Origin of the sequence: Pseudomonas sp. GM78 (assembly GCF_000282475.1) — a bacterium.
Taxonomy (GTDB): domain Bacteria; phylum Pseudomonadota; class Gammaproteobacteria; order Pseudomonadales; family Pseudomonadaceae; genus Aquipseudomonas.
In genome coordinates this window covers 1-47,270 of sequence record NZ_AKJF01000054.1, presented here as the reverse complement: position 1 = coordinate 47,270, position 47,270 = coordinate 1, and the positions used below count along the sequence as shown (strand labels likewise).

Annotated in this window: 62 protein-coding genes; 29 read left to right on the top strand and 33 right to left on the bottom strand. The window is 54.9% G+C overall.

Going from position 1 to position 47,270, the window contains the following annotated elements:
- The 20 genes from PMI35_RS26460 to PMI35_RS0132315 form a co-directional block, all read right to left on the bottom strand.
- The coding region (locus tag PMI35_RS26460; RefSeq protein ID WP_008055961.1) for a phage portal protein at positions 1-993 on the bottom strand (993 nt) is incomplete at its 3' end.
- Positions 986-1,147 carry a hypothetical protein gene (locus PMI35_RS34905; RefSeq protein ID WP_008055960.1) on the bottom strand — a complete coding sequence of 54 codons (162 nt, stop codon included), beginning with the start codon at positions 1,145-1,147 and terminating at the stop codon, positions 986-988. The genes PMI35_RS34905 and PMI35_RS26460, both read right to left, overlap by 8 nt.
- Positions 1,144-2,841, bottom strand: a complete 1,698-nt coding sequence (locus PMI35_RS26465) for a terminase large subunit (RefSeq protein ID WP_008055958.1) — start codon at positions 2,839-2,841, stop codon at positions 1,144-1,146. Before PMI35_RS26465 ends, PMI35_RS34905 begins: the two co-directional genes overlap by 4 nt.
- Before the next feature lie 198 nt (positions 2,842-3,039).
- Positions 3,040-3,600 (bottom strand): phage terminase small subunit, encoded by a 561-nt coding sequence (locus PMI35_RS26470; protein ID WP_008055957.1) that lies wholly within the window; start codon positions 3,598-3,600, stop codon positions 3,040-3,042.
- Positions 3,601-3,758: 158 nt separating this feature from the next.
- On the bottom strand, positions 3,759-4,052 hold the full coding sequence (locus tag PMI35_RS0132320; RefSeq protein WP_238543146.1) for an HNH endonuclease: 294 nt from the start codon (positions 4,050-4,052) through the stop codon (positions 3,759-3,761).
- 83 nt (positions 4,053-4,135) lie between these two features.
- Positions 4,136-4,330, bottom strand: a complete 195-nt coding sequence (locus PMI35_RS26475; protein ID WP_008055956.1) for a DUF7940 domain-containing protein — start codon at positions 4,328-4,330, stop codon at positions 4,136-4,138.
- Between the two features lie 3 nt (positions 4,331-4,333).
- A complete protein-coding gene (locus tag PMI35_RS26480; RefSeq protein ID WP_008055955.1) occupies positions 4,334-4,663 on the bottom strand; it encodes a phage holin, lambda family in 330 nt (109 codons plus the stop codon).
- 132 nt (positions 4,664-4,795) lie between these two features.
- The gene (locus PMI35_RS26485) at positions 4,796-5,032 is read right to left on the bottom strand and encodes a hypothetical protein (RefSeq protein ID WP_008055953.1); all 237 of its coding nucleotides are present in this window, start codon (positions 5,030-5,032) and stop codon (positions 4,796-4,798) included.
- Positions 5,033-5,225: 193 nt separating this feature from the next.
- Positions 5,226-5,921, bottom strand: a complete 696-nt coding sequence (locus PMI35_RS26490) for a hypothetical protein (RefSeq protein WP_008055952.1) — start codon at positions 5,919-5,921, stop codon at positions 5,226-5,228.
- A 3-nt stretch (positions 5,922-5,924) separates the two neighbouring features.
- The gene (locus PMI35_RS26495) at positions 5,925-6,245 is read right to left on the bottom strand and encodes a hypothetical protein (protein ID WP_032831412.1); all 321 of its coding nucleotides are present in this window, start codon (positions 6,243-6,245) and stop codon (positions 5,925-5,927) included.
- A 5-nt stretch (positions 6,246-6,250) separates the two neighbouring features.
- Entirely contained in the window at positions 6,251-7,537 is a 1,287-nt protein-coding gene (locus tag PMI35_RS26500; RefSeq protein WP_008055949.1) for a tyrosine-type recombinase/integrase, read from the bottom strand.
- Positions 7,534-7,965 carry a VRR-NUC domain-containing protein gene (locus PMI35_RS26505; RefSeq protein WP_008055948.1) on the bottom strand — a complete coding sequence of 144 codons (432 nt, stop codon included), beginning with the start codon at positions 7,963-7,965 and terminating at the stop codon, positions 7,534-7,536. The genes PMI35_RS26500 and PMI35_RS26505 overlap by 4 nt, the downstream gene beginning before the upstream one ends.
- A complete protein-coding gene (locus PMI35_RS26510; RefSeq protein ID WP_008055947.1) occupies positions 7,962-8,180 on the bottom strand; it encodes a DUF3310 domain-containing protein in 219 nt (72 codons plus the stop codon). The genes PMI35_RS26505 and PMI35_RS26510 overlap by 4 nt, the downstream gene beginning before the upstream one ends.
- Positions 8,180-8,680, bottom strand: a complete 501-nt coding sequence (locus PMI35_RS26515) for a hypothetical protein (RefSeq protein ID WP_008055946.1) — start codon at positions 8,678-8,680, stop codon at positions 8,180-8,182. Before PMI35_RS26515 ends, PMI35_RS26510 begins: the two co-directional genes overlap by 1 nt.
- Entirely contained in the window at positions 8,680-10,059 is a 1,380-nt protein-coding gene (gene dnaB / locus PMI35_RS26520; protein WP_008055945.1) for a replicative DNA helicase, read from the bottom strand. The genes PMI35_RS26515 and dnaB overlap by 1 nt, the downstream gene beginning before the upstream one ends.
- Entirely contained in the window at positions 10,052-10,849 is a 798-nt protein-coding gene (locus PMI35_RS33645) for a replication protein (protein WP_008055943.1), read from the bottom strand. Before PMI35_RS33645 ends, dnaB begins: the two co-directional genes overlap by 8 nt.
- Positions 10,850-11,138: 289 nt before the next feature.
- Positions 11,139-11,561: a phage regulatory CII family protein gene (locus tag PMI35_RS26530; RefSeq protein WP_008055942.1), complete on the bottom strand. Its 423-nt coding sequence runs from the start codon at positions 11,559-11,561 to the stop codon at positions 11,139-11,141.
- Positions 11,562-11,735: 174 nt separating this feature from the next.
- Positions 11,736-11,987 (bottom strand): hypothetical protein, encoded by a 252-nt coding sequence (locus PMI35_RS26535; protein ID WP_008055941.1) that lies wholly within the window; start codon positions 11,985-11,987, stop codon positions 11,736-11,738.
- A 19-nt stretch (positions 11,988-12,006) separates the two neighbouring features.
- Entirely contained in the window at positions 12,007-12,351 is a 345-nt protein-coding gene (locus tag PMI35_RS26540) for a hypothetical protein (RefSeq protein ID WP_008055940.1), read from the bottom strand.
- A gap of 36 nt (positions 12,352-12,387) precedes the next feature.
- Positions 12,388-12,624, bottom strand: coding sequence for a hypothetical protein (locus PMI35_RS0132315; RefSeq protein ID WP_008055939.1), 237 nt, complete (start codon positions 12,622-12,624; stop codon positions 12,388-12,390).
- A gap of 64 nt (positions 12,625-12,688) precedes the next feature.
- Between PMI35_RS0132315 and PMI35_RS0132310 the strand changes: the two genes are divergently transcribed.
- The 13 genes from PMI35_RS0132310 to PMI35_RS26595 all read left to right on the top strand — a co-directional run bounded on the left by PMI35_RS0132310 (position 12,689) and on the right by PMI35_RS26595 (position 20,436).
- Positions 12,689-13,450, top strand: a complete 762-nt coding sequence (locus tag PMI35_RS0132310) for a S24 family peptidase (RefSeq protein ID WP_177325065.1) — start codon at positions 12,689-12,691, stop codon at positions 13,448-13,450.
- 326 nt (positions 13,451-13,776) lie between these two features.
- Entirely contained in the window at positions 13,777-14,694 is a 918-nt protein-coding gene (locus PMI35_RS26545) for a hypothetical protein (RefSeq protein ID WP_008055936.1), read from the top strand.
- Between the two features lie 303 nt (positions 14,695-14,997).
- Complete coding sequence (locus tag PMI35_RS26550; protein ID WP_008055935.1) at positions 14,998-15,255, top strand: DUF1654 domain-containing protein; 258 nt, start codon at positions 14,998-15,000, stop codon at positions 15,253-15,255.
- A gap of 437 nt (positions 15,256-15,692) precedes the next feature.
- Positions 15,693-15,866, top strand: a complete 174-nt coding sequence (csrA, locus tag PMI35_RS26555) for a carbon storage regulator CsrA (protein ID WP_008055934.1) — start codon at positions 15,693-15,695, stop codon at positions 15,864-15,866.
- Between the two features lie 70 nt (positions 15,867-15,936).
- Positions 15,937-16,374, top strand: a complete 438-nt coding sequence (locus PMI35_RS26560; protein WP_008055933.1) for a tellurite resistance TerB family protein — start codon at positions 15,937-15,939, stop codon at positions 16,372-16,374.
- A gap of 2 nt (positions 16,375-16,376) precedes the next feature.
- Positions 16,377-16,544 (top strand): hypothetical protein, encoded by a 168-nt coding sequence (locus PMI35_RS34900; protein ID WP_008055931.1) that lies wholly within the window; start codon positions 16,377-16,379, stop codon positions 16,542-16,544.
- On the top strand, positions 16,541-16,744 hold the full coding sequence (locus tag PMI35_RS26565; RefSeq protein ID WP_008055930.1) for a hypothetical protein: 204 nt from the start codon (positions 16,541-16,543) through the stop codon (positions 16,742-16,744). Before PMI35_RS34900 ends, PMI35_RS26565 begins: the two co-directional genes overlap by 4 nt.
- Before the next feature lie 108 nt (positions 16,745-16,852).
- Complete coding sequence (locus PMI35_RS26570; RefSeq protein WP_008055929.1) at positions 16,853-17,527, top strand: polysaccharide lyase family 7 protein; 675 nt, start codon at positions 16,853-16,855, stop codon at positions 17,525-17,527.
- A 574-nt stretch (positions 17,528-18,101) separates the two neighbouring features.
- Complete coding sequence (locus tag PMI35_RS26575; RefSeq protein WP_008055928.1) at positions 18,102-18,464, top strand: hypothetical protein; 363 nt, start codon at positions 18,102-18,104, stop codon at positions 18,462-18,464.
- Entirely contained in the window at positions 18,461-18,694 is a 234-nt protein-coding gene (locus PMI35_RS26580) for a hypothetical protein (protein WP_008055927.1), read from the top strand. Before PMI35_RS26575 ends, PMI35_RS26580 begins: the two co-directional genes overlap by 4 nt.
- Entirely contained in the window at positions 18,691-19,155 is a 465-nt protein-coding gene (locus PMI35_RS26585; RefSeq protein WP_008055926.1) for a hypothetical protein, read from the top strand. The genes PMI35_RS26580 and PMI35_RS26585 overlap by 4 nt, the downstream gene beginning before the upstream one ends.
- Before the next feature lie 91 nt (positions 19,156-19,246).
- Entirely contained in the window at positions 19,247-19,594 is a 348-nt protein-coding gene (locus PMI35_RS26590) for a hypothetical protein (protein WP_008055925.1), read from the top strand.
- A 26-nt stretch (positions 19,595-19,620) separates the two neighbouring features.
- Entirely contained in the window at positions 19,621-20,436 is an 816-nt protein-coding gene (locus PMI35_RS26595) for a DUF2303 family protein (RefSeq protein WP_008055923.1), read from the top strand.
- Positions 20,437-20,464: 28 nt separating this feature from the next.
- On the opposite strand, the gene PMI35_RS0132300 is transcribed toward PMI35_RS26595, so the two are convergent.
- Entirely contained in the window at positions 20,465-20,938 is a 474-nt protein-coding gene (locus tag PMI35_RS0132300; protein ID WP_157295571.1) for a hypothetical protein, read from the bottom strand.
- 100 nt (positions 20,939-21,038) lie between these two features.
- On the opposite strand from PMI35_RS0132300, the gene PMI35_RS26600 reads away from it, so the two are divergent.
- The gene (locus tag PMI35_RS26600; RefSeq protein ID WP_008055920.1) at positions 21,039-21,599 is read left to right on the top strand and encodes a hypothetical protein; all 561 of its coding nucleotides are present in this window, start codon (positions 21,039-21,041) and stop codon (positions 21,597-21,599) included.
- Between the two features lie 268 nt (positions 21,600-21,867).
- Positions 21,868-22,341, top strand: coding sequence for a hypothetical protein (locus tag PMI35_RS35195; RefSeq protein WP_008055919.1), 474 nt, complete (start codon positions 21,868-21,870; stop codon positions 22,339-22,341).
- A 97-nt stretch (positions 22,342-22,438) separates the two neighbouring features.
- Here the strand turns inward: PMI35_RS35195 and PMI35_RS26610 are convergent, their stop codons facing one another.
- Complete coding sequence (locus tag PMI35_RS26610) at positions 22,439-23,086, bottom strand: hypothetical protein (RefSeq protein WP_157295568.1); 648 nt, start codon at positions 23,084-23,086, stop codon at positions 22,439-22,441.
- Between the two features lie 52 nt (positions 23,087-23,138).
- Between PMI35_RS26610 and PMI35_RS26615 the strand changes: the two genes are divergently transcribed.
- From PMI35_RS26615 to PMI35_RS26650, 8 genes are all read left to right on the top strand, one after another.
- Positions 23,139-23,459 (top strand): hypothetical protein, encoded by a 321-nt coding sequence (locus PMI35_RS26615; RefSeq protein ID WP_008055917.1) that lies wholly within the window; start codon positions 23,139-23,141, stop codon positions 23,457-23,459.
- Positions 23,456-23,740 (top strand): hypothetical protein, encoded by a 285-nt coding sequence (locus PMI35_RS26620; protein WP_008055916.1) that lies wholly within the window; start codon positions 23,456-23,458, stop codon positions 23,738-23,740. Before PMI35_RS26615 ends, PMI35_RS26620 begins: the two co-directional genes overlap by 4 nt.
- Entirely contained in the window at positions 23,737-23,973 is a 237-nt protein-coding gene (locus PMI35_RS26625) for a hypothetical protein (RefSeq protein ID WP_008055915.1), read from the top strand. Before PMI35_RS26620 ends, PMI35_RS26625 begins: the two co-directional genes overlap by 4 nt.
- 80 nt (positions 23,974-24,053) lie before the next feature.
- Positions 24,054-24,344: a hypothetical protein gene (locus tag PMI35_RS26630; protein WP_008055914.1), complete on the top strand. Its 291-nt coding sequence runs from the start codon at positions 24,054-24,056 to the stop codon at positions 24,342-24,344.
- A complete protein-coding gene (locus PMI35_RS26635) occupies positions 24,341-24,922 on the top strand; it encodes a hypothetical protein (RefSeq protein WP_008055913.1) in 582 nt (193 codons plus the stop codon). The genes PMI35_RS26630 and PMI35_RS26635 overlap by 4 nt, the downstream gene beginning before the upstream one ends.
- 219 nt (positions 24,923-25,141) lie before the next feature.
- Complete coding sequence (locus PMI35_RS26640) at positions 25,142-25,789, top strand: hypothetical protein (RefSeq protein ID WP_008055912.1); 648 nt, start codon at positions 25,142-25,144, stop codon at positions 25,787-25,789.
- A gap of 46 nt (positions 25,790-25,835) precedes the next feature.
- Positions 25,836-26,072 (top strand): DUF4224 domain-containing protein, encoded by a 237-nt coding sequence (locus tag PMI35_RS26645; RefSeq protein ID WP_008055911.1) that lies wholly within the window; start codon positions 25,836-25,838, stop codon positions 26,070-26,072.
- 3 nt (positions 26,073-26,075) lie between these two features.
- On the top strand, positions 26,076-27,143 hold the full coding sequence (locus PMI35_RS26650; protein WP_032831402.1) for a tyrosine-type recombinase/integrase: 1,068 nt from the start codon (positions 26,076-26,078) through the stop codon (positions 27,141-27,143).
- A 392-nt stretch (positions 27,144-27,535) separates the two neighbouring features.
- Here PMI35_RS26650 and PMI35_RS26655 read toward each other — a convergent pair whose 3' ends face one another.
- The 6 genes from PMI35_RS26655 to PMI35_RS33635 all read right to left on the bottom strand — a co-directional run bounded on the left by PMI35_RS26655 (position 27,536) and on the right by PMI35_RS33635 (position 36,648).
- The gene (locus PMI35_RS26655) at positions 27,536-29,302 is read right to left on the bottom strand and encodes an alkaline phosphatase family protein (RefSeq protein WP_008055908.1); all 1,767 of its coding nucleotides are present in this window, start codon (positions 29,300-29,302) and stop codon (positions 27,536-27,538) included.
- A 5-nt stretch (positions 29,303-29,307) separates the two neighbouring features.
- Entirely contained in the window at positions 29,308-30,432 is a 1,125-nt protein-coding gene (locus PMI35_RS26660) for a DUF4062 domain-containing protein (RefSeq protein ID WP_008055906.1), read from the bottom strand.
- Between the two features lie 316 nt (positions 30,433-30,748).
- Complete coding sequence (locus PMI35_RS34560; RefSeq protein ID WP_157295565.1) at positions 30,749-30,922, bottom strand: hypothetical protein; 174 nt, start codon at positions 30,920-30,922, stop codon at positions 30,749-30,751.
- 196 nt (positions 30,923-31,118) lie between these two features.
- Positions 31,119-32,027, bottom strand: a complete 909-nt coding sequence (locus PMI35_RS26665; protein WP_008055905.1) for an SLATT domain-containing protein — start codon at positions 32,025-32,027, stop codon at positions 31,119-31,121.
- 32 nt (positions 32,028-32,059) lie between these two features.
- The gene (locus PMI35_RS26670) at positions 32,060-35,074 is read right to left on the bottom strand and encodes a protein kinase family protein (RefSeq protein WP_008055903.1); all 3,015 of its coding nucleotides are present in this window, start codon (positions 35,072-35,074) and stop codon (positions 32,060-32,062) included.
- Positions 35,075-35,085: 11 nt separating this feature from the next.
- Positions 35,086-36,648, bottom strand: coding sequence for a metallophosphoesterase family protein (locus tag PMI35_RS33635; protein ID WP_274517850.1), 1,563 nt, complete (start codon positions 36,646-36,648; stop codon positions 35,086-35,088).
- A 484-nt stretch (positions 36,649-37,132) separates the two neighbouring features.
- On the opposite strand from PMI35_RS33635, the gene PMI35_RS0132285 reads away from it, so the two are divergent.
- Both PMI35_RS0132285 and PMI35_RS0132280 read left to right on the top strand, forming a co-directional pair.
- Positions 37,133-37,633, top strand: a complete 501-nt coding sequence (locus tag PMI35_RS0132285; RefSeq protein WP_032831398.1) for a DUF4365 domain-containing protein — start codon at positions 37,133-37,135, stop codon at positions 37,631-37,633.
- The gene (locus PMI35_RS0132280) at positions 37,630-38,037 is read left to right on the top strand and encodes a hypothetical protein (protein WP_032831396.1); all 408 of its coding nucleotides are present in this window, start codon (positions 37,630-37,632) and stop codon (positions 38,035-38,037) included. The genes PMI35_RS0132285 and PMI35_RS0132280 overlap by 4 nt, the downstream gene beginning before the upstream one ends.
- A 36-nt stretch (positions 38,038-38,073) precedes the next feature.
- Here the strand turns inward: PMI35_RS0132280 and PMI35_RS26675 are convergent, their stop codons facing one another.
- Positions 38,074-39,171 (bottom strand): endonuclease/exonuclease/phosphatase family protein, encoded by a 1,098-nt coding sequence (locus PMI35_RS26675; RefSeq protein WP_008055892.1) that lies wholly within the window; start codon positions 39,169-39,171, stop codon positions 38,074-38,076.
- A gap of 419 nt (positions 39,172-39,590) precedes the next feature.
- On the opposite strand from PMI35_RS26675, the gene PMI35_RS26680 reads away from it, so the two are divergent.
- The 3 genes from PMI35_RS26680 to PMI35_RS26690 all read left to right on the top strand — a co-directional run bounded on the left by PMI35_RS26680 (position 39,591) and on the right by PMI35_RS26690 (position 42,782).
- The gene (locus PMI35_RS26680) at positions 39,591-40,256 is read left to right on the top strand and encodes a GIN domain-containing protein (RefSeq protein ID WP_008055891.1); all 666 of its coding nucleotides are present in this window, start codon (positions 39,591-39,593) and stop codon (positions 40,254-40,256) included.
- Between the two features lie 255 nt (positions 40,257-40,511).
- A complete protein-coding gene (locus tag PMI35_RS26685; RefSeq protein WP_032831393.1) occupies positions 40,512-42,371 on the top strand; it encodes an ABC transporter ATP-binding protein in 1,860 nt (619 codons plus the stop codon).
- Positions 42,372-42,491: 120 nt separating this feature from the next.
- Positions 42,492-42,782, top strand: coding sequence for a hypothetical protein (locus PMI35_RS26690; RefSeq protein WP_008055884.1), 291 nt, complete (start codon positions 42,492-42,494; stop codon positions 42,780-42,782).
- Between the two features lie 21 nt (positions 42,783-42,803).
- Here the strand turns inward: PMI35_RS26690 and PMI35_RS26695 are convergent, their stop codons facing one another.
- Entirely contained in the window at positions 42,804-43,772 is a 969-nt protein-coding gene (locus PMI35_RS26695) for an ABC transporter substrate-binding protein (RefSeq protein WP_008055883.1), read from the bottom strand.
- Between the two features lie 104 nt (positions 43,773-43,876).
- Positions 43,877-44,716, bottom strand: coding sequence for a HalD/BesD family halogenase (locus tag PMI35_RS26700; RefSeq protein WP_008055882.1), 840 nt, complete (start codon positions 44,714-44,716; stop codon positions 43,877-43,879).
- 135 nt (positions 44,717-44,851) lie between these two features.
- Here PMI35_RS26700 and PMI35_RS26705 point away from each other — a divergent pair, with 135 nt between their 5' ends.
- Entirely contained in the window at positions 44,852-45,736 is an 885-nt protein-coding gene (locus PMI35_RS26705; protein ID WP_238543145.1) for a LysR family transcriptional regulator, read from the top strand.
- On the opposite strand, the gene PMI35_RS26710 is transcribed toward PMI35_RS26705, so the two are convergent.
- Entirely contained in the window at positions 45,733-46,452 is a 720-nt protein-coding gene (locus PMI35_RS26710) for a class I SAM-dependent methyltransferase (protein ID WP_008055880.1), read from the bottom strand. The two genes, PMI35_RS26705 and PMI35_RS26710, sit on opposite strands and share 4 nt — an antisense overlap.
- A 172-nt stretch (positions 46,453-46,624) precedes the next feature.
- Positions 46,625-46,969 carry a stress protein gene (locus tag PMI35_RS26715; protein WP_081504783.1) on the bottom strand — a complete coding sequence of 115 codons (345 nt, stop codon included), beginning with the start codon at positions 46,967-46,969 and terminating at the stop codon, positions 46,625-46,627.
- Positions 46,970-47,270 lie beyond the last annotated feature (301 nt).

Genomic DNA, 47,270 nt, shown 5'->3' with positions numbered 1-47,270 from the left:
AATCGAACTGATGCTAAAGGTCAGGAAGGCAATCATCTGCTGCTCGAGCCCGGTACCCCAGTTACTGCCCGCATCCGTTTTTCCCACCATCCATGGCGGTACGCCGAACCAACGGCACACCTCTTCAACGCTGTAACCCCTGGACTCGAGCAGTTGAGCATCCACGGGATTAATCCCGATGGATTCTGGCGTGATGCCCTGCTCTAGCACTGGCGATCGCCCGGCATTCAAAGCCCCCGACACCTGCTTCACATAGTCGCGAAACTCTTCTCGCTGCTCTGGCTTGAGCACGCGATCAACCTTAAATGCCACCGCGGGAAGCAAACCGTTCTTGAACGTTCCATTCGCGGCATCATCTGCGGACATTGCAGCGCCGAAAACATCAGCGCCGTAGCGGATGGCCGAAAGGCCAACACGCCCGTCTAAACTAAACGCCGGGATATGCAACATGTCCGAGCGCTGGATCTGGCGCCGGGCGCCTTTTTTCGGGCGGTACCAATAGGTGATCCTGCCATCCGAATCCAATTCCAAATCGACACGACTCGGCAGCAGGAAATCTAAGGCGATAACTCGGTTACCTATGCGCAAGATTTCCGCAAATGCATTTCCGCGCAGAAGCATGGCGGCAACCATCGCCTGCCAGAATTGAAACGCCGTCATGTCCTCGTTGGGGCTTGTGTGCACGATGTCGTAGAGGCCAAAGTCCCGGGCATCCTTGCGTCCACCGTCAGCTTCGCGTCGATAGACACCCATCGGCAGACCGGCCACCGACGTCGAGATGATCCTGACGCAAGACCAAACCGCCGAGAGCTGCATAGCGTTATCGACCGTAACGTTCTTGCCCGAGCTGGATTCGCCACCGAGGAACTGACCCCAGAAGCCGCCGTCGCCCAAGCCGATCTGCCGACCGATCCATTCGTTCAGGGTGTGCCCCAGCGACGCGCTTGGCTTGCGGGCCGCGCGGCCCAGTACGGCCGATAATGATTTAGTCACTGATCAGCCCCTTGCGCACAAATCCAGCGATCAGAAATAACGCAACGCCTGCGGCGATTAGCGCCCAGCCCAAGCCTTGCAGAACGTAAACGCCTGCAACGGCCGAACCGAACCCGCACAGCGCGAGCAGAATGAATACGTGCAATGGGTTCATACGATGATCGGGTTCCTAATGGCGGCCATGAAGTCGTCATTGCCCCGGCCTTCGGGGTTTAAGGAAATCAAGGTCACTGCGTTGAATAGAGCCATCAATGGGTCAATCTTGGCCGACCCGCTGGCCTGCTTAGTGATCAGGATGGAGTTTGCGCGCGGCTCCACCTTCGCGTTCCCCACGCACCACGCCATCATCGGCTGCCCGCCGTGCTTCATGCCGCCTTCGGCGAGCTTACGTTCCGCCGTCTTGATCGCCCCGCCGAGCTTCCAGCCCTGGCTGATAGCAACAATCTTTTCCGGGGGGATTTCGCGCTCGATCATCGCGTCATAGATCGCACCGATACCCACAGGGTCGACCCCGACCTTATCCAGCAAGCCCGACTCCTCCACCTGTTCAACCAGGTCAGCCACCTCAAGCACGTCATCGCCGATTCGCTTGGACAGGGTCAGGTCGCCGTCTTTCTCAAAGTCATGGAAGCGAGGGGCTTCCGCCTTTCTTCGCTCGAGCACCGAGGGGTGCGCCCAAGCGTGGGTCCATATCAACCAGTCTCGGGTTCGTTTGTCACGGCCCACGGCGGCAAAACCCAGCAAGTCGTCCAGGCCACCACCATCGATCCCGATGTCGATGACGTCGGATCGAGCAATCACATCATCAAGGGTGAGCTTCTTTTCTGCTGCGCCGACCCAATAGTCAGCGCCTGCCCACCGGTCTGAGCGCAACGCGAGGCCGATCTCGACGTTAAGGTGCTTGGACATGAAGCCCAGCACCTCTGCCTCACCGGCCTCCTCCGCTTTTTTCATCTCCCGGATGAGGAACTTCTCGCTGACCGAATACCCCATGTTCGGGTTGGTGATGTAGAAATTCTCGGGCTTGCGATGATCATCAGCCTCAAGGATCTTTTTCGGAAACTCGTAGATCACCGGCAGGAAGTTCGGATCGACAATCGTGCCGTCACGCACCCCCCGAGCGTACTGGAGCTTTTCGCGAAACACGCCCGCGGGGGGCTGGTCAGACTGCGTCGTGAGATAGATCACGAACCCTTCGGGCCGAGACGCAAGTCCACCGGTGGCTTCGCGCAGCATGTTGGCCGCATGTGGGTTCTTGCCAAACAGGTGAAGCTCATCGACCAGGACGACGGCGGCTTTTTTCCCTCCGACAGTGTTTTGATCGGCGGCCACCACCTTCAATGTCGCCCCGGACTCACGATGGGTGATCGTCCGAACGTGATCCTGCACATGCAGCAGCGCCGAAAGCTCTTCGTCGTGTTTGACCATATCCCGCGCCGGCGCGTAGGCGTTGTTCGCCACCTCGATCGTCGGCGCCAGGATGATGAACTCGGCAGACTGGCGCCAATTGCGGATCAGTACCGTGAGCATGATTGCCGCGGCGATGGTGCTCTTTGCATTCTTCTTACTGATGAGCAGGAAGAACTCCTGAATCAGCCGCTCACCGGTACCAGCGTTGTACGCACCGAAAATAGCGCCAGCCAGGTCACTGATCCAAGGTGCACAGGACTCCCCAATTAGGGGGCTACCAGGTGCGTCGACAATCCGCAGATCATTCAGCACCTGAAGGCAGGCTTCAGCCTCGTCCGGAAACAGTGGCGGAAACGGCACCAGCGATTGGCGGTTTACGATGCGCGTCTCCCAGTCCCGGCATGAGGTGTCCCAGACTGGTTCGCTCAACTTGTTCACCGCTTATGATGGATTGGGGTGGCGCCTAAACGCCCTACTCTTCTCCTTGCTCACATGAAAGTAGGGCATCAAAGCCTGTGCAGCTTCGATCCGAATGTCCGTGGGCGCTGCCTGGCTGTTCATGACGGCCAACAGGAAATTCTTTGGATCCTTGAACGGCCCAGCCAACGAAAAATTCTCAGCGTCTCGATCGCTCATTTATTTTACCGATCTCAAATGTGATGGCGGCGGAGGCGCTGCGCCAAATTTTCCAGCCCCTGCTTTTTTGGCGGCGTCCTGGCGCTCTTCCTTTTTCCCGCCCTCGCCTTTACGGGCATGCAGGAAAGGCATGAGCGCTTTAGCGGCGTCACGCCGGTCTTTCCGATCCAGCAAGGGATCATTCATGTCGTCGAGCAAATAGTCTTTCGGATCGGTGTACACCCGACCGAAACCCTCTTCGGGATCATGCGGTTCGACGGGCACCTGAGGCTGTCGAAGCGCTTTCGGGATGTACTCTCCGGCGTGCTTAGGTTCGCGAGGTGAGGTCTTTGCCCGGGGCGCTTTAACAACCGCTTTAACATCGGCTTTAACATTCCCATCGACTGGGAAAAGTGCGTTGAGTTTGTGCAACTCGAGAACAACGTCAACGTCCTTTGCGAGCCTGGAGCCAGCGGCTGACGCGGTTTTCGGCGAACAGCCGGCGGCAATGGCCGCATCTTTATTGGACGCACCTTCTCTCACTGCGACGATGAATGCGCGCTTTTTTGAGGTGAGTGCCATCTTTAACAAAAACCTATGGAGGGGAAAAAATCTGTCCGTGCGGTCGGGGGCGGTGTCCTATGCAAAACCTTCCACGGTTTCGACCTGCCCCGGGGCACTGACGTGCCACATCACGCAGTCGATACCGATTCGCATTGGCTCGACGAGATCGTCGAACATCACGTTCGCCCCGCTCCCTCGGCCGACTCGGCTGCGGTCTTCAGCTTGTGGCACGGGATGCAGAGCGCCTGAAGGTTCGCTTCATCGTCCGACCCACCCCGAGCGCGGTTCACGATGTGATCGACCTCGAGCTGCAACGTGATGATGCCGCAGGTTTGGCAAGTGTATTCGTCACGTACCAGGATCGCGGCACGCTTACGTCGCCAAGGTCGACCACCACGGCCCGAACCCCAACCCTCCGCGCCTCCCTCTGCGATGGGGACAGCGAATGGTCTACCTTCGGATGGCTTCATTCGAGGCGGTAACGTTTTAAGTCGAGACATACATGATTGACCTTTGGCGACACAATTTGCTCATCCGCGAAACGTGTCGCGAACTACTTGCTCAGCTTCGGCTGCAGCACGACCCGGGCGATCATCACCATGAGGCCCAGCACGCCATAGGCAATTGGTGGCAACACCGCCTGAAGAGACGGCATCAGCTGCTCAGCGATACCCAGGGCAGCAATGGCGCCACCCGCCTGAACGCTGGTCATGCTCAGCGCTTGTTTCCAGTTGTCGATCAGTTGCATGGGTCACTCCTGCCGCTTGGGCAATTTGAAGTCGGTGAATCGGTCAGCCAAGGCTGCAACCTTCTTCACACCGAGGGTACCAATACAGGCGCCGACGGCCGCTGCAAGGCTCGATGGGAGGTTGAAGTACTCGAGCAGCGGAAATGCCCCAGCGGTAATCGCGCCACACAGGCAGGACTCAAGCAGCGCCTGACGCCGGCCTCCACCGCCGTAAATGACACGAAGGAAGGCGATCCAACAGGACAGCGCCGCGGCATAAAACATTGGCGCATGCTGACTCAGCCAGGCGAGCACAAGGAGCCAGGTGTCTGGTTTGTCGGGCATGTTTGGCATCCGGGTCCTCCCTCTCGGGGAGCGATGTAAGTCCGGCTCCAGCAGCACTCCCAGCTCGGAGCGATGGGTGTGGTGGAGCCGAAAACGAAAAAGCCCCGCTCGATGGCGGGGCTCAATATTTAGTAGGAAGGGTTAGCTGAGACTATCTAACAAATCGTGGCCAGACCAAGTCAACTGAACCGTACCGTGCTCCGGCAGCAAATAGCCGTCGTTGACCAGAAGCTTATAGTTGTAGAAGAAATCGTCAGGATCTACACCAAGCTCACGAGTGACGACCCCTTCTAAATGAAGTCGGTCAACTCCCTCTGAACATGCCTTGCTTTGAACAGCCAGGAGAATTTGCCGTGCTGCCTCAAAATTACGTTTCATGCGACTTCCCTAGATTGATCTGTGTAGAAGCCGGAGGATATCTCTACAGCAGTCCACAGAAAAGCATCTGGCAGGTCATATAAAACGAAAAAGCCCAGCGGGTGGCTGGGCATTGTGTGTCGTCTCTCATAACGCGCAAGATCGACATGATGGGGTTAATTTCGCTCATCCGCTCACTGATGTCAACAAGCAGTCACGCGGCCTTTTCGATGAGCAATCCTTCGGCCTCCAGGATCTCACTGGCATGAGCCAATGCATCGTTGACCAAGTCGTCTGCTGCCTGACTGATCGATTGACGCCACCGGCGGCGCGTTGACTCCGGCGTTCCATCGCTCTCCCAGGTGTTCATGTCGTAGAAGCTGTCCTTCAGCACGATCATGTCAGCGGATCGCGAGTTGTCTTTCTTGGCCTTGGCCTGACCAGCTGCAACAGCCGCTTTCACCATCGCTTCGCGACGCCATGCTGGTGCATCAAGCGGAATCTCGACAGACACCGAACTCACAACCTTTGGCCGGGCACCCTTCAATTGCGGGATCGCCCAAGTAGTGACTGCCTTATAGAGGAACAACTTCGGCGCCGGCGTTGTGATGATGGTTTGCAACTCTGCGATCGCCTGTACCTTGCGGCCTTTGTGCGTGCTGTACCTGGCGACCAGAGCATTCCAATGCTTCGGCTCAAGCCCATGATGCAACCTGGCTGAGACCCAGCAATCAACCTGAGTGCGATCAATGCTACTGGCCCCACGGGATCGAACCAGTGTCGCCAGATCGCCGCCCTCCTCCTCGTCGGCCGAGTTGTAGAGTTTCTGCCATGCCTGCTTGCTGGTGTTGTCGATGGCTTCAGCTGCGAGGGCCGAAACAACTGCATTCAGAATGCCTGGATAGATCATCGTTCAATCCCCTGTGAAGTTGGTGCCACCGGCGCCGCGGCGGTTGTTCTGGCTGTAGTAGTTCAGTAGGCCGACTGGCTCTTTCTCGCTGGAGCCGGCCAGCCCAGCGGCATAAGCAGCATTCAGGTTGAAGCTAAGTTGAGTGACCAGGTCCTGCAATGAAAGCTGCTCACCGCCATCGGCGCGAACCCAGCCCGAGGCGTGACAGTCGACACAGTCCAGATGGTGAAACAGCCCGGTGATCACTGCCCGGCCCTTGCAGGACTTGCAGTGTTCCAGCGGGATTAGGGTTCGACGGAAGGCCGGGCCATGGCTCTTTTTCATCATTTTTAAACCTCGCCTATGGTTGATTCATGAATGGCCTCGCAGGCCTTCTGTTCTGCGGCTTGCAGCGGTTTACCCGAATTTTCGTTTCTACCGTCCTTCAACCCGTGAATCAGGGAAAAACCCTTACCGTCTAAATGGCCGTGCCACAGTTCGAGGGCTGCACGCTTGCGCTCTTCGACAGTGGTGTGGATGTAGGCTTGCACGTTGTGGCCCATGGCGTGGTTGATCAGCATCTCGCCAATCAGGAAGTCGACCCCGAGGTCAGCCCAGCCGGTCCTGGCCAACTTGCGCAGATCGTGACTGCTCCACTCGCCCTTCCCCAGCCCGGTGAACACGGCGCTGGCCTGCGCCTTGCTCATGCCCTTTCCATTTCTGGCGGGAAACAGGAACTGACCCTCGTAGCCGCTTACCTTCTGGTGTGCGCGATACCCAATCAGCAGCGCACACACCTGCTCAGTCAGTGGTAGCGAGTGCTCGACTCGGGTCTTGGTGTTGCCCACCGGCAGATACCAGGTGCGTTCTGACAGGCTGACGTGCGACCACTGCGCTTTGCGGGTTTCACCGATGCGCGTGCCGTGGCAAAGCATCATCAGCGCGAGCATGGCCGGTTGTGGATCGGACTCGAAAAGCTCATGCAGTTGGCTCAGCAGCGCCTCGATCTGCACGCCGCGAAGACGCGCCGGCTTGGCTTTGATCTTGGTCTTGGAGAAGTCACTGAACTTGATACCCACCATCGGGTTTTTCGGTATCAAGCCCAAGGTGTGCGCCTGCCGGCACGCCACCACCAGCACACCAAAAATCAACCGCACATACTCGAGCGAGAGTGTCTCTTGCAGCGGCCACATCAACTGAGCATCGAGTGTGCCGTGACGTATGTCGGTTATCGGCATATCACCTACACGCGGAATAAGGTGCCGGGCAATTGCTGATTTACTCGTTGCCTTGCGCTCGTCTGACAGGTTGCGGTCGCGGCTCATCCGGTCGGCGTGCCACTTAAACAGTTCGCCCAGCGTCGACCATGCGGACACGGTGGCACCAGCCTCCGGATCTGCTCCCAACCTCATGCGTAGATCAGGCAGCGCGGCCAACACAGCTTTCGCCGACAGGTCGGGATAGGCGCCGATTCGGTTCCACTTCTTCCGAACGACTAGGCTCCAGGTTCCACGCGGACGAGTCTCTGTGAAGCGGAAGTACAACCCCGGGTGACGAGGATCACGCATCAGCACGGCAGCCGGGTCATCGGCACGCCGACGAATCTCTGCATCGGAGAAGGCCACGGTCATTGTCATGCAGCCACCACTGTAGGAGCGAGGCGCAGGTAAGCGCGGATCTGCTCCATCGTGTCGAAGTGGCCACGACACACCACCGCCAGATATCCCTGGTCATTGAGCTTGCGAATGCGCTCGTGCTGACTGGCCGAGATGGCGGCATCGTTCGGTGGCGTGGCCTTGAATTCGATGTACAAGCCAAAGAATCCACCACGGGCCATGGTCAGCACTAGATCGGGAATGCCGGCCTTTACACCTTGGGCTTTCAACTTGCCGGCGACCGCCTTGACACGGTGCCCACCGTTGGGAACGTGGTAGATCAGTTCGAACACCGCCGGGTAGCGCAGTTCAAGCTCGCGCATGAGCGCAGCCTGTTCCTGCCCTTCGCGGTCGACTGGCTTAGCCCGCACGGGCTTCTGTTTGAACAACTTTGTGTTGGCTAGGGTCATTCCGGCGCCCTCGCCTGCTCAAGTTCAATCAGCAGCTCGAGGAAATGCTTGGCCTTCTCCAGATCGGCAATGCCGCCCTTATCGCGCCACCGCGTCACGTACTTGATGACGCTGCCTTCGGCGAAGGGAATGCCGTTCGCGTGAATGTATTCGATCGGCTGGATCTTCAACGACTTGTAGTGCCCGCCTGACACCTGTTTTCCCAGTGCGCTCATTACGCAAACTCCCTCAACGCTTCCTGCAAACGCTTGGCTTTGATGATCGCTTCGGCATTGCTTTCCCTTTCGGCTTCAACAGAAAGCGCCACCTCTTCGATCCGCGCAGCAAGAGCTTTCATGCGCTTGCTGAACTCACCCGACAGGTCCACCACTTCGCCGGAAAGAGCCGCTAGCACATCGAGTGCACCCTCAGGCTTCTTGTTAGGTACAACTGTCTGCGGGGCTACCTGTGTCATCACTTGCTCCTTCTTTGGTTTTGGGATGGCTGCATCGCGCTGAAACTTTCCGCCTACCGGCTCCCGGACGAGCCCGGCGTCCTTCAGCTCGCCAAGTGCTCGGCGTATCGCATATGCCGACGCACCTGTTGCATTGGCTGCAATGACCGCCCCGTGGATATCGTGAGCGCTCCAGCTCGCCTGCATCGGTACGAAACCAAAGACCTTTTGGGCGATTGAGGACTGGCCTGCGAGGATTTGGGTTTGGCGTGATTCGTTCATCAGAATCGTTCCTTTTTGGCATATCGACTGGCCAGGCTTGCTACCTTTTCCGGCTGCTCGACAGGCTCTGGCTTCCACCCGGCAGCAAGGTTTTCGAATCGGTTGTATTGGCCAAGGAAGGCCGTGCGGACGGTGCCCATCTCGATGTCGCGACCCTTGCCGATGATGATTTCGGCAATGCCTTTGGCCTCGGTATTTTCGTGGTAGACCTCGTCGCGATAGACGAACATGATCACGTCGGCGTCTTGTTCGATGGCACCCGATTCACGCAAGTCGGAGGGCACCGGGCGCTTGTTGGGACGCTCTTCGCATTTGCGAGACAGTTGACTCAACAACACGACGGGGATGCCCAACTCTTTGGCAAGCAGCTTGCAGCCGCGACTGATGCTGCTCACCTCTTCGGTACGGTTGCCGCCGTCCCCTTCCACAAGCTGCAGGTAGTCGATCATCAGCAGGTCCAAGCCATACCGAAGCTTGTGGCGTCTGGCCAAGGAGCGAATGCGCCCAATCGTCGAGCCGGCGCGGTCGGCAATGTAGAGCGGAGCGCTGCGCAACAACCCAGCCGCGGCCGCCAGTTCGGCGCCGTGGCTCTGGCAAGCCGTGCCAGTCTTCACCAGGTTGAGCGGAATTCGCCCCTCCGAAGCCACGGCGCGATCCAGCAACTGACCTTTGTTCATTTCTAAACTGACGACGAGTGCCGACTTGCTCTGGCGTACAGCCGCGTCGATGACAAAGCCCATGGCCAGCGTGGTCTTGCCCATGGCCGGACGCCCGGCGACGATGTACAGGTGATCGGGCTGCAACCCACCGAGCTTCTCATCCAGATCATTCAAGCCAGTCGACAGACCGATTAAAGTTTCGCCCCGGGAGTGGCGATCATGGCGGTCCTGCCACACTTCAAGCTGATCGACGAGCACGTCGCCGACTTTGACGATGTCGTCATCACCCGAGCCGCAATCAATCGCCATGGCCGCCGCCTGGACCGCCGCGATCTTCGCCTGCGTGTCCTCCGAGCCTTGGGAAATTTCCATCGCCTGGCTGCCGAGGTCGTAGAGCGCCCGGTCAATGGCCCGCTCACGAACGATCTGGGCGTAGGTTCGAGCGTTAGCGATACTCGGCGTGTTTTTGACGATTTCGGCGCAATAGGCGAATGCCGGGCTGCCGTCGTCCATCGAACCGATGTGATTGCCGACTGTAAGGAAATCCACCGCCTGACCAGACGAACGAACGGCCAGGATGCCGCGGTATACATCGGCGTTTGCCGGAAAGTAAAACGCCTCGGGGGACAGGTCTTCGCAGAGGGTATCGATCAGCTCGGGGCGCTGCATCATGGCGCCAAGCAGGCTGTGCTCCGCCTCGATGCTGTGAGGGTCACGCATGGTAATTCCCCTCGACGACCTTCACGAAGTTGCGAGGCGCGATCAACCAGTCGAACGAGGCGCGGAACGGCTTGGTGCCGAAACGGCCCTCCACCTTGCCCATCAGGAAGTTCGACGCCTTCACCGATTCGAAGTACTCACGCCAGAAAGCCAGGTCGCGATGGGCTTCGTGCTCACGCCACCGGCCCTGCAGATTCTGCTGACGGGTTTTATTGATCAGGGTTACGGCTGGCAACTCGGAAAGGATTTCGTGGTACAGGTCGACAATGGCCCGGTGGGGGCATGAGTCGGCTTTCGTCCTGGAGATTTTTCCCGCCGCCGCTTCCGGTTGACGCTCGGCGTCGACGACTACCTCGTCAGAGGTAGTATTTGTATTTGTGTCTTTATTGTGTGGTGGAAACGCCACTAAGGACGTGGTGGAAACGCCACACTGTGGCACTTTTTTGGTGGTGGATTTGCGGTTGTTTTTTGCATCAATCCGCCATGCAGTCACCGGCGAAATTCCTATGGGAGCCTTGCTTCCACCTTCGCGGTAAATCACACGCTGACGGAGCAGCTCACCGATGATGCGTGAAACGTCCTCTCGGTGGATATTGGCCATCTCGGCGATGTAGGAAGCCGCTATGCGGGCGCTGGCGACGTTGTAGCCTGCGGTCTGGCGGTGAATGGCCAGGGCGACACGAAGTTCCCTACCTGATAGGTCGGCGCGGATCAGGGCGCCATAAAGATCGTTGTCCATCCGGGTAAAGCCCCCCGGGTTACTTGCGTGAAGTTGAATGACATTGCTCATGCTGAAGTCTTCTGTTCCGAGGAAAGGGACGCCTTCAGGTGATCAAGGCATTCTCGGCGAAAGCGAGATTTGGACTCACGGGAGTACTGGAATCGAACCAATATCGCGGCGTGCATGGCTGCAGATTGATGGGTGGTGAGATGTTGCGACACGTTTTGCGAATGATCGAATAGTGTCGCAACACGGTGGGTATTGCCGGGGGGGATCTGGTTGTGCATAATCATTTCCACATTGTTTTACCGCTGTTGAAAAAGCCGACCTCGTACGTCGGCTTTTTTGTGTCTGGAATTCAGGCAGCCTTGAGGGATTCGCGCAGAACCTGCAGCGCATCGATCGCTTCAAGAATTGCTTTCTCGCCCTGGGCTTTTTCGTGCTGGCTGATGTGATTGTCCTCAGCAGCATCAAAGATCAGCCGGCCAACATCGCCGCACTCAGCCGAAAGCTGCCCAAGCGCAACCATCAACGGCTTGACCGCAGGCTTTTCCCGCGCAACCAGGTCGAAACCGAACTGATCCGCCAGCGTCACCAAAGGGCGCATGTCACCGGTGTGCAACAAGATCCCGAACAGATGTTCGATGGTCAGGTGGTGAGCGTCGTTATCCGGATTCGAGCGCTGGAGCAGGCTCACATGCGGAACACCCATCTTGGCGCTCAGCGACTTTGCTTCGTTGTCCTTGACCGCGTCGTGGCAGGCCCGCAGGAACTTGTCCATTCGTAAAACCTCGCTTCTGTTTCCGTGGTGGCGTTATGCCAACCAGGCGATCATTCGTTCATCAACTGATCACGGAAGAACCCATGACCCTTTCTTCTCTTTGGCCCCGAATTAGGTGCCAGCCCCACCTGGTCCAATCTCTGCTATCGCGGCACCTAATAAGGGGCCAGACCGTTACCTCGAAGGGAAAATTGAGACCACGTTTTCTGCCTGGGCCTCTTGCGCAGAATGAGCGGCGAGGCGGCTTCGCAGTGCTGCTTTATCGGCTGCGAGGCGAGCAGCACTGCGCCGCTCTACCGCGCGCTCCGTCACCTGCAAAATCCGATCGGCGAGCTGATCCATGCCGATCCCAACCTCATCAGCCCACCGCTCAAGCTGATCCTTCTCGTCCTGCGTGTACTGCCCTACTTCCGGTATTGCAGGCATTGCTCCCTCCATGGCCTAGTCAGGCGCTGAGTTTCTTGTCGTTGGCCTGGGTTATTGCGTCCTGCTCTCGTCTTGCTTGCAGGGCTGCACGGATGAGATCGCGCGCGAGTACAGCGGGTTGAATCTTCAGCTCGCGAGCCAGCTCGGCCAGTGCCGGAAAACCGTCCAGCTCTTTGTCGTCAATCAATGGGAAGTAGCCGTAATCCTCCTTGAACCGCAAAGCAGCCAAGGTGAGGTCGCGAACCAAGGCGCCCGGCTGAGTTTCCCGCTCCAGCGCTTCCGCCTTGATGGCGTCGTAGGCGTGGTCATTCAGGCGAGACTTCAGCTGGTGGGTGTTGCGATGGTTTTTGTTGTCGTAGGCCATGGATTCGCTTCCGCAGTTGGGAGTGACGGGGCTGAGTTAGGCGGCGGACTCGGCAGCAATAGCGGCGAGTTTCGGGAAGAACGAAAAAGCAGATACACGCCCTTGGGTGGCCTTATGCAGTTTCGTGGCTACATCTTCCGAGGGTTTTCTGTGTCCCCCGGCGATCAGCCAGAGATAACCAACGGAGATTCCCGACGCATCGGCAACCCGCTGACGCTCGTCAGGAGCAGCTTTGGTAAGCCAAGCCTGCATTTCGGGAATTGGGGTTTTCATGTTCATCACCTTTTTGCGAGATATATCAAATTTATCTCATTGATAATTTGAAGGCAAGAGGAGATTGATCGCAGAGATTATTTATCAATTAGATAAAAGCAGGGATGATTCGGGGATGGATACCAACAGCATTCGCAGAGAAAACTTACGAGCCCTTGCGGCTCGATATGCCACGCAGGCCGAGTTCGCAGCCGCATGCGGTACCGCGCCGTCCGTGATAAGCCTGATCGTTTCGCCAAACCCGAAACGGAATCTTGGGCATCAACTAGCACGAAAAATTGAGTCCGCTCAGGGCTTGCCTATGGGGTGGCTGGATAGTGCCCACTCAAAAGAACCGGGCGAGACAGTCGATCTGTCGTTCTTGCCAGCTGCTCTCGCTCAAAAAATAACCAGCTATCGCGCGGTAGTCGAAATCGAACGGTTTGATATTGCAGGATCAATGGGGCCAGGCACGGAGCCGCCAGACATGAATATGGTCGTTGAGCATATGAGCCTTGATGCGGGGTGGGTTCGTCAAAATCTGGTCTACACCGCCATCGAAAATCTCAAGCTGATATCTGGCCGCGGCGACAGCATGGCCCCCACAATCCGAAGCGGTGATGCATTGATTGTCGACGCCGGGGTCACCTCCGTCGAATCGGATGCTATCTACTTCTTTTTGATGCGCGGGCAGCAGCACATCAAGCGCATCCAGAGAAATCTGGATGGCCTGACTATCATTTCGGACAACGGCCAGTACCGTGAGATTGATGTCCCTGCCGATCGCGAAGGAGACATCCAGGTCCTAGCCCAAATTATTTACTGGTGGACCGGACGCAGCTATTGAGCTGCCTCCCACAGGAACCATTCCTATGCCCCTCACCAAGCCTAACCAGCAGCTTCGCTGCGAATCAAGGATCTATTGAGCAGGCCGCAACCGAAGTGCTCAACGTCACTAAGGACTGTCGGAACGTGGATGCGATAGCGGTCCTGAAGGTGATTGCGAAGCTCCACGAGAATGCAGATCGGGTGGCGGCGCTGGCAGATGAGGGAAAGGGGGAAAGAGGGAAGGATTGTTCGTGGAAAAGCCCTACCGCCTCGCCCCTGAGTGTAGTGAAGCAAAATCAATAATCTCAATATTAAATTACCAAAATTAGTCACCAAGGAAGAAAGATGAGTAATATTGATCTTAAATTTGATGATGTTCCAGCCCTGCCAGACATAGAATCAATTATCAATAGAGCGAACTATCATTCATCGCTATACTTCTCCCCAAAACACAAACATAGAAAATTTGGCAAGATAGTTGCACCATACCATCTAAAGTTGGCAAAAATTAAGTGCGGCATATCTGATTGCGGAACAAAACATTTGCATGGATATGTAATAACAACCAGTGACGGCCTAGAAACAAATATAGGGAAAGATTGCGGGACGCTACACTTCAAGGCCGATTTTGCCACCGAGATGAAAAGGCATGACGACCTATACAATAGGCGCCTTAAGATACATCGCATATTAGAGTTGAAAGGTGCGGCTCCTGAAACGTTAGCCGTCCTGCTTTCAGCCAAAAACGAATATTCAATCCTTAAGTCACTGAGGTACTCGCTTCGGGCTGCTCTGTCAGCCACCGAGAATCAGCACATTGCACACAAGCTGAAAACCAAAGACTCAAACCTATACCGTTATGAGTCTAGGTCGCTTGCAGAGCGAGAAGCTTATTTTGAGACGAATCCAGCTGCAAAAAAATCTGGGGTTGTGCCGCCTAACCAAATCAAAATAGGAGAGATCGCTGGTTTCGATTTTTTGAATGCGACTCACAGAGACGAAGAGGTTTTTAATTTTGCCACTCCACTACGGAATGTTATATCCGCATCCGTTGAAGACATCTACTCCTGGCGCACTGGCGAAATAGATAAAGTTCACATTTGGATTGGCAAAGCAAATAAAGGCTTAGAGCGAATCAACTACCTGATCAGTAGCGGTAAGAAATTTTTCACCAAGGACAATGTTTCGGGGCTTGGGGCCGCGGGGCTATCTGCGGAAAGCGTAAAATCAGCCATCAACATAGCTAATAGCTTGAGATCTTAGTCTGAAGCTTTGCTACCTATCAGTGATTAGCCAAAAGGATTTGGCCACGCGCATCAAGAGCCCGGCTAAGTGCGGGCTTTTCGTTTCCGGCTTCTGATCCCTGCATTGCACTGTCCTCTCCCAGGCATCGACCTGCACTAACCGCAACGGCCCGATGATCGGTCCACCTGGGCCCTGCTGTACCTTCAACTGAGTGGGCTTCCCTCCGTATGGCGCACAAAGGAGTACAAAAGTACTCTTACCACCTTGCCTTTTACCATCAGATAAAATACTGTTTATTCATACAGTAAAAGGAGCGTTATCATGTCTAAAGCGAAGAAGCCATCAGCAGTTCCTACCCCGCCCTCCTCCTACGATCTGATGGGTATGCGGGTGCAGAAAATCATCAATTCGACCGATGCGCAGACAGCAAAGCGCGCCGTCATCTATAAAGCCTCGAACGAATCCCTAGATGACTGGGAGCAAATGCTGGAGGCTATCGACGAAGCGGATAACGTGACCATCGCCCACCAAGATGATGGTGGCGTACAGGTGTTCTGGGTTGTGCCAAAAGACGATTGATCGCAGCGAATGAATAAAGCCCGCCGATGTGCGGGCTTTTTTGTGGCCGCGATAGAAAAGTTATCGCAGAGAAATGACCATTCAGAGATAAATTTATCAATATGATATTGACAACAATTTATCACGCCGATAAATTCACCCCATCGCAACACGGAACCCAATCAGGTGCCAGGTGCGAAGGGCCGAGAGGCCTGCCGCTCTTTAACAACCCAACTGCAGAAAGCTTCTGGATAAGCCGGACATTGACGTACCAGGCGTGGGCGACTCCCACCTCGGTACGCCGTATTGCCAGGCCCCAGGAGCCAAACCGTAAACGTACGGAAAGAAATCATCGCCCAGTCCGCAGGTGGCGAGTAACAGCGGCCAGCAAGACGGACAGCATCACTGAAGCACCTGGGCAACCGGGTGCTTTGGGATGACAACCAAGGAGCAGGACCATGTTGATACTCACCCGCAAGCCCAGCGAAACCATCCGCATTAACGACGACATCAGCATCACGGTGCTGAGTGTTAGCGGGCAGCAAGTAAAGCTGGCGTTTGAGGCGCCGAAAGAGGTCGCCGTGCATCGTCAAGAGATCTACCAGCGTATTCAGGATGCAGCTAAGGCCTGATCGAAAAGCATCACTGCTGCACCTTGGCCACAGGGTGCATCGGGATGCTACCCAACCCAGAGGATTCACCATGTTCGGCAAACTGTTTGGCAAGAAATCCGGCGAAGCCCGCCAGGCCCTGGCCGTGATGACCAACCGCGATCTGATGCAGGCGTCGGTCTACGGCGTCTTCTACGTCGCTTCCGCCGATGGCGACATCGAAAAAGAAGAGCTCGAGAAGATCGAGAAGTTGATCAACAACTCTCCCGCCCTGAAGGGCTTCGGCGCAGAGCTGAGCAACACCATTGACCGCGCCAAGGCCGACTTCAACGACGGCGGCCCGCGCATCATTCGCCAGAACGCCGAGAAGGAACTGAAGGATCTGGCGCACAGCGTCGACGACGCGGCTACGGTGCTGAACTTCATGCTGACCGTGGCGGAGGCTGACGGCGACATCGAGGACGCCGAAATGGTGGTGCTGGAGAAGGCCGCCAAGATCATGAACCTCAACCTAAAAGACTACCTGTAGTCATGTTCGGCAGGTTCAGCAACAGAGCGCGCTCGCTGGCAGCCTACGGCCTAGCTGGCGGGGTCGTATTCGTCGACTCGGCCAGCCGGATCCTGTCAATGGTTGGCGACCTGGTGCTCGTCGCGATGCTTTTGATGGTGCTGATGGTCGGCAAGGATAAAGGGAAATGACACCCATACTAAAAAAAGTGGCGCAGTACATCCGCAACACCGCCGGCAACGCCACGCTGGAACACCTCATCGATGACCATGAACCGATCGGCCCTCGGCTTTGGGCTGACATGGAGTGTGAGGGGTTTGCTCATGTTGTCGACGGCAAGGTGGCGCTCACCGAAAAAGGCAGTGCCGCACTGGACGCCGCGCCGTTCTGACAAGCATCACTTCTGCCCATTCACTGAGTGGGTAGCGGGATGTAGGCCTACATCAAGCGAAGGGCTCAACAGAGCACAGGTGACATCAAATGAAATAAGGAATCGACAATGACTGTAGATATCAGCAATTTCATCATCGCCACCCCGCTTCCAATTTCCGACACGAACCCTATCTCCCTTGACTTGATCGGCTGGCGAGCGCTGATCGAATGCCCAAGCGTCGCCTCGATGCTTCCCGACGGATCGCTGCAGATGACGGCGCCAACACTTGGAGCTTCCAGTAAAAGCGTCCATCGAACTCGTTGTGAATGGAAAGAGCCTGGCTATTGGCTGTTTGCAAGTGCCGCAGACCATTGGTGCCGTCAAGAAATGCGGCTAACGAAGGTCAATTCGCTGCAGAAGGTCGTGATTGGCCAAATTCATGTGCAGGGTTCTGAACGCCCACCGGTAAAGGTGTTCTGGAACAAAGGCAAAATCACCATGGGGTTCCGGTCGAGCTACCTGCAAGACGATCCGGTCAACTCGACGGTATTGGAGAACGTGCCGCTCGGCGCGCTCTTCAAAATCAACATTCACGCCAATTCGAGCGGCGCTGTATCGGTATCTGCCAGCTGCAACGGCATCAAATCCACCTCCGCGATCATGCGCCTCGACAACACCTGGGACACGAAGACTCTCGCTTTCCATGGCGGCGTGTACAACCAGATCGACTACTCCGAATCCACCGATCCTGAGGACGCTTCGATTTGCGTGATCAGTGATCTATCCATCACACACGGGTAAGACCAACCAGCGCCACGTCAGCCTGACGATAACTGCCCGATCCCTCGACAGAGGCTGTATCGGAATGTCGGCGGGTCATGAAAAAAGCATCTCCAGAGCAATCGGATTGTGGCGAATACCCGGACGTCGATTGCAAAAAATGGTGTGGACCGACATTCCAATGCAGCTTCGATAGGTGGCCACTGCCTGCCCAGTGAGCGCGCAACAGGAGCTTAAGCCATGAAGTAGACCATCGCTTCACCCGCGTGGCGCAGTAAGCCTGAAGGCTGCGCCCTACACCCTGGCAGGCAGCGGACATCTAGGCAGACGGTGTTACCGCGCACCGGCCGAGCAATCGGTAGGCCACCCCAAGTTCAAGGTCACCGCTGATGATTCAAACCCAGGCCGTCGCCAGTAGCGGGCCTGGGAGGCTGTCACGTAGGGAGGTCTTCGTGACACCAACAAAAGCCCGGTTTCGATCGGGCTTTTTTACGCCTGCCTTTATCCGTCAGCACTCTCCCCTGCGCCCAACGGCAACCAGCAGGAGGCCCGAGTGCTGACGAATACACGCAACCCCACCACCGAGGGATCAGCCATGAACCAAACCATTCGCCAAAAACAAGCGATCCTGCAGGTGATGCGGGAGCGTGTCTCGATGTCCACTTCGGAGATGTACCAGATGATCGGTCGCGAAGAGCCAGTGCGTGCGCCACGCTTCAACGTCATCCCCCTGGGCGGCAACAAGTTCGACATTGTCGAGCATGACACCGGCGTCTCCCGCGGCGCCCGTGACGGCCACGACATGGCCTGCGATTTCGCGAAGCAGCTCGAGCAGAACGCGGACTTCTTCGAAGGTGTCCGACTGACCAGCAGCCGCTTCGGGCGGATTCTCATGCGCTGGGCCATCGGGTGCGCCGCACTGCTGTTCGTCTTCGCTTACTTTGGAGCACAGCAATGATCGGCGTACCAATGCCTCACCCCAAGGACGCGATCGAAGCACACCTGAGCCAGAAACTGGAAAAGTTCTTCGGCGACGGCGGCAAAGCCCTGGTCGAACCCGCAGCCGAGATGAAGCAGCGCCCTGCCCGGTCCGCACATATCGCCCCGGACACTGTCCTCAAGCGGCGCCGTCCTTCGCCTACCCATGCAGAACGCATCGCGCTTCGGCGAATCACGGAGGCGCTATGAGCAAGGTACGAAAGCCCAACAACGGCTTCGCCCGGGCCGAGCGAAGCTGCCGGGCATTGCTCCGAACCAATCATGTCGCGGTCGTGAACATCGACCCAAGTGGCGCCCAGATCATGGCGAACTGGAAGAGCTGCCGGCAGATTCGAAGCCTGGCGACTGCCAACGCTCTGTTCGACTTCTCCTACCGATGGACGATCTACATCAGCGCCATGTGTCGAGACGAGCGCGGCGTTGAGTACGTCAAGTCGGTGGAGATATCGCCGGAGGGCATCTACAAGGTTGAGCGCCTGACGGATGCCATCGAGCATTACTACTTGGAGCTGCGAAACAGCTGCAACCCGAACCACCTGATTGCGTCTGGATGGATCGCCGTTCCTGCAGAGGTAACGCTAGAAGAAGCGCAGGCCGCAAAGCTGTTCTATGCCGCCGGCGCCTGGCATCAGGTGAAGGTCGCAGCATGAGACGCATCAACAACCAGGTGCGCCAGCGCCTTCGTCAGTCCCAATTCACACTTCCACCCAGCGGCCTATTGGCCATCCCGGAGCTACAGCCATGCCCACTCCTACCGACACCGCAGAGTTCCTCGAAGAGCTCAACGGCGGCGCTTTCGCCAGCCAAATCGGTCACGCCCTTTCCGAAGTAGCCTCCGGGGTTGTTGACCACGGCAAGGCCGGCAAGCTGGTGATCACGCTGGACTTCAGCCAGATCGGCGAATCCAGTCAGGTGAAGATCAAGCACAAGCTCGACTACAAGGTGCCCACCAAGCGCGGTACCCGCAGCGAGAACACCAGCCTGGATACGCCGATGCATGTCGGCTCCGGCGGCAAGATCACGCTCTTCGCGGAGAAGCACGACCAGCTCTTCAGCCGTGAACAAGCCCCTATCACTCCTCGCACCTAACCGCCCGACCATCAAGGAACCGAACAATGTCTCTGACCAAAGAAGCGATCCAGCTCATCACCGACACCGCGCTGGAAGCCAGCGGTAAAGCGCTGGCCACCCAAACGCCTACTATCGTGCTGCCCGAAGGCTGCCAGGTGGTCACCCTGGAAAAATGGCAAGCTGGCCGCAGCCGCTTCCGTGGCATCTACTCCACCCATTCGCTGGCCGACTTCAGCGCCTACGTCGCCGCTCGGGCAATCTCGTCCGCCAAAGGCTTTATCGACCAGGACGAAATGACCTGCACGTTGCTGTTCAACCTGGGCACCGATGAACTGCCAGGGCACGCCGATGACCGCGCAGTACTTCGATTGAAAGCATCGGCTGGCTACAAGGCAGCTCAGACAATCGGTGGGCGCGCGATGTCTCAGAAAGATCTGAGCGACTGGATCGAAGATTGGCACCAATACCTGACCCCAGTAGATGACGAAGGTAAGGAAATACCTGTCGCCCGGGCCATCGCAGCTGTACGCACAATCACAGTTAAGGCGACCAGCGAATCGGAAAACACCGTCGGCGACACCAGCGCCAGCCGTAGCGCCATGGATCAGATCGAGGCCCGAAGCAAAGAAACGCTGCCCGCGGCCCTGCTGTTCAGCACCATCCCGTATGAGGGCTTGACCGAGCAGCGGATCAATCTGCGGATTTCTGTGCTCACCAGCGGTTCAGTGCCCGCACTCAAATTACGCTGGGTCGGTGAAGAGGTTCAGCGCGAGGACATCGCTCAGGAGTTCAAGACTGTACTTCAGGACAAGATCGGTGACGCCGCAACCTTGTCTCTGGGTGCTTTCGATCCGAAGTAATCCATAGAGGCCGGGCGACCGGCCTTGCTCAGTCTTTGAAAGCGCAAAGCTGCATAATGTGCTGCCTCATTTCTCCGGAAAGCTTGTACATTGCTGAAATGGCTTTGTTCCATTCGTCAGGAAAGTCGTCTGCAGCATCGGATATCGAAACATAGGATTTACCAGATTCTTCATAGGCGTTCTCATATGCGCGAAACTTCTCACCAAATACCTTGAATCGGTCTTTGACTGCGTCACTTCCGAATAGACCTATTACCGCATTGAGGCTAGCCAACTCTCGATCTATTTCAGCTCCTCGTGTTCGAGAGCGAATAAACAACTCAAGCGAGGTCATCACGGAAAGATAGCGTTCCTCGGTCGACAGTCTCATAGCCGAACGCTCTGCCCGCTTGGCAGTTTCTCCCGCGGTGATGCTGTTCAAAAGCCAGGTTAAAAAGCTGCCAGCTAACACTCCGGCGCCGGATATTATTGCGACTGTAATCATCGCTAGTTCGTTAGCCACTGAAATCTCCCCAAACCGGCTCCATGCCGGGCCGAACACAAATACCCGACTTCAACGAATCACGCCAGCCGGCGAGGCTGGCGTCTGTCTGGAGATTGCCATGAGCAGCTACTTCTACAAGACCAACGCCGCCCCAGCACTGGCCGCCATCGCTGCATGGGACGCCAAGCGGGCCGAATTTGACCGCAAGCGCGAGGCGCTCAAAGACGTTTTCGGCGGCCCCGGCTCTCCAATGTACTCAGGCAGTGACTGCTATGTCGGCGGCGTGAAGATCAGCGATAGCCGGGATCTGGACGTTCATTGGCGGCGCCCGGACGAATACGGTTACCGCGCCCTGCGACATGCGACCAAGCCTGAGAAAGGCACGACGAAAGAAGCCCGGGCAGCGTACAAGGCTGAACACGAACGCCTGACCGCTCTGTGGCAAGAGCACTGCCCTGCGCGCATCAGCAAGGACGACGTATGGAAGGCGCTTGGCGTGGACTGGGGCAGTGTGTGGTTGAGCGGTGGCGTGTTCTTCAAGCATGAAGGCGCCATTTATCTCAACCTGGGATTCCAGCTGAAGGAAGACGGCGAGCACATCGAAGGTGCCGCGGAGATTGTGGCAAGCGAGTTTGAAGCTGCGCGCCGCCAGGTGCTGAATCAGCGCAACACCGCCTGACCTCAGTCATCCACCAGGACGACCTCGAACTGCGCCCCAGGAATCAGTGGGGATGATGCGATCCAGCCTGGCCACATGCCGCGCACCGCATCTCGGGCACACGACTTCGACCTGATCCTACTTGTCGTCCATATCGAATTGAAGTTCTTCATCACACTTCTTGCACTTGGCCATCTGAGAGCCCTCCGTTAGGTCTCAACTCAGCATAGCGCCACCACTTCAACGAATCACGCCAGCCCGTGAGGGCGGCGCCTCACTGGAGAAATCCATGAGCCACAACTGCGCATACGTCCGGCAGCACTATCAGGTGCCTGCCGAAATTGGCCGCCGCGTCATCGCCTACGGCAAGCCTGGCACCATCACGCAAGACTTCGGCCACCACATCGGCATCGTACTCGACGAAGACGAAAAACGGCACGCCTGCCACTACCACCCCGTCGACGGGATCGAATACGGCGATATGGCAGACAAGCTGCCCCGGCCACCGCGCAAGACTAACTACGACCGTTACTACGACGAGGAGTGGACGTGCGATTTTCATGAGTTCCTTGAAATCAACAGGCCGCATCGTGAGCGTCGAATCGTCGATGGTCAGCGTCAGTTCCGCATGTATCGCACCCGCTCCGGCTACAAGTGGTCTTGTGACCGCGACGTGCAGGGTGAATGGTTCCCAACGGCAGTGGAAGCCAAGGCCAGCTACAAAGAAGCCCTGAAGCAGCACCGCGAGTATCTGCGCGACTGAACTGGCCCTATGCCGCGCCGGACACAAGTACCCCACTTCAACGCTTCACGCCAGCCGTCGATGCTGGAAGTCAGGCAAGCATAACGGTAATACTGCTTTAGGTAACAAGTTTCTCCTTTAAATAAGTCTGCATTTTTTCAAGATACCCATTCAACTCGGCTTGAAATTCGTCATCGTTCCCAGTGGTATTGTAAAGCACGTTTCGCCTAGTACCGATCATGGATTGGTATTTCTGCTTCGAGAACTCATCAAATGCTGGATTTATAATCCTCAAATGTAAATACAGATACATAGTAAATTCGTGCTCCAACCCGAAGACACTCTTAAACAATTCATCAAGCGTATTATCCCACAAAGCCTCACACTCTAAAAACAATGCACCCAATTCAATGCGAAACTTAGTCACTTCTGTCTGTCGCCGCGTGTATTCTCCAACAAAGGCTTCAAACCTTCTTGCGTCCCAATCTTTCCCCCCATCCGCTAATGCCTCGTACTCATAACCCCAAATAGTTGGGCTTCTGAGCTGAACCATAGCCTCTCTATATGCGAGCAATTTATTAAGCACTCGGAGGGCTAACTTATGATCCTCAGTTCCTCTTAGTTGCCACCTCCAAGTCTTCAATCCTTGAAACCCAAAATAACCGGCGGCTGCCACACCCAAGACAGTTGCCAAAGACGCAACTACTTCAAAGACATCCTTTGTTAGCTGCCAATTAATATCCGTTATAGAAAAGCAAATATTCAATTGCAGACTCCCCGAATTTAACACCCTGAAGCTTAGCCATGAGGCTCATCCCATGCCCACAGAAAACAAACCGGCAGATCCATTCGGCCCCAACGGACGCACCTTTCATATTCATCTGAGCGTTCGTGGCGCGCTGCGCGATTTCAGCAAGCGCCAGCTCAAAGGCATGTTCCGCATGGAAGGTGGCCGGGAGTGCACAGCCGACGAGGCCAAGGACCACCTGCTCGAAGCGCTGGCCCAAGGCAAAGAAGTGCTGCCGTTCGGACCGCCCTGCGATGGATTCGGTTTCGCCGGCAACGGATGCCCTGGCCACGATAACCCGCAACCGGTTGTGAATGCCCATGATCTGGTATCGATGGAGGTTGCAGGATGAGCGAAGTTCATCGCTACAACGTTGTGACAATGCTTTCTGAGGGCGGGAACCGAATCGGCTACGACCCTCACGGGCCAGAGGTTGTCATGGCTTCCGAATTCGACCGGATCACTGCCGAGCGTAATGGCCTACAGCTGAGCCTGACCACGGCAGACCAGACCATTGACGCCCTTCAGGCCGCAATCACTAGACGCAACCGGCGGATTGATGAGCTATTGGCAGAAATTGCAACAGTGCGGCAAGGCCCCTGCAAGCTGATAGTCGGGGATGAACTGCCATGACCAAGCGACCAATAGTTCGAACCACCACCGGTGCGACGGTGACGCTCACGATCGAGCTGACCAACCTCGGCAGTTGGGGACCAGACTGCCAGATCGATCAGGTTTATCGGCAGGCCCGTGAAGCGGCAATCGGCCGAATCAATCGCGCATTCAAAGATGATCAGCGCGGGATCCGGATTCTAGGGCCGGTGGTAGTGAAGGCCGTGACAACCGATGTCGAACTGCGCGGTTAAGCCAGCGCAGCTCTGAGCACCCAGTAGTAGCCCCTCCCCCTTCAAAGTCAGCCGCTCGCTATAGCGGCAAGGACGAAGTCATGCATGAAGAAAAGTACCCACTCGAGGTCGAAAGCGTCGGCTCTGATACCTACATCGTCATGAGCAAAGGCCACCACGACCTGACCGAGTTCATGACCGAGGCCGTGAAGCAGTACCCGGGCTGGTTCCTGGGCGGCGCCGAACATGTCTGGTGCAAGACAACGCCGCGTCCGGGCGGCTCTTGGTATCACTTCGTCGAGCCAGGGACGCGCGGCGCATGGCCGGCGACGTATTGCTGGGAGTACGCCGGCGACTACAAGGAATGGATGAAGAAGGAGGTAGCAGCGTGATCATCGACGACGTTATGACCGACAAAATCACCCTGCACGGCCTTGGCTTTGTGCAGGTTCAACTCCAGGGCAATCAGCGCCTGCACGTCTGGCACCCTGAGCTGCCGCGCCGGGCATGCTTCGAACACTCGGCGATCCACAACCACCGCTTCGACTTCGAATCGCGCGTTCTGGTCGGCACGCAGATCAACATCCCCTTCGCCGATTTCCCTGCAGAGTCCGCCTGCTTCATCAAGGAAACCCACGAGCTCTATCTACATGAGGGTGCTAGAACGTCGCGTGGTGGCCGCCCATGGACGCCGAATGGCCGGGTTGATATGCGCGAACTCTATAGCCACGCGGTATCCGCTGGATCGACCTATTGCATGAAGGCCTACGACTTTCATCGAACCGAGCCCGGCGGCGATGGGAAGGTAGCGACAATCCTCAAGAAAGGCTGGGAAGGGACAAAAGGCGCGCAGTCCAGTTGCGTGATCGGCGTCGAGCCTGACACCGACTTCGACCGGTTCCAATGGTCGCCCGCTCAACTCTGGGAGGTCGTCAGCGATGTGCTGCTCTGCCAGAAGGTGGCGCCATGATCGCCCTCGCCTGGTTCGCCTACGTGTACTGCTACAAGGGGCCGCGGTGATGGGGGTTCACCCCGCCAGCTACCTTCAGGGGAGAAAGCGTGTGCGCAACTGGCGAGGTGAACCAATAAACCTTAGCTCAGCCATTCTGCCTGCCTAACACCCCTCACCTGATTTCCACAATCCACCTGCCAGCCTGCCGGCACCCGGCGGGTCAGGAGCTCTATTGCCATGCCAAACCATGTAACCAACAAGGTTCGCGCGCCATCGCACGTCCTGCAAACGCTGATCAACGAGAACGGCAAGATCGACTTCAACACGATCCTCCCTTTTGGCGGGCAGTTTGCTTGGAACGGTATCGACTGCGCCGCTGAGGAGGCGGCACAAGTCATCACGGCCCAGCCGCTGGATGATCACCCCCTAATCGCGTCCCTGCAGCAATCCAATCGAAGCCGGGTGGACGCGCTCAAATTGAGCGAAGAAGGCTTCGAACAATTCGTGCAGATGCTGCGAAACAAGCGATCGTGCGGCCACTTCAACACCCTGGACTTCGCCCGTGATGTTTGGGGGACGAAATGGAATGCCTACGACCAGGTAATCGACCTTGATGTCGGCGAGGTCTCTTTCGACACCGCGTGGTCGTGCCCCATGCCAGTCCTGCAGGAGCTTTCGAAGCGCCATCCAGATGACGAAATAATCATCCGGTATGCCGACGAAGATCTCGGCTGCAACTGCGGCACGGTGAAGCTCAAGGCGGGGGAAGTCGTGTCCTCTGACATCGCCAGGCGCTGGGACGAGATGAGCGAGCAGGATCAGCAAAAGTGGGTGGCCTTCGCGCGCGACCTCAAGGGCTGGCCTGAAGACAACGAAGACGAATAACCCCCTTCCCCACACTCTGCCGCCGCGGGCGGCATGGAGCATCTTTATGGAAATTCAAAGTGAAACTCTCGCCGAGGAAGAGCTGGCTGCTATCACGGGCTATCAAATTCCTTCGCGCCAACTGGGATGGCTCAATCAAAATGGCTGGAAGTACGTCTTGACAGGGGCGCGGCGCCCCGTCGTTGGCCGGGTATATGCCCGAATGAAGCTGGCCGGGGTTAAGCCCTCGGTAGAAAATGTTGCGGCCGAGGCTTGGTCGCTAGACCTGTCACGCGTGGGGTAAGGTATGCGCCCAAGAAAGGCAGCAAACAGAGACCTGCCGCCTCGGATGATCCGGCGGGTCAGGACGCTGAAAAGCGGTGTGCAGTGGGTGGGGTATTACTACGACGGGAAAGATAGTGCGGGGAAGAGGATTGAAATTCCTCTTGGTGGGGATTTGGACATTGCCAAAGCGGAATGGGCGAAGCTCGACTGCAAACCGGTGCCAGCGAAGAACACGCTGCTGGGCAAGGTGTTTGACCGTTACGAGGCCGAAATCATTCCAGGGAAGAAGCCTAGAACCCAGAAAGACAACTTGCTCTCGCTGACGCAGCTTAGGAAGGCATTCAGTGATGCGCCGATCAACGCCGTGACGCCACAGGCAATCGCGCAGTACCGCGACAAGCGAACCGGAAAGGTTCGGGCGAACCGCGAAATCTCGCTTCTCTCGCACATCTACAACATCGCCAGGGAATGGGGTATCACCGAAAAAGAGAACCCTGCTTCTGGCGTGCGCAAGAACAAAGAAACGCCGCGCGATTTCTACGCCGACGCGACCATCTGGAATGCCGTTTACGGGGCGGCATCGCCAGAACTGAAGGACGCCATGGACCTGGCCTATTTCACTGCTCAGCGTCCGGCTGACGTTCTGTCTATGCGGGCTACCGATGTCATTGACAGCTTCCTGCAGGTCGCTCAGGGCAAGACCTCGAAGAAGCTGCGGATTCGGCTCGATGCCGGGGAGGTCATCAACGGCTTGGGTGAGCTGATCGAAAGGTTGCTCCAGCAACGAAAGGCGCGCGCCGTCCGGAACCCTTACCTAATTGTCACCGAGGATGGTCGTCGGGTGACCGCGCCGATGCTCCGTCTACGCTTCGACGACGCACGCAACGTAGCAATCGTTAAAGCGCTGAAAGATGAAGACCCGGCACTCGCTGCAAGCATCCGGCAATTCCAGTTCAGGGATATCCGGCCAAAGGCAGCGAGCGAAATCGACGATTTGGGGCACGCCAGTCGACTGCTCGGCCACACCGACAAGCGCATCACCGAGACTGTTTACCGGCGCGTCGGGGAGATTGTAAAGCCCACCCGATGAAGCCAAAGAACAGGCCAAATTCGTTTCCGCAAGTAAAGTGCCCCCCCTTGATTTCAGTGGCCTCCAGAGCATTGGAGAAAGCTTTACTGCGGAAACCGATAAAGGCTAAACTCTTGAAATATCAGGTTTATTCGTCGGACTTGAAAACCGTCGACTGTAACAGGTCCATGAGTTCGAATCCCATCGCCTCCGCCATCTTTATACGACAAAGCCCTGATTATTCAGGGCTTTGTCGTTTCTGGCTTTTGGAAAAGCCTCACAGCCCACACCTTGGATGAAATCTTGACAGCGGCTGAATTTACTATCTTACGCTCACAGCGTCGTCGAGCCGTCAACTACCGATAGGACGGCGCACCTAGAGAACGATGTCACTGCCTGTAAACTGAGGACCACTACTTCTGAGCCGGATGCACCGCTTGTAGATGATTGGAAAAACCTACCTCAGTTTCACAACGCCAAGTCGCCCAAAGCTTGCAACCTTTCTCGCCCCCCATATCCAACTCAAACGCCAACCAGTTCCGAGACGGCATCACATAGCGGTCGTACCCCGGGAACAACATCATTTCGACGCATTGCTGTACGTCGATGGACTGAACCTTACTGGCAGTATGATTTAGTAACTGAAGGAACAACCGTTCAAACACTCCAATCAAAGACGGATGAACTACTCCAGACGAGGTAAACTGCTGGATCTGCGCCCAGTTGGAGGTCGGAGGGATGTCTCGACGGTAGCAACTGCCCCAAGCCGCAACATGCACGTCTCCCGAGGCGATCGACACACGCAGCATTCGTTCTTCGGCAACGCGGGTCAGTGACTCCAATAGTCGTTTACGTTCACCCTCATGGTCGCCGTGCGACCAGTGATCCTTGAGATCATCAGCATTGCTGTCGAGTACATGATCCTGACCAAAAGTATCAAGCAAGCCCTCGGCCAGCGATAACTTGGGATGGGCAACAGGAACCGACGACATGAATATCAGATGCTGACACTTGCTACCTGGATGAGTCGGTTTGCCATCGCGAAGTGTGTTGAGCCAAGCCTGCATGGCCGTCCAACTTGCGGCCCCGAGCACCTGGGTACGAGAGCGCTCAGTACGCAAATCACCGACAAACAATGAAACCGGCCCCATATGGTGACCAAAACTGAATCCTGGTTGTTTATCGAGAAGTGGCAGAGCCAAGGGATCATCCTTCAACTTCAGGCTCCACTCGATCGGCTCATACTGCGGATCCTGCTTGGAAAGATTTGCTCGACTCTGCATCAGCAGAGGTGGCAGATCCTTAAGAGCATGCTGAAGCTGGAAAACCCAGAAAGCTTGACGTGCGCAGCGCATCAAAACCTTGAACACCGGGCAGTCCTGCATCTGGGGGCTATAGGATCCCCAGCCATCGAATATGTCGTGGTCGTCCCACATCATCACAGTAGGAATTCTTGCCATCGCATCGGCAGCATCCAAATTCGGTTTGCCCTTGCCCCAATCGCGACGAGTTTTCGCTAACCAGCGCTGGGCATAATGCTCGAAATAATAGGATTCAATCTCCTTCTCGAGGGCGGCACTCACTTCATAAGTCAGCTGTTCCTTGCGCGCCATGCCCACCCACTTCTTGAGAGGTTTGACATCTTCCCAGATGGAGTCGAAGTAAATCTGATCCCCACCCATCAGTAGTAAGTGAAAGCGCTTCAGACCCTTGTCATGAATTCGGCCTTCATGCCATAGCTGCTCTTTATCCAACTCGAAACCGGGAATACGCAATTCGTTGTCATGGTTGCCGACAAGGTCAGCCCAGACAGCATTTTCAGGTCGGGCCAACTTGCGCATGGCGCTGGGATCGGAAAAACCGTTGCACGAGACATAAGCCATTCGGGGGGCATAGTCTTTTCCCGGGACTGAGAACTTCCATTTCGGGCCGCCGTTCACCAAGCCGAATTCGACGACACGTTCCTGACTCTTGAGTGCACAACTAAGGTCATAGCGAAGGATAATGTCCTTGGATCGCGTCAACAAAACTGTCGGTGCCGCACAGTCGTGTCCTTCGATAAAAATTTCAGGGATTGCCGCACCACTGGCAATACCAATCAGTGCCGTTACCTTCCACTGCCCTGCGCTGATACCGCGAAACGACAAAACGGGTCCCACGGTGAAGAGTGACTTGGCCATCCTTGTTATCTCCCTTGATACTCGGCTGCAATGACCCGAACGATCTTGGCGCGTGAAGCGGCCCGTCTCGCCAAAATCTCAGCTTCGCCTGTCTGATCCAGCCACTCCTTGAATCTCTGCAGAGCATGGCGGGTTTGCGTTTCATCACGAGAGTTTGCCAGGAACGCAAACTGCACTTTCTGTACATCATCGGCCACAAAGATGCCGAAAGGGCCACTAACCACCGTGGCATCGGCAAAACCTAGCAGTGCAGTTGCCTGTGCCTCCGTTGCACCTCGATGGCAGGCAATTAGATGCAAAGGCCCCACTGCCTCGTTCAGAGTTTGCGCATGTTGGTGATCACGTAGAAAGGGTTTGCCTACAAGTTCCCGCGCCGCCGGGACAGTGAAGGCTGCCGGGATAGCATGGACGAGAACCGCCACATCCAAACCGCCAATGGGAACAACGGCGACCGTCTCGCTCGCCGGGGTTTCTGTTCCGGCAAGCGCCCTTATCAGAACAGCTTCCATGGCTCGCTTGCGTTGACTGAAATCGAGGCGAGTCCAATCCAGAGCTTGCCCCATGTCGAAGCGAGTAGAAGCAGCCGCGGTGACTCCACGCTGAGTCAAGACAACCACAGCATCAAGAAGCGCTTCATGTACTCGACTGCGCAATTGCTCGACAGTGGAAACCGTGCCACCTCGGAAAGGTGTCTGCAGTGAAACAAAATCCTGAAACCGTTTATTGCGCGCCGACGCTGCCTCGTGCTCCTGACCCAGCACAACGTTTGGCATCGCAATTAGGCGAACCTTTCCACGAGTGGTGGCCAAGCCCTCCATATATTCGGCATGACAAATTCCGACATCACCGACGCCCTTTGCCCAGCCAGCGTTGCCATTGGACAAGACCAGCATGACGTCACAGTCTCGGACAGCTTGCAAGCAAGTATCCCAGCTATCCTGAGTGCCATCTGCGGGAGGGGCGTCCTCATTGATCCAGACTTCAAATACTGGCTTTCCGAAAAGCTGAGATGCTTCGATTTCGCGCTTGATTTGCTCGCGTAGGTCGCTGAGCGTTTGATCACTTTCGGCTGGAAAATGGTCATTGCAGCGACTGGAAAGCATGACCTTGATTTTCTTAGATTGGGCCATCCTTGCTCCTACCCTCAACCTGAGACTCTAAAGATTCTGTGATTAAAGCAAAACCTGTAGCGATAGGACCTCTACTTCAACGACCAAAGTCTAGCCAATACGTTGGCAATTGACCCACTCTTTATGGGAGTTTTACAATCCGAACGGCGTGGGATTGTGAAGATTGAATCGAAAACTGTCGTTCGGGCTTTCCTTACTTGCCGGCTGACCGACAATCAGCTCGGAGAGGACATCGGACTCCCCGTCCGCGTAAGTGCACGCTCGCGCAAGCGGCAGACGAAGCAATTTGTCGAAGTCTGGGCCGTCGCCCATGGACTCAAAATTGTGTGAGCAGGAACGCGCCGCGGAAATCCACCTTTTCGCCACCATCGATGCTGTTACGCGGATGTATCCAGATCGCCACGTCTGGGACGGCATTCTCTTCGAGCCAGGTTGCTGCGTCGGGCAACGCGAAGACATTCTCGATCGGCTGGGGTGGCGAACTGCGCACGGTAGATGTTCCAAGCGACCAACGAAGAAAGGCGACCCATTCGGACTTTGCCCCAGTCTTACTTTCCACTTAGGGAAAATGACCTCCGTCGAATAGCGTTGAGCGGTCTGGCTCAGGTACCCCTTTTGGCAAAGACTGTTAGATTTTTTGCAGGCGGGGAAGTAATGGACTGCTATTAGGTAGACCTTGATTCATCTCACAATTTTACTTCTATGCGAGCAATACCCCCTGATGACACCTCAATAACCCTTTGAGTAGTTTGCATGACCTCACCCAATGCAGCGATTGATACAACATGAAAACCGGGGCTCACATTTACCCGACACCAAACAGTACCAAAAAAATCAACAGGCGTCTCTTTGTCCAGTTGTACACTGACCAAACAAGGACCCGATACGTGCATCAAAGTCAATTCAATAGAACCGGGGCGCGACAGTTCACGGCCTGTTTTATCCACGTCACTCTGTGCATTCAGAGTCGTTTTTATTGACTCAATTTCCTTATCAACCTCTTCGCGCTGCGTTTTTATAAGTGACTCCAATAAAGACACCCCAGAATTAAACTCGACAACCCACTTTGTTGTTTCGTCAGCTTGTAACTTTGTCATCTCACCCTCAAAACCCCTTGCAAGATCAAACAATACTTTAACATCAGCAGTGTCCAGCCCCCCTTTCTTTGAGAGCAGGTAGTTCGCCCACTCCAACTCAAAGACACGCAGTAAATTCTCCATGGCAGTGACTGTAACAATATAACGCACCCAGCCACTTGACCAACCAAAAATCCGATCTGCCACCTGAATTAACCCTGCCAGAGCTAATAGCGCTACAGCGCTTTGCGCAAACAAGAGACGCGACTCATAACTTACTTGAATTGCAGAAAATATAGGAAGTGTAGTACCCACGAGCAATAGTAAAAATGAAGCAGCCCTCACAACCAAAGAGGTCCATCGCTTGACACGAATGCTGGTCCAGTACCATCCGCACATCATCGTTGCGACACTTTCAACGTGGATGTAGATTGACTCCATCGCTATATCTGTGGGCTTTTCTTTATACTGATCCCAAGGAGAGAGCTTCTTCGTTGAAATATCAGGTTGCCGTGCCATCGAACCCTCACTAACAAGAACTTCACGTCTCGTTAATTTAATAAATCACCAGAGACGCCTAATGCTCGTAACTCAAGAGCGCATTTGTTATATTGCTCTGTATCGCCAATTTCCTGGCAAGCCTGCATTAGCAGTTCGCGTGAAACAACATTCCCAGGCTCTCGTGCCGCAATTTGTTGCAATATCGGTATCGCACGCTGAGCATTACCCATATGCAAAGCCAATTTACAGGTTGCAATCAACGTCTCGATATTGTCCGGTGCATCGTGCTCCATTGACGTTACGACTTCCTGAGCCGCCTTTAAATTTCCGGAAGCAAGCTCTGCGGAAACCAACACGCCTTTCAGCTCCATATTATGAGGAGTCAGCACCTGCAATGACTTCAAGTACTCCAGTCGATGATCGCCATCCGCTAGTACCAATTCACCTAACTCACCACCGACTCTCATGACACACGAAGAAAATACGCCGACCTCTCGCCGCAACTGTCGTAAAAGCGCATCCAAATCAAGTGAGCTCTGAGTTCTAGTCGCCGCATCCTGATTTTTCATTTTTCGATACCAAATAAACTGTGGTATCGATAATTTTGACGCTGTACGCTTTTTCATTTCGTCAGCAGCAAGAGAGGCTGCAACAGAATTATTTTTGCCTCGAAGATACCCTTTTCCTTCCATGCGTAAAGAAATCAGTGAGCAATGCTCTTCATCAGAAATCCAAAAGGCGACCAAGAGCGTTTCATCTAATACTTGCTCCTCCTCCAAAGGCCTCCCAATCAGCTCATTGCACTTTACCGCCAAAGAATCAAGCTGCGTTAAGCTGGAAGATTGTATTAGGCCACGCTCCCCGCAGGCCTGGCAGACGAAACTTTCTCCTTCATCACGAGCAGTAAGAATATCGAATGCACATTTCTGACAGCATGAAAATCTATGCCTCATTTGGCGCTCTTTAAGTCCATCCGTTTCGACTTTCCACTTTATCTTATTATATGAACTGAGGAACTGCTTTGCATAATTTGGATCTTTCACATTGCCATAAAAGTCAATTGTAAAGCTTCCATCAACATGCGACATCCTGATCTGGGTATGTGTCGTTTTTCCTGTGCGAATGGCTCGACGATGTTCTTGGGCATGAACTGCCTGTGAGCCTGCCGAGCTTTTTTGATCCAATAATTTTTCGCGTATGGGTGTTGAACTTTCGGATGAATGTAGAGGACTAGTTGACGTCTTATCACCGCTGAAATCTTTCTCCGACTCGGGTACCCACATGTTGTCTTGTACACCCATAATGCTTCGCACCCGCGCTACTGACTGTGTGACGAGAGCCTCAAACACTTCTTTTTGGCAGTTTTTTTCCAACGCCTGATATACCCCAGCCCATTCTCCAGCGCGATTCATTGCCATATAAGCAACAAGACTTAAAAACCACCATCTATGAGGGAGAAAGCCAAGGTCTGAAGCTCGATCAAGCGCGTGCAAAGCTTCATCAAACCGCCTCAGACTAAGCAAAAGATCGGCTCTAATAATTTGGTATTCCCCGTTTCGAGGCGCAATCAACACCGCACGCTGGATCATGCTCAGGGCTTCATCAAGCTTCTCAGATCGCTCTAGCACTTGAGCATACATAGCTAAAACCTTGTCAGAATCTGAATGATTGAGCATCAGCCAGTCGAGCTGCTTTGTTGCCTCAAAAATAAGATCCATTTCGGCCAGCACTGCCACGTAGTTGGAGCGAACCATCAACTGAAGTTTTGCAATACCCGTCGACTCGGCTATAAGCTCTTCAAACAAACTCTTTGCTTCCTCATACCGACTTAACCGCTTCAAGGACAAACCGAGCTCATTCAAACATCTAATTCGATCATGACTGCTGGGTTCGGTCACCAAATAACGTTCGAAATAATCTAGCGCTTTCAGATCGTCACCCGCCAACGACCACGTACTTCCTGCAACTCTCAACAATTCACCAACGATATCATCCTCGGTTAATTCCATTAATATTTTTAACGCAGTCTTGACATCCCCTTGGTCTAGCAACATCTGGATTCGAAACGCAACATGCTCATCACCTAATTCCTCATCTCTTCTCTCCAAGGCATCTTTTAATCCTGAAACAGCGCGAGTAAGCTCGGGTTCCAATTTCATACCCATTTCAAGCAGCGCGGATAGAATCACGTAGAAATTTTCAGGCCGTTGGGTCGAGTCCTTAGAGAGGCAACTTAGGGCAAGTTTTTTTAGAAAATCTGCAAGTGGAGATGTAAGTCTCGATGAGTCTATCTTAGCGGGGTTACATTGATGTATTTTTTTCCACACAGACAAATCATTTCCCTTTGCAGCAAACATGGGGGTGCCGGTGAGCATTTCCCCAAGTGTTGCCCCAAAAGCATAAACATCTGTTCCGACGGATTGATGGGTCCCTTTATCCCAGAGTTCCGGCGCCATATAAGCCGGTGTTCCACACTGACCGATTTCATTCGCGATCCCCGCAAGACCAAAATCTGAAAGAAAGGAATACTGACCTAAATAAAGAATATTATCTGGTTTTATATCTCCATGCACGAGACCTGGTATTTTATCTGCGGATTTACTCATAGCAATCGAGATACAAATCGCAGCTACCAGACACTGACGGATATCCAGCCCATTGTTAGACATTTTTATTGCGTCTGCCAGACTGTAAACACCTGGCCATTTAGATTTAGCGACTGGCATTACCAAATGTGGTTTATGGTTCACCATAAAAATGGAAATGAGCGGAAAGACGAATGAAACATCAGCCAACTGCGCCCAAATTGAAGTTTCGCGCTTGACAATCATCGTCATATCCAAACTAAAAAAATACTTATCAGAAAAGGTCTTCAACGCTAAAAATCCATCTTCGTCATCTTCAATATCCGAACACTGGCGACAAAAATAGACGACCCCCATTGCCCCATATCTAACGCGCTCAACTTCCAGCATGAGCCCTTGATCAGTAGTAAGATTTTTCGGTGTTTTCAGATTTTCAATAGAACTCAGCAATCCAGAAAAAAACTCAATAATTGAAGCCATAAAATGCACCTCTAAATATTTATCTCACCGACAATAGTTCCCTCATCAACTGGCCATTTTGTGCGAGCCGACCGCTTCAGTTCTTCGTACCTTTTTAGTGCTCCGGTATTTAACTCCTTGCGTAACGCCTTTATCGTATTCGACTCTTCGTCAGCAAGAAGCGCCTGTAGGATATGATGTATATCAACTTCCATTGCTCCTTGGTCGACTGCGATCACATTAGCAGCGCAAAGGGTTCGGTCATCCTCCATATTTAGGACAAGGTGTTCAGTCTGACCGGTGTACCGCTCAACCTCACGCACCAACCAACGCTCTATTATTTCAGAGAGCCCATTGCTCACAGACTCAAAAACCGCGTTAAAATAACTTGGTGCAAACTGCTTCACCAATAATAGCTTATGAAACGTAAAAATCCTTGATTTAGCCTTTCGATGGCGCTCCCACATCGCTGCGATTGATTTTAAAAGCGGCGCTGATATAGGTAAATTCCGTTGCTTGCTTAGATGCCTAGAAGCAGAAAGGACAAGACGGCCATTTACCGCCGAGCGATATAAAGAACTGTCATCATGCCAATGCCCGTGTTGCGACCATGATCGAAAGCGAAGCTCATAGCGCTTGGGCTGGCCATTGTCTTCGGTAATTATGTTTATTAGCGTATATCCATTTGGATAACGATGACCTTCTGTTCCCTCATAGAGACTACCCGCAGCCAACTCGATTAAACCTCTATCCGCATCGGTCCAAGCATCTGCCAAAGGTTCATGTTGATGCCCCCGCAAAAGCAGGTCTGTCGTATCGGCAAGTATTCTTCTGGCATCGGTGCAATCCACCAACTGAGTAAGTGGATGATGCATTAGCGCCAGACGAAAGCCATTGAGTGGAGCACCTTGGTCATCGCTGGAGAGTCGACCAATTTGATCGTTTGTCAGCATCAACTTTCCGTAGTCATGATCATCACCAGCAAGCCACGAAGTATCTAGACCAATGATATGGACGGGGAAAGACAGACCGGGAAGCTCAAGAGATACTCGATAACCAAGAAATCCGTGCGGGGAGTTTTTTGCAAGCAGCTCAGAACGGCCCATGCTCTCCAGCCAATCGCGATAGTGCTGCTGGCGAGCGCCAACCTCCTCGCGCAGTTTTGCTTTGATGCCAAATGGTGCGCGTCCACCAGCCATCCAATCAGAAACGCCACGTTCGCCAACAGCCAATGCGGCTTGCCGTAGCTTTCTCCAAGAGGAGACATTGACTCCCCGACATATATCGTGATTGCCTGGCACAAAGAACAATCTGTCTGGCGTCACACCGACGTCAATTGCGAGTTGTTCGAAGAATACACGCGCCTCAGCGTACTCCTCTGGCACGCCCCAATCGGCTATATCACCCGTAAAACATACCAAGTCCACCGGTTCCGCTTTGGTGATCAGTTTTATGTCATCCCTAAAGTGTGAGCCTATAACCCGCTCATGCCTCCAGGCTTCCCGTTTCACTTGTTCGATACGCGCTGCGGGCAGTGACTCTGCACTGGAACGCGAATGGAGATCCGACACATGGAGAATTCTGAAAGAGTTCACAATCGCCCCCACTCAACCCGCTAACCCATCCTCTGTCGAAAAACTCTATGAGGTCCACACATCATGGATTTAAAGGTCTCCTACGGACTTCACTACGCCGTCTGCACCAGCCACTGGTGTTTTAATTGGGCAGGTTAAATAGACCTCTAAGGGGTCACCTGACCGCTGGACCATCAACAGAATCCTCACACATGCCTTAAGAGGACGTTAGCTGATCACCTGATCTTACTTATACATATTTATTCAATAATATATAACAAATCAGAATAGCGATTCACTCAATGAAAAAGCATGTCTGGCCGCCACTTTTACAAAGCAAGCATTAGAGCAAGCGGGTCAACGGGAACAAACCCGGGAGCATTTACGACCCCGCGATTGACTGCTAAACTATTCTGCAATCTGAGCATCGAAATCTCTGCTTACTGTTAAACAACTGAAACACTCAGACAAAATAGGCAACCAGAACCCACTGGAGGCAAATGTCTTGAATAATACAATTGGAAACAGAGGCGAGTTTGCCGTCGCACTAATGTTGAGCAGACCAATTGGCAATCACATAATGTTTAGTGCATTACCCCTCGGCGCTAAGGCTGAGCTTTTGGATTTTGTAGTAAATCTAGTCGATGGCAAGGGCGAATTCGGACCATTCTTCATGCTTCAAGTTAAGACCTCAACCAAAGCTAAAAAGAACTCACCTATACCTGCAAAATTTACCAGCTCAGAAGTTAGAAAAGCACTCCAGAGAAAAATACCCGTTTACCTGGTTGCTGTAGACGCCACAAGCGATGAAAGCGAAGAGGTCTTTTTTATTGCTGTGGACAGTAGGCGCACCCAAGGCTTTAGCAGCGTACCAAGACACTTCGATCTAAACAATGAGAAGACACTCATGAACCTCTACTTCGAAGTTGAGGAATGTTTTAGATCCCATTCTTTCGAATTTAGGTCAAAATTCACGAGTGACGAACACGAGGGGCAGAAAACGTGAAAAGTGAATCTGACTTGGAGAAACGCTTTTCCAGAAAAGCAGTGGCATTGCCTTTGATAAGAAGAGGATATGCAATCCGGGAGCAGGTATCGATAGGTGACTTTACAGTCGACCTACTCGCCGAGGGAGTTAAAGACGGTCGCCACGAACAATTTGGCGTCCAAGTACATTACACACCCGCCAGACCGAAGACATCAAATATACAATTATTCCAGGAAACAACCGCACTGCTCAGTAGACAATTAGGCATTAGCATTTATCTGGCACTGGTTTTCAACAGTGGAAAAGACATGATCGTCGATCAATTTCTTAAAAAACGCATGATGTACTCAAGAAAAGATATGAGTGTAGATGCAATTCAAACAGTCGCTACATCAGAGGTGTTAAAATTCACGAGCGTTTAATGCCCAGCAATAATCTCGACTGAGAAACTAAATTTGTTAAAGCAGATTGAAGTCCGCCCAGATACAGTGATGATCAGATGCTTCAGTTGTTGCAGTCACCCCCTCAAATGGTGGCCATAAAGTGGGATGGTAAGTCCCTCGCCGCTCGACTCCAACCCCGGTCAACAACGGTTGTAGGGCGCTGGACATAATCAAATAGTCGATCTTGTTGCTGGCCGTACCGGTTGCGTAAGTACCGGGTCTTTCTGCGGGATAACCCGGATGCGATTGGATATCCGTCCAACCACCTCCAATCAGCGGAGAGACTGCGACGCTATCAGGGGTGTCGTTGAGGTCCCCCCCAACTAATACGAACGGGCTGATCTGCTCTTCTATTGATCGTACAATCTCCGAAACACGTACTCCTTGAACAAGCCGCCTTGCCTTGGCTTGTTCATCGTCTCCACCTCGCTTTGATTTGAAGTGATTTGGACAAACAACCAGCTGCTTACCGGACGGCAGTTGAAGCACATATTCAGGGCAATCTCGGGAAAAAATCCGCTTGCCTTCAAACTCATCATCAACGTGTGAGCGAATGCCAATAATTGGATAGCGGCTCAGAAGTCCAACATCTATTCCACGAGCATCGTTTCCATCAATAACCATGACGTGCGGGAAGCCCCGACCAAAAGTAGCTCCGAGCACTTGTTCATTGAAGCGCTGCAACGTCGGACGATTTTCGACCTCGACGCATATCAATATGTCGGGATTGACCGCTTCGATGACTCGTCCTGTGTTCATGACCGCCTGCCAAGACACGTCTTCTCGACGCAATTCAAACCACCCGGTCCAGTCTCCTCTCCCATTTGCAACAACGGATACCACGCCATTATTTGACCGCCGAAAAAGTTGACCTCGCACTTTGTTGAGAGTCAACAACGCTTTCGAAGGGGGATTAAGTGCTGAAAAATGGTATCGACGGTCGAGATCCAGCAGCGTTTTCTTGTCTTCGTCGCTATAGACAAGTTTGGCAATAATTGCATTCGCCAACGCGTGATCATCGATTGCCTGCTGCCCTTTGGGATCGTCGACAACCATGGCGGATGGCCGTGTGAAGAGATTTTCCAGGTTGAACGATGCGATCCGAATAGTCATAGCTGCAGTCCAGGTTGGTCGAGATCAGCTTAGTACGCCAATAGTGGGAAGCAACCATTTTCCTTGTCAAAGACGCAGAGTTAGCACGCCCCGGACTCAATCACTCTTGGGTTGCTCGTTCCTATTGGCGGCCCTCCCCCTAATAACGCCCCCGTACAAAACGTACGCGGCGAAAACGGGGGACCGCAAAGGGGACGGACCGCAAAGGGGACGGATTTTTTAGATTTATTTCTAGGAAATTGATCCGCCCCCTTTACATTTCATGTTCCTCCGATTTCTACTGCTACGCTCCGGCAAGGTCACGCTGATGATGCATACCCAGGCCGGAGGGGATCGGCTGGTGGACTTTGGCATGCCTCAGTACAGTGTCGAAACAACGCTGCGCCACTCGCGTCATTACTGTGAAACAAGGAAGTTGTATGAATAACATGAACACTATGAAACTGATGCTTGCGCTGCTGGCGAGCACGGCCAGTTACGCAGCACTGGCTGCAGAAAAAACCTTTACGCTGGCCGCCTTCAGTAGCGTTGAAGCCCGACAGGGCATCAACCTGTCGATCAAATGCGCTGCAACGTCGTCAATGGTGGTCTCAGGCCCTGCCGATACGCTGAACAAGCTGCAGGTGACGACAAACAACAAGGCGTTATTGCTCGTGAATGACGCAGCGGACAATGTTCGCGTCGCCTCCCCTGCCCTGGATATCACGCTGTACACCAGCGAGCCACTGACAGGGCTGACAGGAAAATCAGGGGTAAAAATCGTCGCACCTGCGTGTGCCGTCGATCAGTCCAGACTGACGGTGGCGGGCAGCATGGGCACTGACATCCAGATCGAGGGTAAGACGGGTGAACTGGTCCTTGACCTGGCAATGGGCGGTACCTTTAACAAAAAGCCCCTGCCCTTCACTGCGGACGTGGCCAATGTGCGCATGAGCATGGGAACGGAGTCATCCCTGTGCCACATTCCCCGAATCAACGGCAGCTTGTCTGCCGGCGCACGGATGTCTGTCAGCCCATCGGCTCAGGTCGATACCGGCACCACGGGCTCTTTCGCCAGCGAAATTTCAACCTCTGATTGTTCGTAAACGGTAGGGAGAAACAGGCCACTCTCAGTTTCGAGCCTTTAGCCAGGCTAGTCAGGGGTGGTCTTTTGAGGCCGGCTAATGCGCGCCCTTTACACTCCTTTACACCCGTCACACCTTTACATCTGTAAAAATTCAACTCAGCGCTTTAGATGCGGGAAAACCAACCCTCAATTGCGTCCTGCCCTTAACCTGCAAACCGTCAAAGCACCCGTTAAATGGCAGAATCCCCTCACCCTGATCATTTCGGAGACCCCAATGCTTCGCGTGTTTGAACGAAGGCTCGACCCATTCCCCCCCGACGAAGCACCACCACCGCCTGTCGGCCTGATGCGGTTCCTGTGGGCCTGCACGCGTGGAGCCCGCGGCTATATCCTTTTGCTTGCGCTGCTCAGTGCCAGTGTGTCGATCTACGAAGCCTGGTTGTTTTCCTTCCTTGGTCAGGTCGTGGATCTGCTCTCGACCTGGCAGGCCGGTGGCGATGCGAACGGGCAGGAAAGCTCAGTGCTGTGGGGGATCGCGATAGTGTTGCTCACCAGCATTGGGCTGGTGGCGCTTCGCACCATGGTGCAGCACCAGATATTGGCGATTAACCTGCCGCTGCGACTGCGCTGGGACTTCCATCGATTGATGCTGCGGCAAAGCCTTTCATTCTTTTCCGATGAGTTTTCTGGTCGGGTCACCACCAAGGTGATGCAGACGGCATTGGCCGTGCGCGAAGTTTTGTTCACCCTCATCGAAATCGCACCCGGAATCGGCGTCTACTTCATTGCAATCATCGCACTGGCCGGCGGCTTCGCCCTGAAACTCATGCTGCCTTTTATTGCCTGGGTCGCGTTGTTCGGGCTGGCCATGCTGTACTTTGTGCCGCGACTGGGGCAAGTCGGGCAGGAGCAGGCCCATGCGCGATCCTCCATGACGGGGCGCGTTTCGGACGCCTACACCAACATCACCACGGTGAAACTGTTCTCGCACTCCAATCGTGAAGCGCACTTCGCGCGCGCGGCGATGGAGGATTTCAAGAACACCGGTTTTCGCCAGATGCGCCTGGTCAGCCAGTTCGAGATCGTCAATCAGGCACTGGTGGTGGGATTGATCATGGCAGCCGGCGGTTATGCCCTGTGGCTCTGGCACCAGGGCGAAGTCGGCGCGGGGGCCGTGGCGGCAATTACTGCCATGGCGTTGCGTATCAATGGCATGTCGCATTGGATCATGTGGCAAATGACTGGGCTGTTCGAAAACATCGGCACCGTGCAGGACGGCATGGCAACCCTGACCCGCGGCCCCAAGGTGCAGGATGCGCCGAACGCCGGCGTGCTGGTGCCCTCTGGCGGCGCGGTGAGCTTTGACAATGTGAGCTTCAACTACAACGGTGAACGCCAGGTGCTCGACGGCTTGAGCCTGAATATCCGCCCAGGCGAAAAAATTGGCCTGGTGGGTCGTTCCGGTGCAGGCAAATCGACACTGATCAACCTGCTGCTGCGTTTCTATGACGTCAACAGCGGTGAGATTCGCATCGACGGGCAAAACATCGCGCAGGTGACACAAGACAGTCTGCGTGCCGCTATCGGCATGGTCACCCAGGATACTTCCCTGCTGCACCGCTCGATTCGCGACAACATCGCCTACGGCCGCCCGGACGCGACCGACGCGCAGGTGCGCAGCGCCGCGGCCAATGCCCAGGCCGACGGTTTCATCAGCCAACTGAGCGATCGGCAAGGCCACAGCGGCTATGACACCCTGGTGGGTGAGCGTGGCATCAAGCTCTCGGGCGGCCAGCGCCAACGCATCGCCATCGCCCGGGTGATGCTCAAGAACGCTCCGATCCTGTTGCTGGACGAGGCCACCAGCGCCCTGGATTCGGAAGTTGAAGTCGCCATCCAGGAAAGCCTCGATGAAATGATGCAGGGCAAGACCGTCATCGCCATCGCCCATCGTCTGTCGACGATTGCGGCCATGGATCGACTCATTGTCATGGACGAGGGGCGGATCATCGAGCAGGGTACCCACGCTGAGTTGCTGGGAAGAAACGGCACCTACGCGCGGCTCTGGCAGCATCAAAGCGGTGGCTTTCTGGGTGAGGATCAGGGGGTGGTTGAGACGATGGATCAGGCGTGAAGAAACGGGGTCGACGGGCTAAGCCGCCAGTGGTCGTTGCACCTCGCTTGCCGCCGGCCTGTGGCTAAGCTTAATGAATCGGGGGGAATTGAAACTTGGGTGTTCCCAAAGGAGACGATCATGTATGCCGTGATAAGAACCTACCTGGGTGCTGGAGCAAAGCAGCTTTTCGAGCGATTGGAGGAGCGCAAAACCGACGTCGAAGCCGCCCTGCGTACAGTGCCTGGTCTCGTAAGCTACACGCTGCTCAATACCGGTGATGGCGGTACGTCGGTGACTGTTTGCACGGACAAGGCCGGCAGCGATGCGAGCTTGAAAGTTGCACGTGAGTGGATTCAGAAAAATGCATCGGATATCCACGCGGACCCGCCGATCGTGACGGAAGGCCCGGTCCTTGTGCAGATCAAGTAACGCGTCCTTGCGATTACCCCCTTAGAGCGCTGCCTCGATTTTTCGCGCCGCAGCCTCATCGACCCAGGCGTGCCAAACCTGCGGGTACTCCTTGAGGAACATCCTGGCCAGCTTGGGTGACTCGATGCGCTCGCGGGTCATCCTCGCCAGGTTCTGGTTCAGCAGTTCGATGGGAATATTTACCTTTTCCAGCACCGCGACCAGCTCGGGCGCCTGGTCATGAAACGCCTTGGAGAGCCCGACCATAGTGACCACGTCTTTATTGGCGCCGGTCTTTTCCTCCAGCCTTATCGCATCGACCTGGCCCATCAACGGAGTCGGTGACCAGTAGTAGAACAGTACCGGTTCACCGCGCTTGTAGCTGGACAGCACAGCGGCATCCAATGCCGCACCGGTGCCCGGGCGGAAGTTCGTGAAGGTGTTTTCAAGGCCATAGTCTTTCAACATCTCGGTATTGTCCTGTTCACAAATCCAGCCCGCGGGGCAGTTGTAGAACCGGCCTTTGGATGGCTCCTCCGAATCGCGAAAAATGCCCGGGTACTTGCTCAGGTCGGCGACCGTCCTGAGGTCGGGCGCCTGCGCCGGCCGCTTGCGCTTGGCGTCCCCCTCCACGACATAACGCGGCACATACCAGCCCTGGGTCGCACCGACGATCGGCGCACCTACCCCGACAACCTTTCCGGCTGCCGCGGCCTTCTTCCAGACCTCGCTACGCTCCATCCACTCTTCGCCAAACACTTGAATATCGTTGCCGGCCAGGGCGGTCTCGAGAATGATGGTGTTACCCACCAACTGATCCGTTGCACAGCCATAACCTTCCTTGAGCACGATCATCATGATGTCGGTGAGGAGCATCCCGCTCTCCCAGTTCAGACCAGCAAACTTCACCGGCCGGCCCGATTCACACCACCCTGCGGCCTGGCTGCAAGTACTGCCGGCGAGCAAGCCAAGGGTGAGCAACGAGGCCAGCAAACTCTTCCTGTTTTTCATGATCAGACGCTCCGAATCATTATTATTGGGGGCAGCGAACTGTTGTGTGCGACACACGTGAAGCGAAGGAATCAATCAATTGCTTTTCTTGTTATTGGCGACACTCAAACCAGGGGATCGACGGTGGTGCGCCCGTAGAACAACTGGCGGGCATAGGCACTGAATTCGACATTGGGCTGGTCCACGTAGGCGAACACCGCGTTGAGCCTCAACCTCTCCCCTTGCACCGGCGTCACACGGTGCAATGAATAGCGGCCGCGGAACAATGTCAGGGTTCCGGGTACTTGCGGCAACACCTCTATCTGCTGTGTTTGCGGTTCATCGAGGAACTGTCTGACCGCTTCGTAGCAATCGTCGTTTTCATTACGCAACATGCGCACGTATTCGAAATCCCCGCCAGCGCTCGCCGCCTGAAGGGACAGCGTGACGCTGAAGTCGGAACGATCAAAGTGCCACCCTAACTGCTGCCCTGCCGTGAAGCCCTGCAAGTTAAGCGCTGCCAAGGGATCGGCGTGACGATAAAGCGTCTCCAGGTTCAACACATCCCGGATGAACGTCAGCACCTCGTCCGATTGGTAAATCTGCCGGATCAAGTTGTCGCCGGGAATGTCAGCGTAGGCGACCGTATCTTTTTCGGTCTGCATCAAGCGCTGCAGCGGATGTCCCGGGTCAAAGCCTTCCTCCTGGGGCTTGAAGTAGACCGTATGCTTTTCCCGAAAATGAAACATGCGCGGGTGCAGTGCGAGGGTTTGATCCGCCATCGCGGCGACCGATTCATCACGAATAAAACCCGGAAAGATCGCAACGCCTTCGTGTCCCAGCAACGACTGACTGCGGGCAACCAGCGCCAGATAAGCCGGGTTGGTGCGGTCGGTAATGGGGTAACGCGCAAGATCGATCAAATCGCCAAGGGCTGGTGCAGGTTTGCTAGGCAGGGTGGTCATGGTTGTTGTTCTCCGGTGGCTCTGCTGGATTCAGATTGCATCGACCGAAAAAACAAGTCACGCTCATAATTTTACGCATTTTTGTGAATTATTTTCAGGTCGGCCACTATGAGACTCACGCTGGATCACCTTGTGATGTTGCAAACTCTGTCCCAAGTCGATTCGATTACGGCGGTGGCCGAGCGTTTATGGCTGACACCCTCTGCCGTCAGTCACCGCATCCGTGAAGCGGAGCGGCGGCTGGGTGTGAGCCTGACGGAAAGGTCCGGCGGCAAATTGAGGCTCAGCCCTGCGGGCGTGCGCCTGGAGCGAGCCGCCAAGGACATCATCGCGATTCTGAATGAAGCCGAGTCCGAAGCCAGGTCGATGGCCGGCGGTGTCACGGCCTTTGTTCGCATGGGGGTCACCTCCTACGGCCCGTTCCGCTGGATTCCGAAATTCATCAAGCACTACTCGAGCCTTCGACCGGATATCGAAATCACCCTGGTGACCGTGCCTCGCGATGATGTCTACGCGAGCCTGATGCAAGGGCGGCTTGACGTGTCCATCATCGATGACGGCATGGTGCCCAGTGGCGTGGCAAAACTGCCACTGTTTCGCGACGACCTGATCGCGATCATGGCCACCGACCATCCGCTTGCGCAACGAAGGAATATCTACGCCGAAGACTTCAAGACCTACAACCTGGTGACGTACTCGACCGATCGCGCCAGTGGCTGGGAATACGATCGATTCTTCGCCCCCGCGAGCATCCTGCCGCGGCGCATGATCACGGTTGAGTTGATCGAAGCCATCGTCGAACTGGTTCGCTCAGGGTACGGCATCAGCATTTTGCAGCGCGATTTGGTGACCCCCAGTCTTGAGCGTGGGGAACTGGCCTGGGCGGCACTGAACGACGGCCTTGATATCGCCTGGAACGCCATCGTTCGCCCCTCGGAACGGGAAGACAGCGAGGTCAATAAAATGGTGACAGAGCTGGATACCTGGATTAAACAGGCGGGAAATCCTGGCCACGGCTAAATCTGCGTTTTGCACGTCAACCAGGCACCCCAGAAAAGGCTGCTGAAGAAACGAGTGGTGTCGCCAAACCCGCTGTCATGCAAAAGTTTTTGCACTGCTGCCTCGGAATGTGGAGGGTCAGCGCCTTGCAGGATTTTCCCAAGCTTGACCTTCACTTCCTCCGGGCTGGCTCCATGCTGCCGCCAGCGTTGTCCCCAGGCAGCAAGCAGTAACGGCTGGCTGGCATAAGCATACTGATTGCCCGCAACAATCAGCGGCGCACCAGGCTTGAGATGAGGTCGAATAGCTCCCAGGATCTGCCGCTTGGCCGCATCCCCATCGAGATGATGGAGTACGCCGATCAAGGTCGCGGCATCGTAAGACTCGTCTGCTGCCAGGTCTTCCACGTGGCCAAGATGCAGGGTCGTTCTTTCAAGCAGGTTGTTGGCCTCAAGCTGCTGCTTCGCCGCCGCCAGCATCGGCTCGGACGGATCAACCGCCATGAAGCGCCAACCCGGCTCAAGCCTGGCCATGGCGATGATTTCCTGCGCCGTACCGCCAGCGCCAACCACCAGTATTTTTGCCACACCGGTGTTGCCCAGGCTTGCCGCCAGCATGCACGCGGCCAGGTCCTGGCAGGCGTCATACCCTGCCAGCGCGATACGGCTCTGCCGTGCGTACTCGTCGGCTCGTGAGGTATCGAATTTTTCGGCAGCGTTCGAAGGGGATGATTTCAAGGCCGTTCTCCATGTCCTGAAATCAAAACTACTTCACACCAGACAATAATAAAAATTCATTGATTTTATGTCATGCATTCCTGAAAGGAATGCATGACTCGAACGATTACTCTCGTTCGGCACGATCAAAACCAAGCCCCGAAGCGTTCGGGGCTTGATGGGTCAGACCGCATCAGGGCTTGCGGCCTCCACCTCCGCTCATCCCACCGTCATTGCGTCCCTTGTCAGATTGATCGCGATCAAGATTGCTGTCGCGTCCGCTTCCTTGCCCAGTGTTGGACGATTGGTCAGCCCTGTTGGCGTGTTGTCCACCTGAAGCCTGGCCGCCTCTTTGGCCTGGTTTGGACATGTTTTCCTTATCTTCGGCAAATTCGCCTCCGCGATTGCCTTGCCCGCCTCCGGACATGCGATCGCTATCGCGCGTTTGTTGTCCACCGGAAGCCTGACCGCCTTTTTTACCGGCTTCATTAGTTTTGTCCCAGTCGCTGCCGGGATTTTTATTTCCTGTATTGGCCATTTTCATTCACCTCTACATCGTTGGCACGAGCTTGGGCTCGTATACGTCGGAGGACGCACAAAACAGAAAGTTTGAACGGAAATATCGGGCTCGCGACGAGTGGATTCGGGCATTTGGTTCCATCGAAAACGGACGCATTCGATGGACGGCGAGAGCCTCATGAGGCGGCAAGAAGGTCAAAAGCCACTGCAACAGCGATGCGGCCTTACAGCCGACCTGATCGGGAGCCGTACGCAATTCCCTGTAGGAGCCAGGCTTGCCGGCGAACCAGGGGCTGCGGTGTGTCTGTTGTACCGCGTTA

Bases quoted from the DNA above. Each gene is read 5' to 3' on its own strand.
- PMI35_RS34905 (WP_008055960.1), bottom strand. From the start codon at position 1,147: ATGAACCCATTGCACGTATTCATTCTGCTCGCGCTGTGCGGGTTCGGT.
- PMI35_RS26470 (WP_008055957.1), bottom strand. From the start codon at position 3,600: ATGGCACTCACCTCAAAAAAGCGCGCATTCATCGTCGCAGTGAGAGAA.
- PMI35_RS0132320 (WP_238543146.1), bottom strand. From the start codon at position 4,052: ATGAAGCCATCCGAAGGTAGACCATTCGCTGTCCCCATCGCAGAGGGA.
- PMI35_RS26475 (WP_008055956.1), bottom strand. From the start codon at position 4,330: ATGCAACTGATCGACAACTGGAAACAAGCGCTGAGCATGACCAGCGTT.
- PMI35_RS26480 (WP_008055955.1), bottom strand. From the start codon at position 4,663: ATGCCAAACATGCCCGACAAACCAGACACCTGGCTCCTTGTGCTCGCC.
- PMI35_RS26485 (WP_008055953.1), bottom strand. From the start codon at position 5,032: ATGAAACGTAATTTTGAGGCAGCACGGCAAATTCTCCTGGCTGTTCAA.
- PMI35_RS26490 (WP_008055952.1), bottom strand. From the start codon at position 5,921: ATGATCTATCCAGGCATTCTGAATGCAGTTGTTTCGGCCCTCGCAGCT.
- PMI35_RS26495 (WP_032831412.1), bottom strand. From the start codon at position 6,245: ATGAAAAAGAGCCATGGCCCGGCCTTCCGTCGAACCCTAATCCCGCTG.
- PMI35_RS26500 (WP_008055949.1), bottom strand. From the start codon at position 7,537: ATGACAATGACCGTGGCCTTCTCCGATGCAGAGATTCGTCGGCGTGCC.
- PMI35_RS26505 (WP_008055948.1), bottom strand. From the start codon at position 7,965: ATGACCCTAGCCAACACAAAGTTGTTCAAACAGAAGCCCGTGCGGGCT.
- PMI35_RS26510 (WP_008055947.1), bottom strand. From the start codon at position 8,180: ATGAGCGCACTGGGAAAACAGGTGTCAGGCGGGCACTACAAGTCGTTG.
- PMI35_RS26515 (WP_008055946.1), bottom strand. From the start codon at position 8,680: ATGAACGAATCACGCCAAACCCAAATCCTCGCAGGCCAGTCCTCAATC.
- dnaB (WP_008055945.1), bottom strand. From the start codon at position 10,059: ATGCGTGACCCTCACAGCATCGAGGCGGAGCACAGCCTGCTTGGCGCC.
- PMI35_RS33645 (WP_008055943.1), bottom strand. From the start codon at position 10,849: ATGAGCAATGTCATTCAACTTCACGCAAGTAACCCGGGGGGCTTTACC.
- PMI35_RS26530 (WP_008055942.1), bottom strand. From the start codon at position 11,561: ATGGACAAGTTCCTGCGGGCCTGCCACGACGCGGTCAAGGACAACGAA.
- PMI35_RS26535 (WP_008055941.1), bottom strand. From the start codon at position 11,987: ATGCCTGCAATACCGGAAGTAGGGCAGTACACGCAGGACGAGAAGGAT.
- PMI35_RS26540 (WP_008055940.1), bottom strand. From the start codon at position 12,351: ATGGCCTACGACAACAAAAACCATCGCAACACCCACCAGCTGAAGTCT.
- PMI35_RS0132315 (WP_008055939.1), bottom strand. From the start codon at position 12,624: ATGAAAACCCCAATTCCCGAAATGCAGGCTTGGCTTACCAAAGCTGCT.
- PMI35_RS26545 (WP_008055936.1), top strand. From the start codon at position 13,777: ATGAGTAATATTGATCTTAAATTTGATGATGTTCCAGCCCTGCCAGAC.
- PMI35_RS26550 (WP_008055935.1), top strand. From the start codon at position 14,998: ATGTCTAAAGCGAAGAAGCCATCAGCAGTTCCTACCCCGCCCTCCTCC.
- csrA (WP_008055934.1), top strand. From the start codon at position 15,693: ATGTTGATACTCACCCGCAAGCCCAGCGAAACCATCCGCATTAACGAC.
- PMI35_RS26560 (WP_008055933.1), top strand. From the start codon at position 15,937: ATGTTCGGCAAACTGTTTGGCAAGAAATCCGGCGAAGCCCGCCAGGCC.
- PMI35_RS34900 (WP_008055931.1), top strand. From the start codon at position 16,377: ATGTTCGGCAGGTTCAGCAACAGAGCGCGCTCGCTGGCAGCCTACGGC.
- PMI35_RS26565 (WP_008055930.1), top strand. From the start codon at position 16,541: ATGACACCCATACTAAAAAAAGTGGCGCAGTACATCCGCAACACCGCC.
- PMI35_RS26570 (WP_008055929.1), top strand. From the start codon at position 16,853: ATGACTGTAGATATCAGCAATTTCATCATCGCCACCCCGCTTCCAATT.
- PMI35_RS26575 (WP_008055928.1), top strand. From the start codon at position 18,102: ATGAACCAAACCATTCGCCAAAAACAAGCGATCCTGCAGGTGATGCGG.
- PMI35_RS26580 (WP_008055927.1), top strand. From the start codon at position 18,461: ATGATCGGCGTACCAATGCCTCACCCCAAGGACGCGATCGAAGCACAC.
- PMI35_RS26585 (WP_008055926.1), top strand. From the start codon at position 18,691: ATGAGCAAGGTACGAAAGCCCAACAACGGCTTCGCCCGGGCCGAGCGA.
- PMI35_RS26590 (WP_008055925.1), top strand. From the start codon at position 19,247: ATGCCCACTCCTACCGACACCGCAGAGTTCCTCGAAGAGCTCAACGGC.
- PMI35_RS26595 (WP_008055923.1), top strand. From the start codon at position 19,621: ATGTCTCTGACCAAAGAAGCGATCCAGCTCATCACCGACACCGCGCTG.
- PMI35_RS26600 (WP_008055920.1), top strand. From the start codon at position 21,039: ATGAGCAGCTACTTCTACAAGACCAACGCCGCCCCAGCACTGGCCGCC.
- PMI35_RS35195 (WP_008055919.1), top strand. From the start codon at position 21,868: ATGAGCCACAACTGCGCATACGTCCGGCAGCACTATCAGGTGCCTGCC.
- PMI35_RS26615 (WP_008055917.1), top strand. From the start codon at position 23,139: ATGCCCACAGAAAACAAACCGGCAGATCCATTCGGCCCCAACGGACGC.
- PMI35_RS26620 (WP_008055916.1), top strand. From the start codon at position 23,456: ATGAGCGAAGTTCATCGCTACAACGTTGTGACAATGCTTTCTGAGGGC.
- PMI35_RS26625 (WP_008055915.1), top strand. From the start codon at position 23,737: ATGACCAAGCGACCAATAGTTCGAACCACCACCGGTGCGACGGTGACG.
- PMI35_RS26630 (WP_008055914.1), top strand. From the start codon at position 24,054: ATGCATGAAGAAAAGTACCCACTCGAGGTCGAAAGCGTCGGCTCTGAT.
- PMI35_RS26640 (WP_008055912.1), top strand. From the start codon at position 25,142: ATGCCAAACCATGTAACCAACAAGGTTCGCGCGCCATCGCACGTCCTG.
- PMI35_RS26645 (WP_008055911.1), top strand. From the start codon at position 25,836: ATGGAAATTCAAAGTGAAACTCTCGCCGAGGAAGAGCTGGCTGCTATC.
- PMI35_RS26650 (WP_032831402.1), top strand. From the start codon at position 26,076: ATGCGCCCAAGAAAGGCAGCAAACAGAGACCTGCCGCCTCGGATGATC.
- PMI35_RS26655 (WP_008055908.1), bottom strand. From the start codon at position 29,302: ATGGCCAAGTCACTCTTCACCGTGGGACCCGTTTTGTCGTTTCGCGGT.
- PMI35_RS26660 (WP_008055906.1), bottom strand. From the start codon at position 30,432: ATGGCCCAATCTAAGAAAATCAAGGTCATGCTTTCCAGTCGCTGCAAT.
- PMI35_RS26665 (WP_008055905.1), bottom strand. From the start codon at position 32,027: ATGGCACGGCAACCTGATATTTCAACGAAGAAGCTCTCTCCTTGGGAT.
- PMI35_RS26670 (WP_008055903.1), bottom strand. From the start codon at position 35,074: ATGGCTTCAATTATTGAGTTTTTTTCTGGATTGCTGAGTTCTATTGAA.
- PMI35_RS26675 (WP_008055892.1), bottom strand. From the start codon at position 39,171: ATGACTATTCGGATCGCATCGTTCAACCTGGAAAATCTCTTCACACGG.
- PMI35_RS26680 (WP_008055891.1), top strand. From the start codon at position 39,591: ATGAATAACATGAACACTATGAAACTGATGCTTGCGCTGCTGGCGAGC.
- PMI35_RS26685 (WP_032831393.1), top strand. From the start codon at position 40,512: ATGCTTCGCGTGTTTGAACGAAGGCTCGACCCATTCCCCCCCGACGAA.
- PMI35_RS26690 (WP_008055884.1), top strand. From the start codon at position 42,492: ATGTATGCCGTGATAAGAACCTACCTGGGTGCTGGAGCAAAGCAGCTT.
- PMI35_RS26695 (WP_008055883.1), bottom strand. From the start codon at position 43,772: ATGAAAAACAGGAAGAGTTTGCTGGCCTCGTTGCTCACCCTTGGCTTG.
- PMI35_RS26700 (WP_008055882.1), bottom strand. From the start codon at position 44,716: ATGACCACCCTGCCTAGCAAACCTGCACCAGCCCTTGGCGATTTGATC.
- PMI35_RS26705 (WP_238543145.1), top strand. From the start codon at position 44,852: ATGTTGCAAACTCTGTCCCAAGTCGATTCGATTACGGCGGTGGCCGAG.
- PMI35_RS26715 (WP_081504783.1), bottom strand. From the start codon at position 46,969: ATGGCCAATACAGGAAATAAAAATCCCGGCAGCGACTGGGACAAAACT.